Origin of the sequence: Rhodovulum sp. ES.010, from assembly GCF_900142935.1 — a bacterium.
Taxonomy (GTDB): Bacteria; Pseudomonadota; Alphaproteobacteria; order Rhodobacterales; family Rhodobacteraceae; genus Rhodovulum.
Window position 1 is genome coordinate 892,765 of record NZ_FSRS01000001.1, and the last position, 55,414, is coordinate 948,178.

General features: G+C 70.2%; 51 protein-coding genes and 1 pseudogene (1 of these 52 cut by a window edge). 31 read left to right on the forward strand and 21 right to left on the reverse strand.

Annotated features, from left to right (window positions below; genetic code table 11):
- Window positions 1-705: the end of an aminopeptidase P family protein gene (locus BUR28_RS04490; protein ID WP_074219040.1), read on the forward strand. 1,101 nt of this gene lie to the left of the window's left edge; the window shows 705 of its 1,806 coding nt (coding positions 1,102-1,806); the start codon falls outside the window, past its left edge; the stop codon is at window positions 703-705.
- 91 nt (window positions 706-796) lie between these two features.
- On the forward strand, window positions 797-1,138 hold the full coding sequence (locus BUR28_RS04495; RefSeq protein WP_074219041.1) for a DUF427 domain-containing protein: 342 nt from the start codon (window positions 797-799) through the stop codon (window positions 1,136-1,138).
- A gap of 22 nt (window positions 1,139-1,160) precedes the next feature.
- Here the strand turns inward: BUR28_RS04495 and BUR28_RS04500 are convergent, their stop codons facing one another.
- Window positions 1,161-1,913: a Crp/Fnr family transcriptional regulator gene (locus tag BUR28_RS04500; RefSeq protein ID WP_083626439.1), complete on the reverse strand. Its 753-nt coding sequence runs from the start codon at window positions 1,911-1,913 to the stop codon at window positions 1,161-1,163.
- A gap of 163 nt (window positions 1,914-2,076) precedes the next feature.
- On the opposite strand from BUR28_RS04500, the gene BUR28_RS04505 reads away from it, so the two are divergent.
- Window positions 2,077-2,850 (forward strand): Crp/Fnr family transcriptional regulator, encoded by a 774-nt coding sequence (locus tag BUR28_RS04505; protein WP_074219042.1) that lies wholly within the window; start codon window positions 2,077-2,079, stop codon window positions 2,848-2,850.
- A 49-nt stretch (window positions 2,851-2,899) separates the two neighbouring features.
- On the opposite strand, the gene BUR28_RS04510 is transcribed toward BUR28_RS04505, so the two are convergent.
- The 4 genes from BUR28_RS04510 to BUR28_RS04525 form a co-directional block, all read right to left on the reverse strand.
- The gene (locus BUR28_RS04510; protein WP_083626441.1) at window positions 2,900-3,340 is read right to left on the reverse strand and encodes a host attachment protein; all 441 of its coding nucleotides are present in this window, start codon (window positions 3,338-3,340) and stop codon (window positions 2,900-2,902) included.
- Window positions 3,341-3,673: 333 nt separating this feature from the next.
- Entirely contained in the window at window positions 3,674-5,419 is a 1,746-nt protein-coding gene (locus tag BUR28_RS04515) for a sugar phosphorylase (RefSeq protein WP_074221511.1), read from the reverse strand.
- A 127-nt stretch (window positions 5,420-5,546) separates the two neighbouring features.
- The gene (locus tag BUR28_RS04520; protein ID WP_254813790.1) at window positions 5,547-6,746 is read right to left on the reverse strand and encodes a glycerate kinase type-2 family protein; all 1,200 of its coding nucleotides are present in this window, start codon (window positions 6,744-6,746) and stop codon (window positions 5,547-5,549) included.
- A 129-nt stretch (window positions 6,747-6,875) separates the two neighbouring features.
- Entirely contained in the window at window positions 6,876-7,319 is a 444-nt protein-coding gene (locus tag BUR28_RS04525; protein ID WP_074219045.1) for an RrF2 family transcriptional regulator, read from the reverse strand.
- A 142-nt stretch (window positions 7,320-7,461) separates the two neighbouring features.
- On the opposite strand from BUR28_RS04525, the gene cydD reads away from it, so the two are divergent.
- From cydD to BUR28_RS04590, 13 genes are all read left to right on the forward strand, one after another.
- Complete coding sequence (cydD, locus tag BUR28_RS04530) at window positions 7,462-9,165, forward strand: thiol reductant ABC exporter subunit CydD (protein ID WP_254813684.1); 1,704 nt, start codon at window positions 7,462-7,464, stop codon at window positions 9,163-9,165.
- Entirely contained in the window at window positions 9,162-10,817 is a 1,656-nt protein-coding gene (locus BUR28_RS04535) for an amino acid ABC transporter ATP-binding/permease protein (RefSeq protein ID WP_074219047.1), read from the forward strand. The genes cydD and BUR28_RS04535 overlap by 4 nt, the downstream gene beginning before the upstream one ends.
- A 163-nt stretch (window positions 10,818-10,980) precedes the next feature.
- On the forward strand, window positions 10,981-12,582 hold the full coding sequence (locus BUR28_RS04540; RefSeq protein ID WP_074219048.1) for a cytochrome ubiquinol oxidase subunit I: 1,602 nt from the start codon (window positions 10,981-10,983) through the stop codon (window positions 12,580-12,582).
- A gap of 5 nt (window positions 12,583-12,587) precedes the next feature.
- A complete protein-coding gene (gene cydB / locus BUR28_RS04545; protein ID WP_074219049.1) occupies window positions 12,588-13,739 on the forward strand; it encodes a cytochrome d ubiquinol oxidase subunit II in 1,152 nt (383 codons plus the stop codon).
- Window positions 13,740-13,755: 16 nt separating this feature from the next.
- Window positions 13,756-13,878 (forward strand): cytochrome bd-I oxidase subunit CydX, encoded by a 123-nt coding sequence (gene cydX, locus BUR28_RS04550; protein WP_074219050.1) that lies wholly within the window; start codon window positions 13,756-13,758, stop codon window positions 13,876-13,878.
- A gap of 172 nt (window positions 13,879-14,050) precedes the next feature.
- Window positions 14,051-15,373, forward strand: coding sequence for an NAD(P)/FAD-dependent oxidoreductase (locus BUR28_RS04555; protein WP_074219051.1), 1,323 nt, complete (start codon window positions 14,051-14,053; stop codon window positions 15,371-15,373).
- A 12-nt stretch (window positions 15,374-15,385) separates the two neighbouring features.
- Complete coding sequence (locus BUR28_RS04560) at window positions 15,386-15,745, forward strand: DUF5368 domain-containing protein (RefSeq protein ID WP_074219052.1); 360 nt, start codon at window positions 15,386-15,388, stop codon at window positions 15,743-15,745.
- A 19-nt stretch (window positions 15,746-15,764) separates the two neighbouring features.
- Window positions 15,765-16,754, forward strand: coding sequence for an SLAC1 anion channel family protein (locus BUR28_RS04565; protein ID WP_074219053.1), 990 nt, complete (start codon window positions 15,765-15,767; stop codon window positions 16,752-16,754).
- A 236-nt stretch (window positions 16,755-16,990) separates the two neighbouring features.
- Window positions 16,991-18,130, forward strand: coding sequence for an ABC transporter substrate-binding protein (locus BUR28_RS04570; RefSeq protein ID WP_074219054.1), 1,140 nt, complete (start codon window positions 16,991-16,993; stop codon window positions 18,128-18,130).
- A 61-nt stretch (window positions 18,131-18,191) separates the two neighbouring features.
- Window positions 18,192-19,100 (forward strand): branched-chain amino acid ABC transporter permease, encoded by a 909-nt coding sequence (locus tag BUR28_RS04575; RefSeq protein ID WP_074221512.1) that lies wholly within the window; start codon window positions 18,192-18,194, stop codon window positions 19,098-19,100.
- Window position 19,101: 1 nt separating this feature from the next.
- Entirely contained in the window at window positions 19,102-20,085 is a 984-nt protein-coding gene (locus tag BUR28_RS04580; RefSeq protein ID WP_074219055.1) for a branched-chain amino acid ABC transporter permease, read from the forward strand.
- On the forward strand, window positions 20,078-20,833 hold the full coding sequence (locus BUR28_RS04585; protein ID WP_074219056.1) for an ABC transporter ATP-binding protein: 756 nt from the start codon (window positions 20,078-20,080) through the stop codon (window positions 20,831-20,833). Before BUR28_RS04580 ends, BUR28_RS04585 begins: the two co-directional genes overlap by 8 nt.
- Entirely contained in the window at window positions 20,830-21,522 is a 693-nt protein-coding gene (locus tag BUR28_RS04590; protein WP_074219057.1) for an ABC transporter ATP-binding protein, read from the forward strand. The genes BUR28_RS04585 and BUR28_RS04590 overlap by 4 nt, the downstream gene beginning before the upstream one ends.
- Window positions 21,523-21,540: 18 nt before the next feature.
- On the opposite strand, the gene BUR28_RS04595 is transcribed toward BUR28_RS04590, so the two are convergent.
- The 5 genes from BUR28_RS04595 to pufB all read right to left on the reverse strand — a co-directional run bounded on the left by BUR28_RS04595 (window position 21,541) and on the right by pufB (window position 29,049).
- Window positions 21,541-25,257: a translocation/assembly module TamB domain-containing protein gene (locus BUR28_RS04595; RefSeq protein ID WP_074219058.1), complete on the reverse strand. Its 3,717-nt coding sequence runs from the start codon at window positions 25,255-25,257 to the stop codon at window positions 21,541-21,543.
- On the reverse strand, window positions 25,257-27,053 hold the full coding sequence (locus BUR28_RS04600) for an autotransporter assembly complex protein TamA (RefSeq protein ID WP_254813685.1): 1,797 nt from the start codon (window positions 27,051-27,053) through the stop codon (window positions 25,257-25,259). The genes BUR28_RS04595 and BUR28_RS04600 overlap by 1 nt, the downstream gene beginning before the upstream one ends.
- 73 nt (window positions 27,054-27,126) lie before the next feature.
- Complete coding sequence (locus BUR28_RS04605) at window positions 27,127-28,539, reverse strand: PucC family protein (protein ID WP_074219059.1); 1,413 nt, start codon at window positions 28,537-28,539, stop codon at window positions 27,127-27,129.
- Window positions 28,540-28,689: 150 nt separating this feature from the next.
- Window positions 28,690-28,878 carry a light-harvesting protein gene (locus BUR28_RS04610; protein ID WP_074219060.1) on the reverse strand — a complete coding sequence of 63 codons (189 nt, stop codon included), beginning with the start codon at window positions 28,876-28,878 and terminating at the stop codon, window positions 28,690-28,692.
- A 15-nt stretch (window positions 28,879-28,893) separates the two neighbouring features.
- Entirely contained in the window at window positions 28,894-29,049 is a 156-nt protein-coding gene (gene pufB / locus BUR28_RS04615) for a light-harvesting antenna LH1, beta subunit (RefSeq protein WP_074219061.1), read from the reverse strand.
- Between the two features lie 387 nt (window positions 29,050-29,436).
- On the opposite strand from pufB, the gene BUR28_RS04620 reads away from it, so the two are divergent.
- Window positions 29,437-29,784, forward strand: coding sequence for a hypothetical protein (locus BUR28_RS04620; protein WP_074219062.1), 348 nt, complete (start codon window positions 29,437-29,439; stop codon window positions 29,782-29,784).
- 505 nt (window positions 29,785-30,289) lie between these two features.
- Here the strand turns inward: BUR28_RS04620 and ndk are convergent.
- On the reverse strand, window positions 30,290-30,712 hold the full coding sequence (gene ndk, locus BUR28_RS04625) for a nucleoside-diphosphate kinase (RefSeq protein ID WP_074219063.1): 423 nt from the start codon (window positions 30,710-30,712) through the stop codon (window positions 30,290-30,292).
- 133 nt (window positions 30,713-30,845) lie between these two features.
- Here ndk and BUR28_RS04630 point away from each other — a divergent pair, with 133 nt between their 5' ends.
- The 3 genes from BUR28_RS04630 (at window position 30,846) to BUR28_RS04640 (ending at window position 33,962) form a co-directional block, all read left to right on the forward strand.
- Window positions 30,846-32,693 carry an ABC-F family ATP-binding cassette domain-containing protein gene (locus tag BUR28_RS04630; protein WP_074221514.1) on the forward strand — a complete coding sequence of 616 codons (1,848 nt, stop codon included), beginning with the start codon at window positions 30,846-30,848 and terminating at the stop codon, window positions 32,691-32,693.
- 3 nt (window positions 32,694-32,696) lie between these two features.
- Window positions 32,697-33,317 carry a MarC family protein gene (locus BUR28_RS04635; protein ID WP_074219064.1) on the forward strand — a complete coding sequence of 207 codons (621 nt, stop codon included), beginning with the start codon at window positions 32,697-32,699 and terminating at the stop codon, window positions 33,315-33,317.
- 63 nt (window positions 33,318-33,380) lie between these two features.
- Entirely contained in the window at window positions 33,381-33,962 is a 582-nt protein-coding gene (locus tag BUR28_RS04640; protein ID WP_074219065.1) for a retropepsin-like aspartic protease family protein, read from the forward strand.
- On the opposite strand, the gene BUR28_RS04645 is transcribed toward BUR28_RS04640, so the two are convergent.
- The 3 genes from BUR28_RS04645 to BUR28_RS04655 form a co-directional block, all read right to left on the reverse strand.
- A complete protein-coding gene (locus tag BUR28_RS04645) occupies window positions 33,959-34,807 on the reverse strand; it encodes a lipoprotein N-acyltransferase Lnb domain-containing protein (RefSeq protein ID WP_074219066.1) in 849 nt (282 codons plus the stop codon). The genes BUR28_RS04640 and BUR28_RS04645 overlap by 4 nt on opposite strands.
- Window positions 34,808-34,822: 15 nt before the next feature.
- Window positions 34,823-35,281, reverse strand: coding sequence for a DNA polymerase III subunit chi (locus BUR28_RS04650; protein WP_074219067.1), 459 nt, complete (start codon window positions 35,279-35,281; stop codon window positions 34,823-34,825).
- 168 nt (window positions 35,282-35,449) lie between these two features.
- The gene (locus tag BUR28_RS04655) at window positions 35,450-36,919 is read right to left on the reverse strand and encodes a leucyl aminopeptidase (protein WP_074219068.1); all 1,470 of its coding nucleotides are present in this window, start codon (window positions 36,917-36,919) and stop codon (window positions 35,450-35,452) included.
- Window positions 36,920-37,051: 132 nt separating this feature from the next.
- Between BUR28_RS04655 and lptF the strand changes: the two genes are divergently transcribed.
- The 7 genes from lptF to rsmA are packed head-to-tail and all read left to right on the forward strand — an operon-like array spanning window position 37,052 to window position 45,071.
- Window positions 37,052-38,176: an LPS export ABC transporter permease LptF gene (gene lptF / locus BUR28_RS04660; RefSeq protein WP_074219069.1), complete on the forward strand. Its 1,125-nt coding sequence runs from the start codon at window positions 37,052-37,054 to the stop codon at window positions 38,174-38,176.
- The gene (lptG, locus tag BUR28_RS04665) at window positions 38,173-39,273 is read left to right on the forward strand and encodes an LPS export ABC transporter permease LptG (RefSeq protein ID WP_074219070.1); all 1,101 of its coding nucleotides are present in this window, start codon (window positions 38,173-38,175) and stop codon (window positions 39,271-39,273) included. Before lptF ends, lptG begins: the two co-directional genes overlap by 4 nt.
- Window positions 39,273-41,423, forward strand: coding sequence for an LPS-assembly protein LptD (locus BUR28_RS04670; protein WP_074219071.1), 2,151 nt, complete (start codon window positions 39,273-39,275; stop codon window positions 41,421-41,423). Before lptG ends, BUR28_RS04670 begins: the two co-directional genes overlap by 1 nt.
- A gap of 39 nt (window positions 41,424-41,462) precedes the next feature.
- On the forward strand, window positions 41,463-42,686 hold the full coding sequence (locus BUR28_RS04675) for a peptidylprolyl isomerase (protein ID WP_074219072.1): 1,224 nt from the start codon (window positions 41,463-41,465) through the stop codon (window positions 42,684-42,686).
- Complete coding sequence (gene pdxA / locus BUR28_RS04680) at window positions 42,683-43,687, forward strand: 4-hydroxythreonine-4-phosphate dehydrogenase PdxA (RefSeq protein WP_074219073.1); 1,005 nt, start codon at window positions 42,683-42,685, stop codon at window positions 43,685-43,687. Before BUR28_RS04675 ends, pdxA begins: the two co-directional genes overlap by 4 nt.
- Window positions 43,688-43,702: 15 nt before the next feature.
- The gene (locus BUR28_RS04685) at window positions 43,703-44,221 is read left to right on the forward strand and encodes an HXXEE domain-containing protein (protein WP_074219074.1); all 519 of its coding nucleotides are present in this window, start codon (window positions 43,703-43,705) and stop codon (window positions 44,219-44,221) included.
- A 10-nt stretch (window positions 44,222-44,231) separates the two neighbouring features.
- Window positions 44,232-45,071: a 16S rRNA (adenine(1518)-N(6)/adenine(1519)-N(6))-dimethyltransferase RsmA gene (gene rsmA / locus BUR28_RS04690; RefSeq protein WP_074219075.1), complete on the forward strand. Its 840-nt coding sequence runs from the start codon at window positions 44,232-44,234 to the stop codon at window positions 45,069-45,071.
- A gap of 15 nt (window positions 45,072-45,086) precedes the next feature.
- On the opposite strand, the gene BUR28_RS04695 is transcribed toward rsmA, so the two are convergent.
- From BUR28_RS04695 to speB, 5 genes are all read right to left on the reverse strand, one after another.
- The gene (locus BUR28_RS04695) at window positions 45,087-45,740 is read right to left on the reverse strand and encodes a DUF4167 domain-containing protein (protein WP_371441585.1); all 654 of its coding nucleotides are present in this window, start codon (window positions 45,738-45,740) and stop codon (window positions 45,087-45,089) included.
- A 225-nt stretch (window positions 45,741-45,965) separates the two neighbouring features.
- On the reverse strand, window positions 45,966-46,805 hold the full coding sequence (gene prmC / locus BUR28_RS04700; RefSeq protein ID WP_074219077.1) for a peptide chain release factor N(5)-glutamine methyltransferase: 840 nt from the start codon (window positions 46,803-46,805) through the stop codon (window positions 45,966-45,968).
- Window positions 46,802-47,854, reverse strand: a complete 1,053-nt coding sequence (gene prfA / locus BUR28_RS04705) for a peptide chain release factor 1 (RefSeq protein ID WP_074219078.1) — start codon at window positions 47,852-47,854, stop codon at window positions 46,802-46,804. The genes prmC and prfA overlap by 4 nt, the downstream gene beginning before the upstream one ends.
- A gap of 91 nt (window positions 47,855-47,945) precedes the next feature.
- The gene (locus tag BUR28_RS04710; protein ID WP_074219079.1) at window positions 47,946-48,416 is read right to left on the reverse strand and encodes a DUF1499 domain-containing protein; all 471 of its coding nucleotides are present in this window, start codon (window positions 48,414-48,416) and stop codon (window positions 47,946-47,948) included.
- Window positions 48,413-49,393, reverse strand: coding sequence for an agmatinase (gene speB, locus BUR28_RS04715; RefSeq protein ID WP_074219080.1), 981 nt, complete (start codon window positions 49,391-49,393; stop codon window positions 48,413-48,415). The genes BUR28_RS04710 and speB overlap by 4 nt, the downstream gene beginning before the upstream one ends.
- Before the next feature lie 113 nt (window positions 49,394-49,506).
- Here speB and mazG point away from each other — a divergent pair, with 113 nt between their 5' ends.
- From mazG to BUR28_RS04730, 3 genes and pseudogenes are all read left to right on the forward strand, one after another.
- Window positions 49,507-50,337 carry a nucleoside triphosphate pyrophosphohydrolase gene (mazG, locus tag BUR28_RS04720; RefSeq protein ID WP_074219081.1) on the forward strand — a complete coding sequence of 277 codons (831 nt, stop codon included), beginning with the start codon at window positions 49,507-49,509 and terminating at the stop codon, window positions 50,335-50,337.
- A gap of 90 nt (window positions 50,338-50,427) precedes the next feature.
- On the forward strand, window positions 50,428-51,435 hold the full coding sequence (locus BUR28_RS04725) for a Fe(3+) ABC transporter substrate-binding protein (protein ID WP_074219082.1): 1,008 nt from the start codon (window positions 50,428-50,430) through the stop codon (window positions 51,433-51,435).
- 99 nt (window positions 51,436-51,534) lie between these two features.
- Window positions 51,535-52,472: pseudogene (locus tag BUR28_RS04730) on the forward strand (nucleoside hydrolase).
- Between the two features lie 4 nt (window positions 52,473-52,476).
- Here the strand turns inward: BUR28_RS04730 and BUR28_RS04735 are convergent.
- Window positions 52,477-52,866 (reverse strand): hypothetical protein, encoded by a 390-nt coding sequence (locus BUR28_RS04735; RefSeq protein ID WP_074219083.1) that lies wholly within the window; start codon window positions 52,864-52,866, stop codon window positions 52,477-52,479.
- A 134-nt stretch (window positions 52,867-53,000) separates the two neighbouring features.
- Here BUR28_RS04735 and BUR28_RS04740 point away from each other — a divergent pair, with 134 nt between their 5' ends.
- Window positions 53,001-54,434, forward strand: coding sequence for a protein adenylyltransferase SelO (locus tag BUR28_RS04740; RefSeq protein ID WP_074219084.1), 1,434 nt, complete (start codon window positions 53,001-53,003; stop codon window positions 54,432-54,434).
- Here BUR28_RS04740 and BUR28_RS04745 read toward each other — a convergent pair.
- Entirely contained in the window at window positions 54,413-55,321 is a 909-nt protein-coding gene (locus BUR28_RS04745; RefSeq protein ID WP_074219085.1) for a DMT family transporter, read from the reverse strand. The two genes, BUR28_RS04740 and BUR28_RS04745, sit on opposite strands and share 22 nt — an antisense overlap.
- Window positions 55,322-55,414 lie beyond the last annotated feature (93 nt).

The window sequence follows — 55,414 nt, forward strand, 5'->3', positions numbered from 1 at the left end:
AGCTTCGACACCATCGCCGGGGCCGGGCCGCACGGGGCCATCGTGCATTACCGGGTGACCGAGGAGACGAACCGGCCGGTGACGCCGGGCGAGCTGCTGCTGGTCGATTCCGGCGGGCAATACCTGGACGGCACCACCGACATCACCCGCACCGTGGCCGTGGGCGACGCGCCCGCCGCGGCGCGCGCGCCCTTCACCCGCGTGCTGAAAGGCTTGATCGCGATCAGCCGCGCGCGGTTTCCCAAGGGGGTCGCCGGGCGCGACCTGGATGCGCTGGCGCGCTATCCGCTGTGGCTGGCCGGGCAGGATTACGACCACGGGACCGGGCACGGGGTCGGCGCCTACCTGTCGGTTCACGAGGGGCCGCAGCGCATCTCGCGGATGTCCACCGTGGCGCTGGAGCCGGGCATGATCCTGTCGAACGAGCCGGGCTATTATCGCGAGGGGGCGTTCGGCATCCGCATCGAGAACCTGATCGCCGTGCGCGGGGCCCCCGCGCTCGCCGGTGCCGACGACCGCGAGATGCTGGACTTCGAGACGCTGACCCGGGTGCCGATCGACCGCCGCCTGATCGACGCGGACCTGCTGACGGAAGAGGAGCGCGCCTGGCTGAACGCCTATCACGCCGAGGTCCGCGCGCGGGTCGGCCCGGAGGTCTCGGCCCCCGCCCGCGCCTGGCTGGCGGCGGCCACGGCCCCGATCTGACCGGGGCCGCCGTCTGGACATTCGGGCCGGGATGATGTCTGTCATCGGCGGCGCAATCGTCGCCAGGGGTTCAGTCGAGGGGAGAGGTGCCATGTCCGACCGCATCACGATTCACAAGGCCGAGGGGGCCTGGGTGGTCCGCGCGGGCGGCGCGGTGATCGCCGAGAGCCGCAACGCGCTGGAACTGGTCGAGGGCGATCTGGCCCCGGTCATCTATTTCCCGCGCGAAGACGTGGGGATGGCGTTCCTCGAACGCTCTGACAGCGGCACGACCTGCCCGCACAAGGGCGAGGCCAGCTATTACACGCTGCATGCGAAAAGCTACGACATTCCCGACGCGGCCTGGTCCTACGAAGATCCGGTGGCGGGGATGGAGAAGATCGCCGGGCACCTCGCCTTCTACGCCGACCGGGTGACCGTCGAGCAGCTTTAGGGCGCCGCCCGCCCCGGCCGGCTCAGGCCCCGTCGCCGCAGAGGTGATCGGCGCCGGAAATCCGCACCAGCGCCGGCAGGTCGATCAGTTCGACATCGTAGGCGTCGCGCAGCCGGATCGCCCCGTCATGTTCGAGCTCGTGCAGCGAGCGGCTGAGGGTTTCCGGCGTTGTGCCGAGATAGCGCGCCAGGTCGCTGCGCCGGATCGGGATGCGCACGCTGAGCAGCGCCCCGGGCGCGCGTCCCTGCCGGCTGCGCAGCGTGCGCCGCAGCAGGATCAACAGGAACGAGGCCACCCGCTCGACGATCTTGTGCCCGCCCATCAGCAGCACCCATTCGCGCGCCGAGTCGAGTTCGTCCAGCACGCTGACGAGGAACAACCGCTCGACTTCGGGCGCGGCGCGCAGGATGTCCTCGAAGGCGTCGCGACGGAAGGTCAGCACCCGCGCGTCTGTCAGCGCCACGATGTCGAAGGCGGACGGGCCGTCGAACAGCCGCCCGTACATGTCGTGCGGCACCAGGAGCCCGATGATGTGGATGCGCCCGTCGGGCAGCGCGCGCTGCATGCCCAGGGCGCCGTCCAGCAGGTAGCCCAGCGCCTCGGGGCGCGAGCCCGCCTCGACGAGCTTGGCGCCGCACTCCAACTCGGCCAGCCGGGCGATATCGGCCAGCGCCTCGGCGTAGGGCGCCGGCAAGTGATCGAGAAGCTCGGCCAGCGGGCTGCCGAGGTCGGATCGCGGGCCTGACAGCAGGCGCTGAAGATCGGGTGTCGCCATATCACTCCCTCTCCCGCCGCACCCGTCTTCGGAATGGCGCTGGCGAGCCGCATCGCCGCCCAGATTATGTCACCCGGCGTCGCGGACCTTGACCACGGTCAATGCCCGCGCGGCCACAATCTGCGACGATTCGCAGCGCGAAGGCGCAGGGAGGGGGTGCCGGATGACGCATGTTCAGGAGATTGCACCGAAGGACACCGCCCTGCCCTGCGGGCTTGGCGGCGGCGTTTGCGCCGAGTTGAGCGCACAGGCCGTCGATGCGCTGGCCGCGAGCGCGCGGCTGGAACGGGTCTCGGCCGGGCGGGTTCTGTGGCGCGACGACGGACCGCCGGGGATGGTGGGCCTCCTCGTGTCGGGGTATTTGCGGCTGCAACGCTTCAGCCGCGAGGGCCGACGCCAGATCCTGAACCTGTCGGTGCCCGGCGACCTGTTCGGCCACGAGGCCGAGCGGCGCGCGGAGTACACGCTGGAGGCGGCCACCGACGCGACCCTGTGCCGGTTCGACCGCCGCACCTTCGAGCGCCTGGCGCGCGAGGACCATTCGCTGCGCCGCGCGCTTTACCGTCACAACAGCCGCAACCTGGACCGGCTGCGCTGGCTGACCTGGACGATCGCCGCCCTGCGCCCGGAGGAACGCATCGCGGGCTTCTTGCTGAACGCGACGGCGTTCATGCCGGTGCAGCGCCTGCCCGATGGCACCGCGCTTCTGACGCTCGCGATCGGCCGGCGCGACATGGCCGACCTGCTGGCCACCTCGGTCGAGACGATCTGCCGGGTGCTGAAGGGGCTGGAGCGGGACGGCCTGATCCGCCTGATCGACTCCAACCACCTGCACCTGCGCGACGAGACCGCGCTTGCGCTGCGCGCCGGGCAGACCGCACCGGGGGCGGCGATGACGCTGGTCAACACCCCGACCCTGCCCGGCCTGCCGAACTGAAGGGGGCGCGGCCGGGCCGCGGCGGGGACGGCCGTTCCCGCCCCTTGCCCTAGACGTCCAGTTCCGACCGCATCGCGTCGAGCAGTGCGTCGCCGGGCATCTCGACGAGGGTGCGCGGCACGCGGGCGACGACCGTCGCGTCGAGCCGCGCCGGCATCCCCGCCCGCAACTCCCCCAGGAGCGCCGGCGCCGCGAACAGCGCGAGCCGGTCGAAATCGCTGGCGAGCCGATGGGTTTCGAGAAGCTGGATCACCTGGACCACGAAATCGCGGCGGTCGGCCGCCAGCGGGTCCGCCTCGGCGATCGCCGGCGGCTGCGCCGCGGCCCCCACGAGGCCCTGCAACCGGCGGTGCTCGGCCCGCATCACCAGTTCGGGCGGCCCCGGCGCGGCCACGTCCCGCAGGATGCGCGCCCGTGTCGTGTTCATCGCCAATGCCCAGAGCCGCCCCGGTTCCATGCCCGTCGCCCCCAGCGGAATACCATCCGCCATGGTTGCCCGAGACGGACCCGGTGTAATTGACCGCCGTCAACCGGGCCGCGGCCGCCTCCGTTGACGCTCGTCAATTCGAATCTCTTCGGGGGCGGTTAACCTTGGTCTACTCGAAGGGTGGAGCCGACCCGGGGCAGCGTTCGGCGGGGTGCCATTTCGCACCCGCGGGACGCCCCGCGCCGGGAAGGCCGGGAAGCCCTCGAGGGAGAGCCGCCGTCCGCCGAACGGATTTTGAGACCTCGGCAGGACCCCGGGGGGAGGGGGTCGGCGGCGGCGGCTCTCCGCTTTGCCGCATGGGTCGATATGCGGACGGGCGCGCGCGCGGCGCGGATCTCAGGTGCGGTTGGTGATCCAGCGGCACTGGTATGGCGCGAAGGGAATCTCGGTGCCGGTGGGCGAGATGCTTTCGCCCGACAACAGGTCCACCCAGTCCTCGCCGCCGATCAGGTTGATCGAGAGCGGCGGCACCGCGACCTCTTCGCCGCTGACATTGTGCAGCGCGAAGATCGACTGGTCGCGGTCGAGGCTTTGCCGCCAGAGCCCGAACAGCCGGTCGTCGAGATGCAGGGTGAACTGCGTGGCGTTGGGGTGGAAGGCGGGCTGGGCGCAGCGGATCCCGATCCGCCGCTTCATCTGGCGCAGCACCTGGGACTGGGTGCTCGAGGGGTCGTCGAGCAGCGCCAGAAGCCGCGGGTAATCCCAGCGGTGGCGGTTGATCGCGCGCTTGATGCCGGTCTTCTCGACGCCTTCGCAGTCGTTCGGCGTGGCCAGCAGCGAATGGATGTAGAAGGCCGGCACGCCTTCCAGCGCCATGACGATGGTCTGCGAGCACAGGAACCGTTCGACCTGGTGGTCGTCCTGGCCCTCGAACGTGCCCTTCATCGCGTCGAACCAGGTGATGTTGAGCTCGTAGGCGGCCTCGCCACCGCCGTTGAGGGTGCGCATCGAGACCTCGCCGCCGAAGGCGCGCACGGTGGCGATGATCTCGCCGATCTCGCCGTCGGGCAACAGCCCCTCGACCGGGCGCATTCCGATCCCGTCATGCGACGCGGTGAAGTTGAGATAGGCGCAGCCCAGTTGCGCGGGCGGCATCGTGGCCTGCCAGCGGTGCAGGTGCCGCGCCGTGCCCGACATCAGCGCGTGCAGGATCAACGGCGGCAGCGAGAAGTTGTAGACCGCGTGCGCCTCGTTGCGGTTGCCGAAATAGCTGAGGTTCTCGACATTCGGCACGTTGGTTTCGGTCAGCAGGATCACCGGCTCGACCGCGAAATCGCACAGCACGCGCATCAGCTGCACGATGGCATGAGTCTGCGGCATGTGGATCGAGGGCGTGCCCGGCTCCTTCCAGATGAAGGCGACCGCGTCGAGGCGGATGATGCGGATGCCGTTCTGGATGTGCAGCCGCATGATGCGCAGGAATTCCAGCAGCACCTCGGGATTGCGGAAATCCAGATCGACCTGGTCGTGGCTGAAGGTGCACCAGACATGGCGCGTGCCGTGCGCGGTCTCGACCTCCCGCAGGAGCGGGTTGGTGCGCGGGCGGACCACGGTTGAAAGGTCGTCGTCGGGCGACGCCTCGAAGAAGAACCGGTCGTAGGGTTCGTGGCCCTGAAGGTAGGCGTTGAACCAGGGCGACTGGCTGGAGACGTGGTTCAGCACCAGATCCGACATCACCGTGAAATCGGCGGCGATGCGGCGGATATCGGTCCAGTCGCCGAGATTCGAGTTGACCGAGCGGTAGTCGGTCACCGCGAAGCCGTCATCGGAGGTGAACGGAAAGAACGGCAGGATGTGGACCGAGCTGAGCGTGCCCTTGAGGCAGCGGTGCAGGAAGTCGTTGAGCAGGTCCAGCGGCTTGTGCTGCCCGTCGATGAGGCTGTTGCCATAGGTGATGACCATCGCGTCATGCGGCGACCACAGCCGGTTCGAGGGCGTGCGGGCGCGGCGGCGCGGGTGCGTGGTCTCGGGCCAGAACGCCTCGATGATCCGGCCGACGAGATAGTCGCGGTCGTGCTCGGGATAGATGCGGCCGACGAGATCGGCCAGTTTCATGCGCAGGTTCTGCGACGCTTCGGACATGGGATTCGGTTTCGCCTTTGCGGTGAAACTCGCGCGGGCGAGAAGGCGGTGCAAGCGGCCGCGATGCAGAATGCCCATGGCCGGTCAGCTTTGCCCAGGATTTGGGCGGTTCGTTGACGAACGCGGGTCAAACCCGCGGAAAGACAAGGATCGCGCGGAAATCGTTGACGTTGGTCAGCGTCGGGCCCGGCACCACCTGGTCGCCCAGCGCCGCGAAGAAGCCGTGCGCGTCGTTGATCGCCAACGCCGCTCCGGGGTCGCGCGCCGCGGCCGCGGCGCGGGCGGGCGTGTCGGGGCCGATCACGGCACCGGCCACCTCGGCCGCGCCGTCCACCCCGTCGGTGTCGCAGGCGATGGCGTGGATGCCGGGCGCCCCCTTCAGCGCGCAGGCCAGCGCCAGCGCGTATTCGGCGTTCGGCCCGCCGGTGCCGTCGCCCCGGCGCGTGACCGTGCATTCCCCGCCCGAGAGCAGCACGAGCGGCGCGTCGCCCGGCGCCATGTCCGCCTGCCTTTCCAGCGCAAGCCTGGCATGGTCGGCGGCCAGGTCGCGCGCCTCGCCCTCCAGCGCATCGCCCAGGAGTTCCACCCGGCAGCCGGCCGCGCGGGCGATCCCGGCGGCGGCCTCCAGCGATTGTGCGGGCGCAGCGATCACCCGGTTTTCGACGCGCGCGAGGCGGGGATCGTCGGGCCGCAGCACGCCGGTCTCGCCCGCCAGACCCTCGGCCACCGCGGCGGGCGGGTCGATCTTCCAGCGGGCGAGGATCGCGCGGGCGTCGGCCGGGGTGCTGTCGTCGCCGACCGTGGGGCCAGAGGCGATGGCGGCGGGGTCGTCGCCCGGCACGTCGGAGATCATCAGCGCCAGCATCGGCGCGGGATAGGCCGCGGCGGCGAGCTGGCCGCCCTTCACCCGGCTGAGATGCTTGCGCAGGCGGTTCATCTGGCCGATCGGCGCGCCCGAGGCCAGCAGGTCGGCGTTCACCTTCTGCTTTTCGGCCAGCGTGATCGCGCCGGCGGGCCGGATCAGCAGCGCCGAGCCGCCGCCCGAGATCAGCGCCAGCACGAAATCCCCCTCCGCCAGCCCGTCGAGCAGCGCCAGCATCCGGTCGGTCGCGGCGACGCCCGCCGCATCCGGCACCGGGTGGGCGGCCTCGACGATCTCGATGCCTTGCGTGGGGCGGGCATAGCCGTAGCGGGTGATGACCAGCCCCTCGCACGGCCCCCAGACGGATTCGACCGCCTCGGCCATCCGCGCGGACGCCTTGCCCGCGCCGATCACCAGCACGCGGCCCGCGGGTTTCGGCGGCAGCGCCGCGGGCACCGCGCGCATCGGGTCGGCGGCGGCGACGGCGGCGGCGAAGAGGTCGCGCAGGAACGCGGCGGGACGGTCGAGGGTGGGCTCGGTCACGGGGGCGGGCTCCGGGGTTTTCCCGGTTCTAGCGGGCCGGAGGCGCGCTGCCTAGCTCGGCTCGACCAGGAGCAGCGCCTTTTCGAGATCGCGATTGCCGACCACGAGTTCGGCAAGCGTCACGCCGTCGAGCGTCTTGTAGAAGGCGTCGATCGCCCGCAGCAGGGTGCCCTGCAGCCGGCAGCAGCAGGAGATCGGGCAGGTGTTCGTCTCGGGGTCGAAGCATTCGGCGAAGGGCACCCCCGACTCCAGCACGCGGAACACCTGGCCCACGGTGATCTCCTCGGGCGGGCGGTTCAGCGTGAGCCCGCCGTTGCGGCCGCGCGTGGTCTGCACGAAGCCGTGATGGGCCAGCGTGTTGATGACCTGCGCCATGTGGTTTTCCGAGGTGTTGCATGCCGTCGCGATGTCGGACTTGCGCACGGTGCGCTGTCCGTTGACGGCGCAATACATCAGCGCGCGCATGGCGATGTTGGTGCGGGTCGTCAGCCTCATCGGCGGTTCCCTTTGCCAACCGTCGCGGATAATGATTTATCTCACATACGGGTTCTCCCGAGCATATAGACTGATAAAGATCAGGCAAGCCCCCGTGCGAGCCGCGTCCGGGGGACTTCGAAAAGGCTGAACGGGGCAAGGTTTGAGGCGGAAACGCGCGCAGCAGGACGATCCCGCGAGCCGGCGGCTGGCCCGAATGACGGCCCCGGTGATGCGGCGGCTGGAACGCGCCGGGATGCTGGCAACGGGGGCGTCGCTTCTGTGGCTGGTGCAGGCCTGGGCCGTGGCGCTGGCGATCGGGCACATGCTGGCGCCAGAGCGGGTCGGCGGCACCGTCGCGATCTATGCGCTGGTGTTCATCCTCGTCGGCTTCCTGCGCGCGGCGCTCGACACGCGGGCGGGCGCGATGGCGTTCCAGGCGGCCGACACGGTGCTGGCGCTGGAACGCGCGAAACTCGTCACCCGCGAATCGCGCCGCGCCACCGACGACCCGGCGCGCCCCCCCGCCGCCCGCACCGCCACGCTGGCCGCCGAGAAGATGGCGGCGATGACGCCCTTCCTGACGCGCTATGCCATCGCGCGGCGCCGCGCCTATGTGGTGCCGCTGGTGATCCTGGCGGTGACGTTCTGGTTCTCCTGGGCGGTGGGCCTGATCCTGCTGGTCGCGGGGCCGCTGATCCCGGTCTTCATGGCGCTGGTCGGCATCGCCGCCAAGAAGGCGAGCGAGCGGCAGATGGAAGAACTGTCGAACATGAACGTTCTGCTGCTGGACCGGCTGACCGCGCTGGTCGACATCCGGCTGCTGGACGCGACGGAGGGCACGGTGGCGGGGTTCCGCGACGCGGCCGACCGGCTGCGCCACCGCACCATGGAGGTGTTGCGCGTCGCGTTCCTGTCCTCCACCGTGCTGGAGCTGTTCGCCGCGCTCGGGGTGGCGATGGTGGCGGTCTTCGTCGGCTTCTCGCTGCTGGGGGAAATCGGCTTCGGCGCCTGGGCGACGCCGCTGACGGTGGCCGAGGGGGTGTTCCTGCTGCTGCTCGCGCCGGACTATTTCCAGCCGCTCCGCGATCTCGCCTCGGCCTGGCACGACAAGGCCGATGCCAGCGCCGTGGCGCGCGAGCTGGACGAGCTGGAGTCGCGCGGCGAGACCGCGTTCCTCGGCACCGGGGCGGCGGCGCGGCCGATCGATACCGAGGACACGCTGAGCGTCCGCGGGCTGGCCTACCGCCCCCCCGGCGGACGGCTGATCCGGTTTCCCGATTTCGACCTCGCCCCCGGCGAGACCCTGGCGATCACCGGCCCCAGCGGGATCGGCAAGTCCTCCCTGCTCAAGCTCATCGCCGGGATGGCGGTGCCGACCGAGGGCGAGATCCGGCTGGGCGACGTGGTGCTGGGCCCCGAGAACGCCGATGCCTGGCGCGCGCGGCTGGGCTGGTTGCCGCAGCAGCCGCGCTTCGTCTCGGGCAGCCTGCGCCGGAACCTGACGCTGGCGGTGCGCCCGGAGCGATCGCTACCGCTGGATAGGGCGCTGGAGCTTGCCGCGGCGGACCGGGTTGTGGAGACGCTGCCGCGCGGGCTGAACACGCAGCTTGGCGAGTTCGGCATGGGCGTGTCGGGCGGCGAGGCGCGGCGGCTGATCGTGGCCCGCGCCGCCCGTGCCCATCCCGACCTGCTGCTGGCCGACGAACCGACCGCCGATCTCGACGAGGAAACCGCGGGGCTGGTGACCGAGGGCCTGCTCGGGCTGGTGGCCAGCGGCTCGGCGCTGATCGTGGCGACCCATGACCCGGTGCTGGCCGCGCGGATGGACCGCCAGGTCGCGATGCGGGCCGAGGCGGCGGCATGAGCCATATCCTGCATATCATGCGCCTGATCTGGCGCGCCCAGCGCGCCGCCCTGATCCGGGGCACGGTGCTGGCGGTACTGGTGGTGGCGATGGGCGTGGCGCTGCTGGGCCTGTCGGGCTGGTTCATCACGGCCGCCGGGGCGGCGGGTCTGGCCGGGCTCGGCATCGCGTTCAACGTCTTCCAGCCGTCGGCGGCGGTGCGGTTCCTGGCGCTCGGCCGGACGGCAGCGCGCTATGGCGAGCGGCTGCTGACCCATGACGCGACCCTGAAAAGCCTGACCGATATCCGCGTGGGCCTGTTGCGCGGCGTGCTCGGCCTGCCGTTCCAGCGGCTGTCGCGGCTGCGGGGGGCGGAGACGATGAACCGGCTGGTGGCCGATGTCGATGCGCTGGACGGGATCGCGCTGCGGCTGTTCATCCCCGCGGTGGCGGCCGGCACGCTTTACCTGGGCGCGTTCCTCATCCTGTGGTGGGTGACCGACCTGGTGCTGGCGGCCTGGATCGTGGCGAGCTTCACGCTTGGCACCGGGCTGGTGCTGGCCTGGACCGGGCGGCATGCGCTCGCGCCCTCGCGCCGGGCGGAAAAGGCGCTGCAGGCGTTCCGCATCCGGCTGATCGACATGCTGCGCGCGCGCGACGACCTGGTGGTCTATGGCCGCCTGCCCGACCAGGCCGAGGCGGTGGCCACCGCCGAGTCGCGGCTGCGCGAGAACCTGGACGCGGTGGACCGGCTGGAGCGGCGCGCGGGCGTTCTGCTGACGATCACCACGACGCTGTCGGCGGGCACCGCGCTGTGGCTGGGCGGCACGCTGGCGGAGCGCGGGACGATCTCGCCGGCGCAGGCGGCGCTGGGCTTCTTCGCCGCGCTCGCCCTTGCCGAAACGGTGCAGCCGCTGCGCCGGGGGCTGGCCGATCTGGGCCGGATGCTGGACGCCGCGCGCCGCGTGCGGCGGCTGTTGCCGGAGACCGGCCCGCAACCGGCCCGAGCCGCGGGCCCCGCCCCGCGCGCGGACACCCCGGCGCTGGAGATGGCGGGCCTGACCTACCGCCACCCGGGCGCCGAGCGGCCGGTGGTGGAGGCGTTCGCGCTGACGCTCGCGCCGGGGGAATCGGCCGCGCTGACCGGGGCCTCGGGCAGCGGCAAGAGCACGGTCCTGGCGCTGGCCGCCGGGCTGGTGGCCCCGGATGCGGGGCGCATCGCGCTGGCCGGCCGGCCGCTCGACGCGCTGCCCGAACGCCAGTTGCGGGCGGAGATGACCTACCTGCCCCAGCGCAGCATGCTGCTGGGCCACAGCTTCTACGACATGCTGGCGCTGGCGGACCCCGACCTGACCGAGGACCGCGCGCTGTCGGTGCTGGAGGCGGTGGCGCTGTCGCAGACGGTGGCCGGGCGCGGCGGGCTGCACGCGCCCTTGTCGGAGAATGGTGCGGGGCTGTCGGGCGGCGAGCAGCGGCGCCTGGCGCTGGCCCGCGCGCTGTTGCGCCGGCCCCGCCTGCTGCTGCTCGACGAACCCACCGAGGGGCTGGACCGGCCGACCGCGCTGCGGGTTCTGGCGGGCATCCGCGCGGTACTGCCCGAGGCGACGATCCTGACCGCCTCGCACCGCAAGGCGGAACGCGACTGGGCGGACCGGCTGATTCGCATGACCTGAAGATGCATCCGCGACATGCGTTTTTGATCCAGGTCAAAGTCGGCACACGAGCGTATACCTAGAACAAATCTAATATGAATCTCCTGCGCAACTTAGCCTTGGGCGAGCGGCGCCCGGTGGGGCATATTCGGATGAGGGATAACGGCCACAAGGAGGCCCGCCAATGGAACTCGACATCGTCGAGCTGTCCCGGCTCCAGTTCGCCATGACAGCCATGTTTCACTTTCTCTTCGTGCCGCTCACGCTTGGCCTGTCGGTCATCGTGGCGATCATGGAGACGGTCTACGTGATGACCAACCGCCCGGTGTGGCGGCAGATGACCAAGTTCTGGGCCACGCTGTTCGGGATCAACTTCGTCCTCGGCGTCGCGACCGGCATCACCATGGAATTCCAGTTCGGCATGAACTGGAGCTATTACAGCCATTACGTGGGCGACATCTTCGGCGCGCCGCTGGCCATCGAGGGGCTGATGGCCTTCTTCCTCGAGGCGACCTTCGTGGGGCTGATGTTCTTTGGCTGGGACAAGCTGTCGAAGGTCACCCACTGCGTCGTCACCTGGCTGGTGGCGATCGGGTCGAATTTCTCGGCGCTGTGGATCCTGATCGCCAACGGCTGGATGCAGAACCCCGTCGGCGCCGAGTTCAACCCGATGACCATGCGCATGGAGATGACGTCCTTCTTCGACGTCATGTTCAACCACGTGGCGCAAGCCAAGTTCGTGCACACCGTGTCGGCGGGCTATGTCACCGCCTCGGTCTTCGTGCTCGGCGTGTCGGCCTGGTACCTGCTGAAGGGCCGGCACGAAGCGCTGGCGCGGCGCTCGATCGCGGTGGCCGCGAGCTTCGGCCTCGCCTCGGCGCTGTCGGTCGTGGTGCTGGGCGACGAGTCGGGCTATTCGGCCACGCATTCGCAGAAGATGAAACTCGCCGCGGTCGAGGGGATGTGGGACACCTACGAGGCCCCGGCGCCCTTCAAGCTGATCGGCGTGCCCGACCAGGAGGCGCGCGAGACGAAATACGCGGTCCAGATCCCGGTGGTGATGGGGCTTCTCGGCACGCGGTCGCTGACCGAGGAAATGCCCGGCATCAACGACCTGGTGGCCGAGGCCGAGGACCGCATCCGCAACGGGCTGCTTGCCTATGACGCGCTTCTGGAGATCCGCGCCGCGCGCGACGACGCCACGCCCGAGACGATCGCCCGGTTCGAGGCCCATGGCGACGATCTGGGCTATGCGCTGCTGCTCAAGCGCTATGTCGAGGACCCGCGGCAGGCGACCGACGACCAGATCGCCATGGCCGCCGAAGACACCATTCCCGGGGTCTTCCCGCTGTTCTGGGCGTTCCGCGTCATGGTGGCGCTGGGCTTCGCCTTCATCGCGGTGATGCTGTTCTTCTTCATCCGCGCGAATTTCTACCGGATGACCTTCCCGCGCTGGTCGCTCTGGGCCGCGGTCTTCGCGATCCCGGCGCCCTGGATCGCGGCCGAGGCGGGCTGGTTCGTGGCCGAGTACGGCCGCCAGCCCTGGACCGTGGACGGGGTGTTGCCCACCGCGCTGTCGGTGAGCCACCTGAGCGTGGGCCAGGTGGCCTTCACGCTGGCGGGCTTCGTCACCTTCTACTCGATCCTGTTCATCGTCGAGATGGGGCTGATGATCAAATACATCCGCAAGGGCCCGTACATGGACGTGCCCGAGACCGACGCCTGGACCAAGCGGCACAATGACCGCCTGTCCGGGCGCGGGACCACGCAACAACCGGCGGAGTGAAACCGATGATCCTTCACGAATTCATGGATTTCGAAGTGCTGCGGGTGATCTGGTGGCTCCTCCTGGGGGTGCTGCTGATCGGGTTCGCGCTGACCGACGGGTTCGACCTGGGCGTGGGCGCGCTGCTGCCCTTCGTGGCCCGCACCGATATCGAGCGGCGGGTGGCGCTCAACACGGTCGGCCCCGTGTGGGAAGGGAACCAGGTGTGGTTCATCCTGGGCGGCGGTGCGATCTTCGCCGCCTGGCCGCCGCTTTACGCGGTCAGCTTCTCGGGCTTCTACCTTGCGATGTTCCTGATCCTCGCGGCGCTGATCCTGCGGCCCGTGGGGTTCAAGTACCGCTCCAAGCGCGAGTCCGAGACCTGGCGCAGCGTCTGGGACTGGGGGCTGTTCGTGGGCGGCTTCGTGCCCGCGCTGGTGTTCGGCGTGGCGGTCGGCAACGTGCTGCTGGGCGTGCCGTTCTACCTGACCGAGGACCTGATGCCGCGCTACGAGGGCACGTTCTTCGGCCTGCTCAACCCCTTCGCGCTGCTCGCGGGGCTGGCGTCCCTGTCGATGCTGGTGATGCACGGCGCGGCCTGGCTGGTGTTCAAGACCGAAGGCATCGTCGCCCACCGCGCCCGCATCTTCGGCGGCTATGCCGCCGTGGCCACCATCGTCACCTTCGCGCTGGCGGGGTTCTGGCTGGCGGTCGGGATCGACGGCTACCGCTTCCTCGACCAGGTGGTGACGGACGGCCCGTCGAACCCGCTGATGAGCGAGGTGATGAGGGGCGGAAGCTGGCTGTCGGCCTATGACGAGCGGCCGTGGATCGTGATCGCGCCGATCATGGGCTTTGCCGGGGCGGCGCTGGCCTTCGCGGGGTTCAAGTTCGGCCGGGAGGGCTGGACGATGCTCGCCTCGAAACTGTCGATCACCGGGATCATCGCGACCGTGGGGCTGACGATGTTCCCGTTCATCCTGCCCTCGACCGTCGACCCGACCTCGTCGCTGACGGTGTGGGACAGCTCGTCCTCGCACCTGACGCTGTTCGTGATGCTGGTCTCGGCGGTGATCTTCATGCCGATCATCCTTCTCTACACCGCCTGGGTCTACAAGGTGCTGTGGGGCAAGGTCACCGCCGACGACGTGCGCGACAACAGCGACTCGGTCTACTGAGAAAGGAGCCTGAACGATGTGGTATTTTGCCTGGATGCTGGGCCTTCCCCTCGCCGCGCTCCTCGCGGTGGTGAACGCGATCTGGCTGGAACTTCACGAGGACGCGCTGATGGAAGAGACGGGCGAGGACGCCCGCTGAGGCGCCCCCTGCCCGCCCCCTGCGGCCCGCGCCCCGGCGCGGGCCGTTTCGCGACGCCAAGCGGACAAAGCGTCGCGCCGAAACATGAGTTTTTGACATAGGTCAAGGATTCGGCGTATGCAGACGCATACACATGCGCATAATTGAATGTATAGGAGGGAGGGCAAGACGCATGACGGACCTCGATCGATTCACGCCGTCGCGGCGGGCGTTCCTCGGCATGGCGGCCGGCGGGCTGGCGCTGGGCGGGGCCGTGGCGCCGGCCCGGGCCGAGAAGATCGCCACCAAGGCCAAGATCGTGATCCTGGGCGCGGGCGCGGCAGGCACCGCGATGGCGAACCGGCTGGTCGAGCGGCTGGACGGCGCGCAGATCACCCTGATCGACGGGCGCAAGCGGCACCTCTACCAGCCCGGCTTCACCCTGATCGCGGCGGGGCTGAAACCGGCGACCTACTCGGTGTCGAGCACGCAGGAATGGCTGCCCCGCGGCGTCGACTGGATCGCCGAGGGCGCGGCCGAGATCGACCCCGAGGCCAACACGGTGGTCACCGAGGGCGGCAAGACCGTCTCCTACGACTTCCTGATCCTGGCCAGCGGGCTGAAGCTCGACTGGGACGCGGTCGAGGGCTTCGAGATGGGGCTTGTCGGCACCAACGGTATCGGCGCGGTCTATGCCGGCCCCGAACAGGCCGCGGCGACCTGGGGCGCGATGGACCGGTTCACCGACGAGGGCGGCAAGGCCGTCTTCTTCCGCCCCGCCACGGAAATGAAATGCGCGGGCGCCCCGCTGAAATACACCTTCCTCACCGACGACTACGCGCGCCGCAAGGGCAGCCGGGGCCGGGTGGAAATCCACTACCACGCCCATTCCGGCAGCCTCTTCTCGGTGCCCATCGTGAACGAGAAGGTGCGGATGCTGTTCGACGACCGGGGCGTGAAGACGCAATACGACCACGTCCTGAAGGCCATCGATCCGGGCAAGAAGATCCTGACCTTCGCCACGCCCGAGGGCGACGTGGAAACCGATTACGACTTCACCAACGTGATCCCGCCGATGGTCGCCCCCGACGTGGTGCGCAACTCTCCCCTGCCCTGGCAGACGGGCCCCTGGGCGGGCCGGCAGGGCTGGGCCGAGGTCGACAAGGAAACCCTGCGCCACGCGCGCTATCCCAACGTCTTCGCCGTGGGCGACATCGCGGGCGTGCCAAAGGGCAAGACGGCGGCCTCGGTCAAGTGGCAGGTGCCGGTGGCCGAGGATCACCTTGTGGCCGACATCGCGGGCAAGCTGAGTCCGGCGGCCTATAACGGCTATACCTCCTGCCCGATGATCACCCGGGTGGGCCGGGCGATGCTGGTCGAGTTCGACTACCGCAACAACCTCACCCCCTCCTTCCCGGGCGTGATCGCGCCGCTCGAAGAGCTGTGGATCTCGTGGCTGATGAAGGAGGTGGCGCTGAAGGCCACCTACAACGCGATGCTGCGCGGCAAGGCGTAAGGAGACGGACCCATGCAGGAACTCACCCTCGAAACCATGATCGCCGTGTTCCAGGAAATGTTCGGCGCTGCGCTGTTCTGGACCATGGTGGTCGTCGCCTTAATCATTACTCTGGCATTCATCTTTGTTCTGATTCGCGACCGCAGCGTCGAGGGCCGCTATCTGGCCCGGGCCGAACTGTCGGCGCCGATCGGGGCAATCGCCGCGATCCTGTTCGTGCAGTACATGACCAATTCGGGCTTCTCCGATATCGGCGGGCCAATCGACGTCATCGTGCTGCTGTTCACCGGGGTCGCGGGGGCCGGCGGGCTGATCTTCCTGGCCTATGTGGTGCAGGCGTTCACCCGGCAGCCCGAGGATGACGGATATTGACCAAGGAGTCTCGGCCAAGATGAGCGCAACCGCAGATGACCATTCCGGGGCGGGCGGCGAGGACAGCCGCCTGGCCCATTACCCGATCACCTTCTTCGCGACCGTCATGGGGATGCTGGGCTTCACGCTCGCGCTGCATGCCGGCGAGCGCGCCTACGGGCTGACCGTGTCGTTCTCGCATTACGCGCTGCTGGCCTCGGCGGCGCTGCTCGTCGCGGTGGCGGCGGGCTACGCGGCGAAGATGCTCACCCACTTCAAGATGGCCGCCTGGGAATGGCATCACCCGGTCCGGCTCGCCTTCTTTCCCACCATGTCGATCTCGCTGATCCTGATGTCGGTCGCGACGCTGGCGGACTACCCCGCGCTGGCCGAGCCGCTGTGGATCGCCGGCACGGCGCTGCAGGGAGTGCTGTCGCTGCTGGTGATCTCGGACTGGATCGGGCATCGCCATTTCAAGCCCGGCCATCTCAGCGCGGCCTGGTTCATCCCGCCGGTGGGCAACATCCTGGTCCCGATCGCGGGCGCGCAGATGGGCTATACCGACATCTCCTGGCTGTTCTTCTCGGGCGGGCTGTTGTTCTGGGTGGTGCTGCTGACGCTGGTGGTGAACCGGCTGACCTTCCACGACCCGCTGCCCTCGCGGCTGCAGCCCACCCTTGTGATCCTGATCGCGCCGCCCGCGGTGGGCTTCATCGCCTGGATGCGGCTGAACGGGGAACTCGACCACCTGGCGATGTTCCTGATCAACGCGGCCTATGTCTTTGCCCTGATCGTGGCCACGCAACTGCCCAAGATCCTGCGCCTGCCCTTCGCGCTGTCGTTCTGGGCGCTGTCGTTCCCGCTGGCGGCGCTGACCATCGCGACCTTCCTCTATGCAGGCGCGAGCGGGTCGGCCTTCCACAAGACGCTGGGCGGCGGGCTTCTGGCGCTGCTGACCGTGGTCATCGCGGTGCTGATCGGCCGGACCGCGGTCGCCATCGCGCGGCACGAGATCTGCCAGCCCGAATAGCGCCGGGCGCGGGTGCATGCAGGGGGCGGTCCCGCGGGGGCCGCCCTTTCCCGTTTCGGGGTGGCCGCGCGCTGGCGCGCGCGGCGCCTCCGGCGGGAGTATTTCGGCCAAGAAGAAGGCCGCACGCGGGACCGGCGGGCGGCGGAAGTCGCTTGCGGGCCGAGCGCGGCACGGCATAGCATGCCGCCGACCGAACGCGGACCGGGCCGGTCCGCCGAGACCAGGGGGAGAGGACGATGAAGGCGAAAGCAACGGCGCTCGGGGTGGCGGCCGCGCTGGCGATGGCGGGAGCGGCGCAGGCCGAGCCGGTCAAGGTGGGCATGATCACCACGCTGTCGGGGGGCGGCGCGAGCCTTGGCATCGACACGCGCGACGGGTTCATGCTGGCGGTGAAGCGGGCGGGCAATCCCGACCTGGAGGTCGTTATCGAGGACGACCAGAGGAAACCGGACATCGCGGTGCAGCTGGCCGACAAGATGATCCAGTCCGAGAAAGTCGACGTGCTGACCGGCATCGTGTGGTCGAACCTCGCGATGGCCGTGGTGCCCGCCGCGACCGCGCAGGGCAAGGTCTACCTCTCGACCAATGCCGCGCCCTCGCAGCTGGCGGGCAAGGGCTGCAACCCGAACTATTTCTCGGTCAGCTACCAGAACGACAACCTGCACGAGGCCGCGGGCGCCTATGCCGCCACCGCCGGGATCACCAAGGCGTTCATCATGGCGCCCAACTACCCCGCCGGGCAGGATTCGCTGGCGGGCTTCAAGCGGTTCTACGAGGGCGAGGTCGTGGGCGAGGTCTATACCCAGTTGGGCCAGACCGACTACGCGGGCGAAATCGCCCAGATCCGCGCCTCGGGCGCGGACGGCGTGTTCATCTTCCTGCCGGGCGGGATGGGGATTTCCTTCGTCAAGCAATACGCGGATTCGGGCGTCGGGCTGCCGCTGATCGGCCCGGCCTTTTCCTTCGAGCAATCGATCATCCAAGCAATGGGCGATGCCGCCCTGGGCGTTCTGAACGGCGCGAACTGGTCGCCCGATCTGGACAACCCGGCGAACACCGCCTTCGTCGAGGGCTTCGCCGCGGAATACGGGCGGCTGCCCTCGGTCTATGCCTCCTACGGCTATGACACGGCGAACCTGCTGCTCTCGGCCATGGCCAAGGCCGACGTCAAGGATGCCGACGCGTTCCGCGCCGCGCTGAAGGAGGCCGATTTCGACTCGGTCCGCGGCGATTTCGCCTTCAGCGCCTCGCAGCATCCGGTGCAAGACCTTTACGTGCGCGAGGTGGTCAAGGACGGCGACGTGCTGACCAACCGCATCGTCGGCACCGCGATCGAGGATCGCGGCCACGCCTACGAGGACGCGTGCAAGATGTAACCGGCGCGGGCGGGTGCTGCGCGCGCCCGCCCGCCCCCCGAGGGACCGCCTCTTGTCCGTGATGCTCTTGATCGAGCAGGCCCTGAACGGCCTGCAATACGGCGTCATGCTGTTCCTGATGGCCGCCGGTCTGACGCTGGTCTTCGGCGTGATGGGGCTGATCAACCTCGCGCATGGGTCGCTGTTCATGGTGGGCGCGTTCGCCTGTGCCGCGGTCGCCGGTGCGACGGGCAGTTTCTGGCTGGGTCTGGCGGCCAGCCTGGCGGCGGCGGCCGCTGCCGGGGCGCTCGTGGAACTGACCGTGATCCGGCGGCTTTACGCCCGCGACCACCTCGACCAGGTGCTGGCGACCTTTGCGCTGATCCTGGTGTTTTCGGAAGGAACCCGCTGGCTGTTCGGATCGTTCCCGCTTTATCTCGACATCCCCGATGCGCTGGCCGGGCCCGTCACCCTGCCCGGCGGCATCGACTACCCGCTGTATCGGCTGGTTCTGATCGGCATCGGGCTGGCGATTGCGGGGGCGCTGTTCTGGCTGATCGGGCGCACGCGGCTGGGGGTGCGCATCCGCGCGGGCGAGGCCGACCGCGAGATGATCGCCGCCCTCGGCGTCGATATCTCGCGGCTTTACACCATCGTCTTCGCGCTGGGGGCGGCGCTTGCGGGGCTGGCCGGCGCGCTGGTCGGCGCGCTGCAATCGGTGCAGGTGGGCATGGGCGAACCCGTGCTGATCCTCGCCTTCGTGGTGATCGTGATCGGCGGCATCGGGTCGATCAAGGGCGCACTGGTGGGCGCGATCCTGGTGGGGCTGACCGACACGCTGGGCCGGTTCCTGCTGCCGATCCTGTTCGGCACCTTCATGGAAACCTCGGCCGCCACCTCGGTCGGCGCGGCGCTGGCGTCGATGCTGATCTACATCCTGATGGCCGGCGTGCTGGTGGTCCGCCCCGGCGGGCTTTACGGGCGGGCCTGAGATGCGGCGCGAGAGCCTTCTGAACTGGATCATCGCGCTGGCGCTGCTGGCCGTGCCGCTGGCGGCCTACGCGCTGGACGAGCCGTTCATCGTGACGCTGGCCACCAAGGTCGCGATCCTGGCGCTGGCGGGCGTGGGGCTGAACATCGCGCTGGGGCTGGGCGGCATGGTCTCGCTGGGCCATGCCGCGTTCTTCGGGATCGGGGGCTATGCGATGGCGGTGCTGGCCGCGCCGGTGCAGGCCTATGAGCCGCTGCTGACCTGGCCTTTCGAACTGCCGGGGACGAAATCCATGCCGGTGATCTGGCTGGCGGCGACGCTGGCCGGCGGGCTGGCGGCCCTGGCCATCGGCGCCCTGTCCCTGCGGACCAGCGGCGTCTACTTCATCATGATCACGCTCGCCTTCGGGCAGATGCTTTACTATTTCGCCATTTCCTGGCCCGCCTATGGCGGCGAGGACGGCATTTCCATCTATGTCCGGAACGGCTTTCCGGGGCTGAACACGCTGGACCCGATCCAGTTCTTCGCGCTGGCCTATGGCGTGCTGATGGCCGCGCTGCTGGTCTCGCGCGCGCTGTCGCGCTCGCGCTTCGGACTCGCGCTGGCGGGCGCCCGGCAAAGCCCGGCCCGGGCGGCCGCGCTGGGCATCCGGCCCTACTCGGTCAAGCTGACGGCCTTCGTCATTTCCGGCGCGATCACCGGGCTTGCGGGGGCGCTGTTCGCCGATCTCAACCGCTTCGTCAGCCCCGCGATGCTGAGTTGGCAGACCTCGGGCGAGATCATGGTCTTCGTCATCCTGGGCGGCGTGGCACGGCTGTTCGGCCCGGTCGCGGGGGCGGCGCTGTTCATCCTGCTGGAGCATCTTCTGGGCGGGGTCAGCGACTACTGGAAGCTGTTTCTGGGGCTGGCGCTGCTGGGCATCGTGCTCTTCGCGCGCGGCGGGCTGATCGGCACCCTGGCGGGCCGCGAGGTCGCCCATGACTGAGCCGGTCCTGGAGGCGCGCGACCTGCACCGCGCGTTCGGCGCGCTGAAGGCCACGGATGGCGTGTCGCTGACCCTGTGCCCGGCGGAAATCCACGCGCTGATCGGGCCGAACGGCGCGGGGAAATCGACCCTGATCGGGCTGATCGCGGGCGCGCTTGCCCCCGATGCCGGTCAGGTCCTGCTGTCGGGCCGCGACGTGACGAGGGCGGATGTCGTGACCCGCGCCCGCGCCGGGCTTGCCCGCAGCTTCCAGGTCTCGGCGGTGGCGGCCGAGCTGACCGTGTTGCAGAACGTGGTGCTCGCCGTGCAGGGCGCGCGCGGGCAGAGCTTTCGCTTTTTCCGGTACGCGCTTCGGGCCGCCGGCCTGCGCGAGGCGGCCGAGGCGCATCTTGCGCGGGTCGGGTTGTCGCACCGGCTGGCCCTGCCCGCGGGCGACCTGGCCCATGGCGAGCGGCGGCGGCTGGAACTGGCGATGGCGCTGGCGCTTAGCCCCCGCGCCTTCGTCCTGGACGAGCCGATGGCGGGGATGGGCCCCGACGGCGCGCGCGAGATGACCCGGCTGCTGGACGACTTGCGCCACGAGGCGCCGATCCTGCTGGTGGAACATGACATGGACGCAGTCTTCGCGCTGGCCGACCGGGTCAGCGTGCTGGTCTCGGGCCGGGTGATCGCGTCGGGCACGGTAGCCGAGATCCGCGCCGACGCGGAGGTGCAGCGCGCCTATCTGGGCGAGGAGATGCTGGAATGACCGCGCTCTTGGAAATGCGCGGCGTCACCGCCTTCTACGGCCATTCCCAGGCGCTGTTCGGCGTCGATCTCGACCTGGCCGAGGGCGAGGTCGTCGCGCTGATGGGCCGCAACGGAATGGGCAAGACGAGCACGATCCGCACGCTGACCCGGCTGCTGCCGCATCGCGCGGGCACGATCCGCTTTGCCGGGCGGACGCTCGACGGGATGCCCGCCCACCGCGCCGCGCGGCTCGGCCTGGGGCTGGTGCCCGAGGGCCGGCGCGCCTTTCGCGGGCTCAGCGTCAAGGAAAACCTCGTCGCCGCCGCCCGGCCGGGGCCCTGGGACCTCGCCGGCGTCCACGCGCTGTTCCCGCGGCTGGGCGAACGCGCCGGGCAGGAGGCCAGCTCGCTTTCGGGGGGCGAGCAGCAGATGCTGGTGATCGGGCGCGCGCTGATGACCAACCCGCGTCTGCTGATCCTCGACGAGGCGACCGAGGGGCTCGCGCCGCTGATCCGGGCCGAGATCTGGGCGGCGATCCGGCGGCTCAAGTCCGAAACGGGTCTGTCGCTGCTTGTCGTGGACAAGTCCCTGAAGGAACTGGCGCGCGTCGCCGACCGCGCGGTGATCCTGGAGAAGGGGCGCACCGCCTGGACCGGGCCGATGGCGGAAATGACCCAGGCCCTGGCCGACCGCTATCTCGGCGTCTGACGGCGCGCCCGGCCGCGATCAGTAATCGCGCTCGTAGAAAATGCCGATCCCGGTATCGCCCGCGTCGTCGACGCTGCCCTTGATCGTCACGTTGCGGATGACGTCGAGGTTCAGGTTGATCTGGCTCTTGCCTTCCTCGTCCACCGTGACTTCGGAATATACGTTCTCGGTCAGATATTTGCCGACCGTGACCTCGGTCTGGCCGTCTTCGGTGGTGCGCACGTCGATCTCGTCGAGCCCGGTATTCGCGCGCACCCGCCCCAGAAGGCCGCCGCCCCCGCCCCCGGCGAGCGAGGCCACGCTGGAGGCGAGTTGAACCGCCTGAACCGGCGACAGCTCCTCGATGCCGCGGCCGAAGAGGATACGCGCCAGCACCTCGTCCTCGGGCAGTTCGGGCTGCGAGAGAAAGCGGACCTCGGGCGCGCTCGCCCGGCCCTCGATCACGATCTGCGCGGTGATGTCGTCGGCTTCGGTCTCGGCGACGAAGCGCAGGTAGGGGTCGAGCGCGCCTTGCAGCGACACCCGGCCCTCGGCCAGGGTGAAACGCCGGGCGAGAATATCGAGATGGCCGCGGATCAGGTCGAACCGGCCCTCGGCGATCACGTCGGCCGTGGTCCCCCGAAGCCGCAGCACGCCGCCCAGTTCCGCATCGAGCCCGCGGCCCCGCACGAAGACCTGGCCCGGGGCCGAGATCGTCAGGTCGAGCGGATAGGGCGTGCCGCCGCCGCCCTCCGCGTCTCCGGCCCTTGCCAGCAGGCCCGCCCGCGCCCGCGTCGCCCGCTGCGCGGCGGTCTCGCCCCGGTGGGCGATCTCGGGGATCGGCCCGCCCGCCCCGACGCCGGTCGAGGGCACGCTGACCTCGGTCCGGCCCAGGTCGATCCGGCCGCCGATCCGGGCGCCGCCGGTCAGCGGGCCGGACACGGTGATCCGGCCGTCGAGCCGGGTCTCGTAGAGGTTGGGGTCGCGCAGGCGCGCGCGGGTCAGCGCGATCGACAGGTCCGCCGGGAACGGCGCGGCCAGCGTGACCGGGCCCGACACGGTCAGGCGTCCGCCGTCAATCGCGGCGCCGAGATCGATCCGCGCCCGGCCGCTCGACAGATCCACCCGGCCGCCGACATCGGTCAGCGCGAGGTTGAGCGTGGGCACCGAAACGCGCCCGCCCGAGGTCGTCAGCCGGCCCGACAGCGAGGTCAGCGCGAGCGGGCCGCGCAAGGCGAGATCGTAGCGCAACTGGCCCTGCAGACTGCGCGGCGCGATGATCCCGTTGACCAGCGCCAGCGGCGCCGCGCCCGCGACCTGCAGGTCGGCGCGGGCGAGATCGCGCGCCACGCTGCCCCGGACCTGCGCGGTGGTGCCGCCCGGCCCGGTCGCGTCGAGATCGAGCCGCACATCGCCATTGGTGGGCTGCGCGCGGCCCGACACCGAGAGCGGCCCCGGGAAGCCGGGCGCGACCAGTGCCAGGTCGCTCAGCCGCCCCGAGATGTCCAGCGCGCCCCCGCCCGCGTCGCGGGCGGTGAAGGTCAGCACGTCGGTCGACAGGTCCAGCCCGCCGACGGTCAGCGCCCCCGCGGCGCGCGACAGGCTGGCCGCCACCCGCGCCTCGCCGGCAAGCAGCCGGTCGACCTCGGCGATGCCCACGGCCAGCCCCTGCCCGCGCACGTTCAGCGCGGCCTCGAAATCGCCAGACACCGCGCCCGCGCCCGAAAGCGTCGCGTCGAGCGCGCCGCGCAGCGGCCGCCCCGCAAGCCCCGAAAACGGCGCCAGCGCCTCGGCCGTCAGGCGCACCTCGCCCTCGGCGGGCAGCGCCGGGTCGTCGGGGGTCAGCGCGCCGGTGGCGGTCAGCCGCGCGCCCGCCCCCGTCGCTTCCAGCCGGTCGATCCGCACCCGGCCGCCATCTTCCCAGGCCAGCCGGGTGTCCAGCCGGGCCGGCCCCGACAACCGCGGATCGACCCGGCCAAGATCCGTCACCGCGCCGGTCAGCGTGAAGCCCGCCCCGGCCGTCGAAAGCGCCCCCTCGCCGTCGAGGCGCAGCGCCGCGGTGCGCAGTTCCAGGGCGCGCAGCGTCGTGCCGCCGGGTCCGCGTTCGGCATCCACCGCCAGCCGTCCGTCGCCGGCCAGCAGCGGGTCGAGCTGCGGCGTGCCGGTGGCGAGGTCCCGCGTGTGGGCCGACAGCACCAGGTCGAAGATGCCGTCGAGCAGACCGTAGCGGCCCTCGATCCGGGCCGTGGCGGCCCCGCCGAGGTCGCGGCCGGCAAGCGGCGCCAGGCGGGCCAGGTCGTCCAGCGCCACCTCGGCGCTGCCGTCGAGCGGCAGACCCGCCGCGACATCGCCCAGCGTGCCGCGGGCCAGCGCCGTCGCGCCCCCGGCGTCCAGGCTCAGCGACTCCAGCCGCAGCGGCGCGTCGGCCCGGTAGTCGAGTTGCGCGCGGCCCGACAGCGCCTCGCCCAGGGCCTCCGCCAAGGCGGGGTCCTCATGCGACAGGCCGCGCGCGGCGAGGCTGAGGTTGGCGGTCAGGGCCGCGGGCGCGGCGGTGCGGATGGTGCCCGCGCCGGCCAGTTCCGCGCCGCCGAGGCGCAGCCCCGCGCGGTTGAGCCCGTCGAGCCGGAGTTCCGCCTGCCAGCGTTCGCTTTCGGATTCGTCGAACCGGGCGGTGAGGCGCGCGCCATCGACCCGTGTTTCGGGCCCCGACAGGGGCAGCGCCACCGGCCCGGCCAGCGTGCCGTCCAGCGCCAGCCGCTCGGGCAGGCCCGTGGGGGCCAGCGCCAGCGTGCCCGTCAACGAAAGCGCCCCGGTCGTGAGGTCCAGCCTGTCGATCTCGGTCCCGCCATCGGGCCGCCGCAGCCCGGCCAGCCGCACCTCCGAGGCCGCGCCGAAGAAGGGCCGCAACCGGTCGGCCACCAGCGGCCCGACATCGCCCGAGAGGTCGAGCGCGAACCGCTGGATGCCGGGGCTGTCCTCGGGCTCGGCCAGGGTGACGCGCCCGGTGACCCGCTCCACCCCGTCGGTGGCAAGCGCGAGGTCGGCGGCGAAATCCGACAGCGGTCCCGCGCCCGCCGCCGTCAGCTCGACCGGCGGCGCGCCGGGCAGCCCTAGGGTGCTGCCGATCAGGCCGTTCGACGCCTCGGCGAGATCGAGGTCCAGGGCAAGCTGGCGCGTATCGTTGGCGTAGGAGGCATCCACCGTATAGCGCGCCTCGGCATCGACCCGTGTCGCGGTGATCTGGGCCGAGCCCGCGCCCCCGGCGAGCCGCAGGGCCGCCTCGAGGCCCATCTCGGCCTCCTGCCCCAGCACCGGCGCGCCGAGTTCCAGCCGCTCGGTGGCGAGCCGGCCGATCTGGATCGAGACCGGCAGTTCGGGCAACTGAAACGGCTGCGCCTCGCTGTCCCTGACGCTGGGGCCGCCGCCGCCCTCGGGCAGGCGGGCGAGAATGATCTCGTCGGCGGTCAGCGCCTCGACCTGCACCCGACCGCGCAGGAGCGAGGCGCGCGACCAGTCCAGCTCGGCGCCGCGCAGCGTCAGCCATACCCCCTCCTCGTCGGCGATGGTGAGTTCCTGCAGCGTCGCCTGCGAGGACAGCGCCCCCCGGAAGCCGGTGATGTTCACATCGCGCCCGGCCTGCGACAGGCGATTCTCGAGAAACCGTTCCAGGCGCCCGCCGCCGTCGTCGTCCTGATCCTGCGCGGCGAGCGGCAGCGCGGACAGGGCCAGCAGGCAGAAAGCGAGACGATAGCGCATCAGAAAGCCTGCCCGATCCCGATATATATCTCGACCCCGTCGCCGGTGTCGCCGCTGGTGGGCGCGGCGATGTCGACGCGGATCGGCCCGATGCCGGTGGCGTAGCGCAGGCCGAGGCCCGCGCCGGAATGCCACTCTCCATCCCCGCCGACCCAGGACTCCGGCCCGATAAAGCCCGCGTCGGCGAAGGCCACCAGACTGAACGGGCCGCGCACCTCCACCCGCGCCTCGGCCGACAGGCCCAGGAAGGACCGCCCGCCGATCCGGTCGCCGCCGCCCAGCTCGACGGCGAGCGATTCGTAGGGCTGGCCGCGCACGGTGCCGCCACCGCCGGAGAAGAACAGCATCGCCGGCGGCACGCCCTTGGCATTCGCGCCCATGATCGAGCCGAACTGAACCCGTCCGGCCAGCACCACGCGCTCGCTCACCGCGCGGTAGGCCCGGGCGTCGGCGGTGAGCCGTGCGCCGCTGTCGGCGTCGCCCGACAGCCCGAACATCGGCGTGAGGGTCGTCGCCAGATAGGTGCCCGCGCGCGGATCGAGCGGATCGTCGCGCCCGTCCCAGGTCAGCGAGGCGGGCAACATCGCGTGCGTCATGCTGCGCTCGCCCAGGTCGTCGCTGACATCGGAGTACCGGAACACCAGCGCGGCCTCGCCCGACAGGCGGTCGGAGAAGACATGGGTCAGGCCGACGCCGAAGCGCCCCGTCTCCTCGACGGAATCGGGTTCGTCCAGCCGCTCGATCGCGGCCAGCGCGTAGATGCCGGTATCGGGGTCGAGCACGGCGGGCCGGTCGAAGCGGGCGGAGAGGGTATAATCCTCGCCGCCGCTGTCGGTGCCGCCGATTCCCGAGATGCCGGCATCGAATCGCAGCCGCTCGGCGCCGCGCAAAAGATTGCGGTGCAGCCAGAAGCCGGACAGCGCGAGTCCCTCCAGCGAGGAGAACTCGGCGCCGAAGCCCAGCCGCCGCTTCTTTTCGTCGGACACCGAAAGGGCGATGTCCATCGTGTTGCCGGGGCGCAGCGTGTCGGTCTCGGCCAGCCTCACCGACCGGAAGACCCCGGTGCGGCGCAGGCGTTCGGCGCTCTGCTCAACGGCCTCGGGGTCGAAGGGTTCGCCGCTGGGCAGCCCCGCGATCTTGCGCAGCCGTTCGGGCCGCACGCGCGACTCGCCCTCGATCACCAGGTTGCCGAAGCGGACATAGGGCCCCGGCGCAAGGGCGATCCGCGCGGCCAGCGTGGCCGAGCGGTGGTCGGCCGTCAGGTCCTGCCCGGCCACGCGGGCCTTGGCATGCCCGGCATCGCGCCAGCCCGACACGCCGGCCGTTGCCGCGCCGCGTATGGCGGAAAGACGGGCGCGGTTGCCGGGGGCGAAATCCTCGGGCAGCTCGGTGCCCGGCGCCAGCGGGCCGATGCGCGCCTCGGAAAAGGAAAAGCGCGGGCCGGTCTCGACGCGGATATCGACCCGGCCCACCCGGTCGGGCACCGAGAGCGGCGCGATGCCGGCCGCCTCGCGCCCGTCGAGCCGGATCGTCACCACCGGCGCGTAGTAGCCGCGGGCGTAGAGCGCGCCGACCAGCCGACCGTAATCGGCCCGCGCCGCGGCGAGGATATCCTGGGCGGTGGCGCCGTCGTCGCGCGCGGTCTGAAGGCTGAGCGCGGCGGTTTCGAGCGCCGAGACGACCGGCCCCGGCGCGCCGGGCGCGCGCAGGACGGCCTCAGCCGCCGCGGCGGGCGAGGCGGCGAGAAGCAGCGCGGCCAGGGCCACGGCATGTCCGGTGAAGCGCGAGTCGGCCAAGGAATCCCCCCTTTCCCGGCATATTGGGGCAAGGGGCTGCGGGGATAAACCCTTCTCGGGGCTGGGAGCCGATTCAGGTCGGCCGGCGCTCGGCCCCGAAGACCTTGTGGGCGACCAGCGGATAGACCACGACCAGCGTGACGGCGAGCAGGATGAACTCGGCCCCGTAGACGAAGAAATAGGGGGTGGCCGCACCGAACAGCCCCGACAGCGGCGAGATGAGGATCAGGTCGCGCACCACGCCGCCCACCGCGATCGCCGCGCCCGCGGCGGTCGCCTGCACCGCGCCCCAGGCGCCGAGGGCGAGCCCCACCTGCTCTTTCGGGGCGGCGCGCATCGTGGCCGTGAGGGTTCCGTGGCTGAAGAGCCCCGCGCCGAAACCCGCCAGAAGCGTGCCGAAGATGAAGATGCCGGGGCTTTGCAGGGTGGCCGCGAAGGTGATCAGCGCGAAGGCCGGCAGCCCCACCAGCGCCCCCGCGCCCGCCATCACCATCGGGTCGGCGCCGCGGCTGAGCACCCGCGACGCGAGCGCGAAGCCCACCAGGCCGCCGGCGGCCAGCGTCGCCGTCAGGCGCGTGGTCGAGGCCACGCTCATGCCCAGCACCTGGCCGCCATAGGGCTCCAGCAGCACCTCGGCCAGGCCGAAGCCCATGGTGCCCAGCCCGATCACCCAGAGCAGCCGGCGCGGGTTCGCCCCGCGCATGAACAGCGCCCAGGCCTCGGCAAAGCTGGGGTCGGGTTCGGGATTGGCGCGCTGGCGATAGGCGCGTTCGCGGTCGCGCGCCTCCATCTTCCAGATCGCGATCACGTTGAAGACCATCGTCATGACCGCCGCGCCCTGGATCACCTGGATCAGGCGCGGGTGGCTGAAATCTTCCAGAAGCCGGCCGAAGAACAGCGCGCTCGCGATCATGCCGACGAGCATCATCACATACATCAGCCCGACCACGTTGGGCTGGTCTTCCCGCGGGGCGAGGTCGGTGGCGAGCGCGAGACCCACCGTCTGCACGGTATGCACGCCGGCCCCCACCAGAAGGAAGGCGAGCGCCGCGCTGGACAGGCCCAGCCACAACGGCGCGTCGGCGGCGAATTGCTGTTGCGAAAGCACGATCAGCGCCAGCGGCATGATCGCGAAGCCGCCCCACTGCAGCAGCGTGCCCTTCCAGATGTAGGGCACCCGCCGCCAGCCGAGCGCGGATTTGTGGGTGTCGGAGCGATAGCCGATCAGGGCGCGGAACGGCGCGAAGAGCAGCGGCAGGGCGATCATCACGCCGACGATCGTGGCCGGCACCTCCAGCTCGACGATCATCACGCGGTTCAGGGTGCCGACCAGCAGCACCATCGCCATGCCGACGGAAATCTGGAAGAAGCCGAGGCGCAGCAGGCGGGACAACGGCAGGTCGTCGCTCGCGGCCTCGGCAAAGGGCATCATGCGCACACTGGTCGCGGCGATGCTCTCGATCGCGAACTTGCTGAGGCGTTTCATGCGGCTCTCCGCACGGCCGGACGCTCTGCCACCGTGTCTCGAAATGCCCGCAGGGGCGCGTTTCCTCGGGGTCCGGGCCCATGGGCCCATGGCGCGAAGGCCGAGGTCATCCCCCGGCCCCCGCGATCATCTTTACGCGGGCCGACGGCCTTACGCGTAGGTCTTGTCCTCGATCACCAGGGCGGCCTCTTCGGCGCCGCCGTTGTGGTAATCGCTGATCCAGTCGGTGGTGACCACCAGGCCAGCGTGCACCAGGAACGAGCTGATCGCCACGGCGCTGAGGAAGATCGGGATACCGACGGTCGGCTTAACGACGAGCCAGAGTTTCGCGTTGTTCATACCTTGGTACCTCCTTTAGCCCAGCCACGGCGTGCCAGCGGCCGCCAGGAAGTGCGCGACGAGCGCGATGGCGCCGAACACACGGGTGCCGTCGATGACTTGCTTGTGCACCTCTTCGGCTTCGGCGAGCGTCAGGCCGGTCGGCCAGACTTTGTCAGGATCGTCAGACATATTGTCGTCTCCCCAATATGGTTTCGACTGCGTTGCGTGCAGAACCTGCACCTTGTCGACAACGCCGAACCGTTTGGCTGCTTCCCGTTTCCGGGTTCGCGACGCCGCCGGTTCGGCCCCGTCACTTAGAAACGATGTCACAAGAGTTGGACGTTGGCAATGTCAACGCAGCCTTACACCCCCCCGAAATCGTGCGGCATATTGGACAGCGCTGACAGCCTGTCGCAGGCGTCGCACCCCCCGCGCCCTGCGACCGTGCGGACCATTGAAATTCGCCTGGCGGGATGGGGTAATGGTGTGCGCCGAACCGAAATTCCGCCATTCGCCTGAGGCCTCGGCCGCGCTTTGCGCCTCAGGACGATGCGGACAGCAGAACCTGGAGGAACGATGAAATACATTTGGGACGACTGGCTGCCGAAGCTTGCCAGCAAGGACCGCATCACCGACGTCAACATCGACCGCGAGGCCAGCACCACCCCGTTTTCGGACATGCTGGGCTTCGCCACGCTGACCAGCCGCACGTCCTACTCGGTGCAGTCGCACAACGCGGGCGATATCGAACTCTCGACCGCCAACCCGACGCCGCTGTCGAGCAAGATGGGCTGGGACCTGCTCAAGGATACCGGCTCGAACACCGAACTGATGACCGACAGCCCCTACCCGCTGTCCGCGCGGATGGGCTGGAAGCTTCTGTCCGACCGCAAGCATTTCGGCGTCGCCGAGAACGCCCAGTAAACCGCCCCCCCCGCTCGGGGCCTTGCCGCCCGCGCTCCCGCAAGGGGCGCGGGCGGTTCCGTTTCGCGCGCCGCCGTTCCCGCCCCGCGTTGAGAAGGGGTGAACGCTGCGGCGCCAGCGCGCGGGCTCGGCCGGCATAATGGCTGCAATTGGTGCGAAAAACTGTGTTTCGGGACCGAAACCGCCCGACTCGCGCCACACTCGACAGGCCCAATTTCAAAGCGGGCCGGCCTGCAAGGGCCGCGCCGGAAACCGCATTTGAAAGGACATTGTCATGGCCGGTTCAAGCCAGACCCCGCCGCGCCCGGAGCCGCGGAAGGACGAAACGCCCGATACCGGGGCCAGGACGCCGCCCCCGCCGACCCGGAAGGTGGTCTTCAGCGACTGGGCCAGCATCTGAGGACCGCACGAAAAAGGGCCGGCCCCGTGGACCGACCCCGAGATGTGCGGGGCGCACCGCGGCTGCGCGCCCCCGATCCGGCGACTCGGCCGGGGCGGCGGGCCGTCAGCCGACCAGTTCGAGCCCCGAGAAGAAATAGGCGATCTCGTCCTTGGCGGTGTCCTCGCCGTCCGAGCCGTGGACGGAGTTCTCGCCGATCGACAGCGCGAATTCCTTGCGGATGGTGCCCTCGTCGGCCTCGGCGGGGTTGGTCGCGCCCATCACCTCGCGATTCTTCGCGATCGCGTCCTCGCCTTCCAGCACCTGCACCACGATCGGACCCGAGGCCATGAACTCGCACAGCTCGTCATAGAACGGGCGCTCCTTGTGGACGGCGTAGAACACGCCGGCCTGGTCCTTGGTCAGATGGATGCGCTTCTGCGCGATGATGCGCAGGCCCGCGGCTTCGAGCTTGGCGTTGATCGCGCCGGTCAGGTTGCGCTTGGTCGCGTCGGGCTTGATGATCGAAAAGGTGCGCTGGATGGCCATTCGGGTTGTCCTCGTCTGCTGCGGCGCCGCCCCCGGCGGGCGGCGCAGGAAAAATCGCGGTCCTGCTAGCATGGGGGTCCCCCCTTGAAAAGCCGCGATTGACGGGGCGGACCGGCGCTGGCACATGCCCGGCATGCTGCGGATTTCCGACATCTCCTTCGCCATCGAGGGCCGCCCGCTGTTCGAGCGCGCCTCGGCGGTGATTCCGGGCGGCCACAAGGTGGGGCTTGTCGGGCGGAACGGCGCGGGCAAGACGACGCTGTTTCGCCTCATCCGGGGCGAGTTGGCGCTGGAATCGGGCGAGATCGCCCTTCCCCCGCGGGCCCGAATCGGCGGCGTCGCGCAAGAGGCGCCGGGCACCGGGGTCTCGCTGCTCGACACGGTGCTGGCCGCCGATACCGAGCGGGCGGGGCTGATGACCGAGGCCGAAACCGCGACCGACCCGCACCGCATCGCCGAGATCCAGACCCGGCTTGCCGATATCGACGCCTGGTCGGCCGAGGCCCGGGCCGCCGCGATCCTCAAGGGCCTCGGGTTCACCGAGGCGGAACAGGCGATGCCCTGCTCGGCGTTCTCGGGCGGCTGGCGGATGCGGGTCGCGCTGGCCGGCGTCTTGTTCGCCCGGCCCGACCTGCTGCTCCTGGACGAGCCCACCAACTATCTCGATCTCGAAGGCACGCTGTGGCTGGAATCCTACCTGGCGCGCTATCCCTATACCGTCATCCTGATCTCGCACGACCGGGGCCTGTTGAACCGGGCGGTCGGCCACATCCTGCACCTGGAGAACCGCAAGCTGACGCTTTACGCCGGCGGCTACGACGCCTTCGCGCGCGCCCGGGCCGACCAACGCGCCGTGCAGGCGGCCGAGGCGAAGAAGCAGGAGGCGCGCCGCGCGCATCTGCAAAGCTTCGTCGACCGGTTCCGCTACAAGGCGTCGAAGGCGAAACAGGCGCAGGCGCGGGTCAAGATGCTGGAGAAGATGGAGCCGATCACCGCGCCCGAGGACGCGGCGCGCACCGTCTTCAGCTTTCCCCAGCCCGACGAGCTGTCGCCGCCCATCGTGGCGATGGAGGGCGCGGCGGTGGGCTATGACGGCGCGCCGGTGCTGGCGCGACTCAGCCTGCGCATCGACCAGGACGACCGGATCGCGCTTCTGGGCCGGAACGGCGAGGGCAAATCCACCTTTTCCAAGCTGCTGGCCGGCAAGCTCGACAAGCTGTCGGGGCGGATGACCACCGCCGCCAAGCTGCGGGTGGGGTATTTCGCCCAGCACCAGGTGGACGAGTTGCACCTCGACGAAACCCCGCTCGACCATATCCGGCGCGAACGCCCCGAAGAGGCCCCGGCGAAGCTGCGCGCGCGGCTGGCCGGGTTCGGGCTGGGCGCCGACCAGGCCGAAACGCCGGTCGGGCGGCTTTCGGGCGGGCAGAAGGCGCGGCTGTCGCTGTTGCTCGCCACGCTCGACGCGCCGCATCTCTTGATTCTCGACGAGCCCACCAACCACCTCGATATCGAGAGCCGCGAGGCGCTGAGCGAGGCGCTGAACGCCTATTCGGGCGCGGTGATCCTGGTCAGCCACGACATGCACCTGCTGAGCCTCGTCGCCGACCGGCTGTGGCTGGTGAAGGACGGCCGCGTCACGCCCTATGACGACGATCTCGACGCCTATCGCCGGATGCTGCTGTCGCAAGAGACGCCCGCGCCCGCGAAACCGGCCACGCCCGCCGCGAAAAAGCCCGCGCGCGAGGCGGTCATGGCGGCGCGGGCGGAGGCGCGGAAATGCGAATCCCGGGTCGAGAAGCTCACCGAGATGCGCGAGAAGCTGCAGGCCAAGCTGGCCGACCCCGACATCTACGACGCGCGGCGCGAGGACGAACGGCTGCTGTGGCAGCGCAAGTTCGCCGAGGTCGAAGAAGCGCTGGAACGCGCCGAGGCGCTGTGGATGACGGCGCTGGAATCGCTGGAACGGGCCGAGGGCTGAGCGATGGAGCCCACCTTCTACATCTCCGCCTTCGTCACCCTCTTCGTGGTGATCGACCCGATCGGCCTGGCGCCGCTTTTCGTGGCGCTGACCCAGGGCATGGGGCGCGCCGAGCGGCGGGCGATCGCGCTGCGCGCCGCGCTGATCGCGGTGGGGCTGCTGACGCTGTTCGGGGTGCTGGGCGAGTCGGTTCTGGCCTTCGTCGGCATCTCGATGCCCGCCTTCCGCATCGCGGGCGGAATCCTGCTGTTCCTCACCGCGCTCGAGATGCTGTTCGAGCGCCGCACCAAGCGGCGCGAGGACCAGGCGCATGACGACCGGCCCGACCCCTCGGTGTTCCCGCTGGCCACGCCGCTGATTGCCGGGCCCGGCGCCATGGCGACGATGATTCTCCTGAACGGGGCGGCCGACCGCGCCCCGCTGGCGATGCTGCTGGTGCATCTCGTGATGTTCGCGGTGGTCGCGCTGGTGCTGCTGTTGTTCCTGCTCGCGCCGCTTCTGGAACGCGCGCTGGGGCGGACCGGGATCAACGTGGTCACGCGGCTTCTGGGGATGCTGTTGGCCGCACTGTCGGTGCAGTTCGTGCTCGACGGGCTGCGCGATTTCGGCCTGGCCCCGGCCTGACGCCCTTCGCGTTGGCCAGGGCGTCCCCTATATTGGACGCACGCCCAGTCCGAAAGGATCCGCATGCACGGCGACGACATCGCGCAACTCATGTATCTCGGCCTGCTCGGCGCGGCCATTGCGGGCTATTTCCTGGTGTCGAACCGCGACCGGCTGGGACAGGTCGCGCAGCAGGCGGCGATCTGGGGGCTGATCTTCATCGGCGCGATCGCCGGCGTGGGGCTGTGGTCGGACATCCGCCGGGACGTGATCCCGCGCCAGACGGTGTTTTCCGAGGAGGCGCGGGTCGAGGTGCCGCGCGCGCCGGACGGGCACTATTACCTGACGCTGCAGATCAACGACACGCCGGTGCGCTTCGTCGTCGATACCGGCGCCACGGACGTGGTGCTGACGCGGCAGGATGCCACGCGCGTGGGGCTCGACCCCGGAGAACTGGCCTTCTTCGGCGAGGCGCGGACCGCCAACGGCGTGGTGCAGACCGCGCCGGTCCGGCTTGACGAGGTGCGGCTGGGCCCGATCGAGGACAACGGCATGCGCGCCTTCGTGAACAGCGGCGAGATGGACGATTCGCTGCTGGGCATGGCCTATCTCAACCGGTTCGAACGGATCGAGTTCGCCCGCGACCGGATGATCTTGAGCCGCTAGCCGCCCATCAGCGCGCGCAGCCGCCGCGAGAAGGCGGCGGGGTCGCTCTGCTCATAGGCCGCGGGGATCAGCGGCGTGATATGGGCGGCCCGCTCGGCCGCGGCAAAGCCCTCGGGCGCGGCGATATAGCCTTCGCGGGCGAGGAAACTGTCGGCATAGCCCGGCAGCACCCAGGAAATGTCCCACGGCAGGCCACGCGGGCCGCCGCCGGCGTTCACGGCACGCGCGAGCACGTTGGTGCAGTTGGCCAAGAGCGTGTTGTACCAGCGCGGCTTGTCCTCGACGCGCGCGGTATCGGCCAGGACCCGGCGCAGCACCGCGCGCGCGTCTTCGGGCGGCAGGTCAAGCGGATAGAGATAGAGTTGGTCCTCGGTATACCAGGTGGAGTTCGCGTAGGCGTCGCGCTCGGTCGACCAGACCCAGAGATATTCGTAGGCGGGCCAGAGCGCACCGCGGAGCGCCGAATAGGACTCGCCCGTTTCGCGGCGCGCCTCGACCGAGGCGACATAGGCCGCGCCGCCGGCGAATTCGAAGGCGAGCATGGTGTGGGCGATGGCGGGATTGTCGGAAAACGGCTCCATCAGGAACCACACCCGGACGAGGTCGTCCTCGTCGAGCCGGGCGGTGATCCAGTCGCGCGCGGCGGGGGTGCCGTCGGGGGCATAGGACCAGTTGCGCACATTGCCCAGCCGGACGCCGTGCGGGGTGTGCGCGACCGTGGCCACCCTTTCGTAGACCGGCGGCCAGGCGCGGTCGTGAGACGGCGCCGCCAGGCCCCAAGCGGCCGTCAGCACGGCGCCGGCGCCGAGCAGCAGCGTAAAGAGCGCGATCAGCGCGCGGCGCATCCGCTCCCCCGCGCCTCAGCCACCGCTTCCGGCCTTCTTCTCCCAGCGGCCCGACTCCTCGGACCAGTATTGCGCGGCCAGCCCGGCGCCGGTGAGTGCGCGCCATTGCGCGCGTGCGGCCTCGACCGCGGTTGGGTCGTTGCCGTCGAAGAGGATGCAGGTGCGTTCCATCGCGCGGGCCTCGTCCGGCGCGACCGGCGCGCCGTCCACCGCCATTAGGCAGGCGGGGTCGTTCGGGGCGTCGCCCGCGTCGGTCAGCAGCACCGGCTGGTCGGCGTCGAACGGGCCACCCGCGCGGCCGTGCGGCAGGAAGCCCTCGCCCAGCCACAGCCGGTCGTCCAGCCAGTCGAGCCGGCGGGGATCGGTGCCACGCACCGCCACGCGCCAGCCCTGCGCCAGCGCCTTGTCCAGCAGCGCCGGCAGCGTCGCCTCGAGCGGGCGGCGGGTGAGGTGGTAGAACAGCACGGCTCCCATCGGGCGGCTCCGTCAGCGGATCGGCGCGGGCAGTTGACCCCGGGGCGCACCGCCGCGCAAGGGCTCGGCGGCCGGTTTCGCCGCGGCTGACGCCCCGGCGACCCGCCGGGGGGGCCCTGCCCCCCGGACCCCCCGGAGTATTGGCCCCAAGAAGAAACCCGCGGCCTGTCAGCCCTCGAACCGGTCGGCCACCAGCCGGTCCAGCGCCAGCACGCCCCAGCCGGTCGCGCCCTTGGGCGCGAGCGGGGTCTCTTCGGGCGGACGGGCGACGCCGGCGATGTCGAGATGGATCCAGGGGCAGCCCTCCTTCACGAAGCGCTGCAGGAACTGCGCCGCGGTGATCGATCCGCCGGGGCGGCCGCCCACGTTCTTCATGTCGGCAATGGGCGATTTCAGCTGCCGGTCATAGGCCTCGCCCAGCGGCATGCGCCAGGCGCCCTCGCCCTCGGCCGCCGCGGCCTTCATGAAATCGGCGCAGAACCGGTCGTCGTTCGAGAAGACGCCCGCGTTCTGGTGGCCGAGCCCGATGATGATCGCGCCGGTCAGGGTGGCGAGGTCGACCATTGCGGCGGGTTCGTACTTTTCCTGCGCGTACCAGAGCACGTCGGCCAGCACCAGCCGGCCCTCGGCGTCGGTGTTGATGACCTCGACGGTGTCGCCCTTCATCGTCTTGACGATGTCGCCGGGACGCTGGGCGCGGCCGTCGGGCATGTTCTCGACCAGGCCCACGAGACCGACGACATTCGCCTTCGCCTTCCTGAGCGCGAGCGTGCGCATCACGCCGGCGACGACGCCCGCGCCGCCCATGTCCATGGTCATGTCTTCCATGCCTTGCGCGGGCTTGATCGAGATGCCGCCGGTGTCGAACACCACGCCCTTGCCGACCAGCGCCAGCGGCGCGTCGTCCTTCTTGCCCCCCATCCAGCGCATCACCACGACCTTGGACGGGCTCTCGGAGCCGCGGCCCACGGCCAGGAGCGTGCGCATCCCGAGCTTCTCCAGCTCGTCCTCCTCGAGGATCTCGACATCGAGGCCAAGCTCCTGCATCGCCGCGAGGCGGGCGGCGAAATCGTCGGTGGTCAGCACGTTGGCGGGCTCGTTCACCAGGTCACGGGTGAAGAACACGCCCTCGGCGCGGGCAGCCATCGGCCCGGCCTCGGCGGCGACCTGCTCGGGTTTGGAGACCATCACCCGGACCTGGCCGGGCAGGGTCGGTTCGCCGCCCTTGTAGGCGCGGAACTCGTAGGCGCGCAGCGCGAGGCCGAAGGCGATGTCGGCGGCGCGCGGATTCGCGCCCGCCAGCGCCAGGATGTCGGCGCCCCCCTGTGCCCGGGCCAGCGCCGCGCCGGCCTTGCGCGCCTCTTCCATCGTCGGGCGACGGTCGAGGCGGACAACGTCGACCGACGCGGCCGCCACGTTCGCGGGCCAGGACAGCGGCGTCATGTCGCCCGGCTTCAGCTTGGCGAAGGCGTCGCTCTCGACGAAGCGCGCAAGCGCGCCCTTGAGCAGCCGGTTGACGCGCCGCGCCCCGGGATCGAGCTTGCCGTCGGCCCCCACGAAGACCGCCACCCGCCCCGTGGCGGAGGCGATCGCGTCGAGGTCGGTTTCGGCAAAGGTGATCGCGACGGGCGTCGTCATGTCTGTCTCCCGGAATTTCGTTGGTCTGGCCCCTACCTAGTCCCCCGCCGCCCCCTTGACCAGATAGCAGTTTTCCCGCCATGCCGATTGGTCTAGGGTCCCGCGCGACCGCTGGCCGTCCTGGGGGGACATGTGCCGAGATTCGACCGATACCTGCTTGGGCAGCTGACGATCCTGTTCGGCTTCTTCGCGCTCGTGCTGGTGTCGATCTACTGGGTCAATCGCGGCGTCTCGCTGTTCGAGCAGATCATCGGCGGCGGCCAGTCGGCGCTGGTGTTCCTGGAATTCGCGGCGCTCACCCTGCCCAACGTGATCCGCCTGGTGCTGCCCATCGCGGCCTTCGCGGCCACGGTCTACGTCATCAACCGGATGATCTCGGAAAGCGAGATGGTGGTGATGCAGGCGCTGGGCTGCAGCCCGTGGCGGCTGGCCCGTCCGGTGGCGGCGTTCGGCCTGCTGGTGGCGCTGCCGATGCTGGTGCTGACCCACGTCCTGGTGCCCGCGAGCCGCGCCATCCTGGACGAGCGCCGCGACGAGATCTCGCGCGACATCGCCTCGCAATTCCTCTCGGAGGGCCAGTTCCTGCACCCCGCCCGCGGGATCACATTCTATATCCGCGAGATCACGCCCGCGGGCGAGCTGCGCGACATCTACCTGTCGGACGCCACCGACCCGGCGGTGCGGGTCACCTATACCGCCAAGCGTGCCGTGCTGGTCGACAGCCCCTCGGGGCCGAAACTGGCCATGTTCGAGGGGATGGCGCAGTCCCTGGAGCCGGACGGCCGGCGGCTCGCGGTCGGGCGGTTCGAGGATTTCGTCTACGACATCGCGGCGCTGCTGGACAGCGCGCGGATGCGCCCGCCGAAGATCGAGACCCTGCCGACCGGAGACCTGATCGACCCGTCGCCCGGATTGATCGCCGCCACCCGGGAGCCACGCGCGGTGCTGCTCTACGAGGGCCACGCCCGCTCGTCGCAACCGCTTCTGGCGGTTGCGGGGGCGCTGATCGGCTATGGCGCGCTGCTGATCGGGGGGTTCAGCCGGTTCGGGGTCGGCCGCCAGGTCGGGCTCGCGATCGTGCTGCTGATCGTGGTGAGCTTTCTCGACAACGCCATGGGCGACCTGGTGCGCCGCGGCGCCCTGCCCTGGCCGATGACATACGCCCCCCCGCTGGCGGGGATGGCGATCGGCGCGGCGCTGATCGGGCTTTCGGCCCGGCGCCGGAGGCCGGGCGCGGCGGCGGGAGCGGCGCGATGACGCTACACCTTTATTTCGCGCGCAAGTTCACCCTTGCCGTGCTGGCGATCTTCGCCGGCTTCGCCACGATCCTGGTTCTGATCACCATGGTCGAACAGCTGCGCGATTTCGGGGTCGGCACGATCGGGCTGCGCGAGTCGCTGCACCTCGCCGCGCTGCGGGTGCCCGCGGATCTCTACACGATCCTGCCGCTCGTCATCGTGCTTGCAACGGTGACGTTGTTCCTAGGGCTCGCGCGTACCTCGGAACTCGTCGTCACGCGCGCCTCGGGGCGCTCGGCGTTGCGCAGCCTGATCGCGCCCGTGGCGATGGCGCTGGTCTTCGGGCTGCTGGCGGTGGCGATCATGAATCCCATCGTCGCGGCCACCAGCAAGCGCTTCGAGGTGGTATCCAGCCATTACGAGGGCGCCGAGGTCAGCGTTCTGTCGGTCAGCGCCGAGGGGCTGTGGATGCGCCAGGGCGGCGCCGCCGGGCAGATGGTGATCCGCGCCGACCGGGCCAATCCCGAGGGCACGCGGTTCTTCGACGTCACCTTCCTGGCCTTCGGTCCCGATGGCAGCCCGGCCTGGCGGATGGAGGCGGAGCAAGCGGCGCTGACCCCGCGCGGCTGGGACATCCGCGACGCCAAACGCTGGACCTTCGGCCTCGAAGCGCCCAATCCCGAGGCCACTGCCATCGAGGAAGTCCGTGTCGTCCTGCCCTCGGATCTGACCAGCGAGCGCATCCGCGACAGTTTCGCCCGGCCCTCGGCCATCGCGATCTGGGACCTGCCGGACTTCATCGCCTCGCTGGAGCGCGCGGGCTTCTCGGCACGGGCGCACCGGGTCTGGCTGCAGATGGAACTGGCGCTGCCGCTGATCCTGACCGCGATGGTCCTGCTCGGCGCCGGGTTCACCATGCGCCACACGCGGTTCGGGCGCACCGGGCCGATGGTGATACTGGCGCTGGGCCTCGGGCTGGGGCTGTTCTTCCTGCGCAATTTCGCGCAGGTCCTGGGCGAGAACGGGCAGATCCCCGTGGCGCTTGCCGCCTGGAGCCCGCCGGCGGCGGGAATTCTGCTCTCGCTGGGGCTCCTGCTGCACCTGGAGGATGGCTGATGCGGCGGCGCTGGGCGTTTTCGATTCTACTGGCGGCCACGCTCGGTTCCGCGATGTGGGGTCCCGCCCCGGTCCGGGCCGAGGACGCGCCGGAGCCGGCCGCCACGCTGATCGCCGACCGCGTGCGCGTGGGCGAGTTGCGCCAGCTCGTCGCCGAGGGCGATGTCGAGGTGCTCTACGGCGACACGCGGCTGCGCGCCAGCCGCGTCACCTACGACCGCGAGGGCGGGCGGCTGACCATCGACGGCCCGATCAAACTGACGACCGGAGACGGCACCGTCGTGGTCGCCGACAGCGCCGATCTGTCGACCGACCTGACCGAGGGCATCCTGCGCTCGGCGCGGATGGTGCTCGACCAGCAGTTGCAGCTTGCCGCCGCCGATATCCGCCGCGTGGCGGGCCGCTACAACGAACTGGACCGGACCGTCGCCTCCGCCTGCCAGGTCTGCGCCGAGTCCGAGGTGCCGCTGTGGCAGATCCGCGCCCGCCGGATCGTCCACGACCAGCAGGAGAAGCAACTTTATTTCGACCATGCGCGGCTCGAGGTGGTGGGCGTGCCGGTCTTCTACCTGCCGCGGCTGAGGGTGCCCGACCCGACGCTGGAGCGTGCGACCGGGTTCCTCACGCCCAGCATCCGGGCGACCGACCGGCTGGGCACCGGGCTGAAGCTGCCCTATTTCATCGCGCTGGGGCCGCACCAGGATCTGCTGCTCACCCCCTATGTCTCGACCTCGCGGACGCGCACGCTGGAATTCCGCTACCGCCGCGCCTTCCGCCGGGGCGATATCGAGGTCGAGGGCGCGATCTCGCGCGACAGCCTGCGCGAGGACGAGTTGCGCTATTACCTGTTCGCCGAAGGCGGCTTCGACCTGCCGCGCGACTTCCGGCTCAGCTTCGATTTCGAGGACGTCTCCGACCCCGGCTATCTCTTCGACTACGACTATGCCGACAAGGACCGGCTGGACAGCGCCATCGGGCTGACCCGCGCCCGGCGCGACGAACTGATCGCGGCCGACCTGATCCACTACGAGACGTTCCGCGATTCCGAGAACAACGCCACGATCCCCAGCTATGTCGGCGACGCAAGCTACCGCCGCCGCTTCGCCCCGCCGGGGATCGGCGGCATCGCGGCGTTCAGCCTGTCCGCCGACGGGCTCTACCGCGACTCGACCGCCTCGGTCGACGGCCGCGACCTCGCCCGGCTCTCGGCCGGGCTCGACTGGCGCGGGGACTGGGTGACGGGCAACGGCGTCGTGCTCGCGGCGATGGGGGCGCTGGACATCGACCATTACCGCGTGGGCGACGACGCCGCGCGCAGCGGACACAGCACGCGGGTCACGCCGGCGGCCACGGTGGAGTTGCGCTGGCCGATGGTCAAGACCGGCGCGGGCGGTGCGAGCCATCTGCTGGAACCGGTGGTGCAACTGGCCTGGAGCCGCGAGGACGATGGCGACATTCCGAACGAGGACAGCGTTTTGGTGGAATTCGACGAGGCCAACCTGTTCTCGCTCAGCCGCTTCCCCGGCGAGGATGCGCGCGAGGCGGGGTTCCGCGCCAATCTCGGCATCGGCTGGACACGCTACGACCCCGCCGGCTGGTCGCTCGGCCTCACCGTCGGGCGGATCTTCCGCGAGGAGGACCTCGGCCAGTTCGCCGGCGGCTCGGGGCTCGACGGCGACCGGTCGGACTGGCTTGCGGCCATTTCGGTCGATCTCCCGGGCAATCTGAGCCTGTCGAACCGGGCACTGTTCGACGACGGCTTCGATTTCACCAAGAACGATTTGCGCGTGGACTGGCAATCCGACCGGGTGGCGCTGGGGTCGAGCCTGCTCTGGACCGAGGCGAACCCCGCCGAAAGCCGCCCCGACGACCGTTCGGAATGGGTGATGGACGCCGCCTACCGGTTCCGCCCGAACTGGACGGGCAAGGTCGACTGGCGTTACGACTTCGTCGGCGAGGAGGCGTCGAAGGCCGGGATCGGGCTGGAATACCGCAACGAGTGCGTCATGGTCGATCTTTCCCTCTCGCGTCGGTTCACCGCCTCGACTAGTGTGAGGCCGACGACGGATTTCGGCTTGACCGTCTCGCTCATCGGCTTCGGGTCGGGCAGCGAGGCGGCGGGCCGGGCCCGGCGCTGCGCCCGGTTCTGAAGCGACCGGGCCACGGGGCAGAAAAACGGAGGAACAGGCATGATCCGACGCATGGGCCTTGCGGCGATCGCAGCTGTCGCAATGCTGGCCGCCGGCATCGCCACCGCGCAGCAGGGCGGCCCCTTCGCGCCGCGCCTGTTCGTCAACGACAAGGCGATCACCAATTACGAGTTCGAGCAGCGCGTCCGCTTTGTCCGGCTGCTCGGCAACCCGCCAGACATCGAGACCGTCGCGCTTCAGGGGCTGGTCGACGACCGGCTGCGCATGGCCGAGGCCGAACGGCTGGGCGTGAGTGCCTCGCCCGAGGAGATCGAGGCCGGGATGGAGGAATTCGCCGCCCGCGCCAATCTCGGCGTGGAGCAGTTCATCGCCGCGATCGGTCAGGCCGGCGTCGCCGCCGAGACGTTCCGCGACTTCGTGGAGGCGGGCCTGACCTGGCGCCAGGTGGTGCGCGCGCGCTTCGGCCCGCGCGCCCAGGTCACCGAGGCCGAGATCGACCGGGCGCTGGCGATCACCTCGCCGCAGTCGGGCGCGGCGGGCGCGCAGGTCCTGCTGGCCGAGATCATCCTGCGCGCCGACACGCCCCGGTTCCGCGCCGAGGCCGAGGAACTGGCCGCCGAGCTTCGGTCCTCGATCCGCAGCGAGGCCGATTTCGCCGCCGCCGCGCGTCGCTACTCGGTCTCGCGCTCCCGCGATCAGGGCGGGCGGATGGGCTGGCTGCCGCTGGCCAACCTGCCGCGCCAGGTGGCCGGCCAGGTTCTGACGCTCGGTCCCGGCGAGGTCACCGCGCCCGTGGACCTGGACAACGCCATCGCCCTGTTCCAGCTGCGTGCGATCCGCGAAACCGGCGCGGCCCGGAGCCCAGAGGCCGTCGCGGTCGAATATGCCCGCTTCCTGATCCCCGGCGGATCGCTGGCCGAGGCCATGCGGGTGCGCGGCCGGGTCGACACATGCGACGACCTCTACGGCGTGGCCAAGGGCCTGCCCGCAGAACGGCTGTCGCGCGAGACCCGACCTGTGGCCGAGGTGCCCGACTCCGTGGCCATGGAACTCGCCAAGCTCGACGAGGGCGAGATCTCCTACGGACTGTCGACGCCCCAGACGGCGGTGGTTCTGATGCTGTGCGGACGCACGCCGGAGCTCGGCGAGGGCACGCTCGACCGCGAGACGGTGCGCCGGCAGCTGCTGAACCAACGGCTCGGCGGCTACGCAGAAAGCTACCTCGCCGAGCTCGAAGCCGACGCGATCATCCGCGAACCATGACCGACCTGCCCATCGCGCTCAGTTGCGGCGAGCCCGCGGGCATCGGCCCCGAGATCGCCGCCCGCGCGTGGGAAGCGCTGGGGGCGCGGCTGCCCTTTTTCTGGATCGGCGATCCGCGGCATCTGCCCGAGGGCACGCCGCATGCGGAAATTCACGCCCCCGAAGAGGCGCTGCACGTTTCGGCCACGGCCTTGCCGGTGCTGGCGCTGCCCTTCCCCGCCCCCGCCACGCCGGGGCGCCCGGCGCCGGAGAACGCGGCCGCGGTGATCGAGGCCATCGCCCGCGGCGTGGAACTGGTGCAGGCGGGCCATGCCGCGGCGATCTGCACCGCGCCGATCCACAAGAAGGCGCTGCAGGACGGCGCGGGTTTTGCCCATCCCGGCCACACCGAGTATCTCGCCCACCTTGCCGGCGTCGACCGCGTGGTGATGATGCTGGCCTGCGACGCATTGCGGGTGGTGCCGGTGACGATCCACATCCCGCTGGCCGAGGTCCCCGCCGCCCTGACCGCGGAGCTGCTCTCCGACACGATCCGCATCACCCATGCCGCACTGATCCGCGATTTCGGGATCGAGACGCCGCGCCTGGCGGTCGCGGGGCTGAACCCGCATGCGGGCGAAGGCGGCGCAATGGGGCGGGAGGAGATCGCGCTGATCGCCCCGGTGCTCGACCTTCTGCGCGCCGACGGGCTGGCGCTGGCCGGCCCGCTGTCGGCCGACACCATGTTTCACGCGGGCGCCCGGCGGGGATACGACGCGGCGATCTGCATGTATCACGACCAGGCGCTGATCCCGATCAAGACGCTGGATTTCGCCCGGGGCGTGAACGTCACGCTGGGCCTGCCCTTCATCCGCACCTCGCCCGACCACGGCACGGCCTTCGACATCGCCGGGCAAGGCCGGGCCGATGCCTCCAGCCTGATCGCGGCGCTGGAAACGGCGCGGCGCATGGCCCGGACGCGGGCCGCCACGGGCACGCTGTCGGACACGCAAAGCCGATGAGGAGGCCCACCGCCATTGAAGCGCCTTGCCGGACAGAATATCGCCCTTGGACGTATCGACCTGAGGACCAGAAGCGCTCTGCTCTTCGTGGTCTACGCGCTGCGCAACGCCGAGGAAACGCTGTTCATGCCGGGCTGGCTGGCTGCACAGCGACCCGACTTCCTGTGGCCGGGACCGGCGCAATACGCGGTTGCGGCGGCGCTGCTGACGCTGACCGGGGCGGCCATCGTCATCCTGTCGAACCAGGGGCGCCATTCCGGGGCCTGGGCGTGGATCATGGCGGTCTTCGCGGGCGCGCTGTTGATGGCCACGGTTGGCCAGGTGTTGATGTCGCTTGGCACCCTGAGCCTGATGCCGGGTGCGATAAGCGGGGTCGCGTTGCAGGCCCCGCTTGCGCTCTGGGTTTTGGCCGGGCTGGTCACACGCGGGCGGATCACACCGCGCGGCGCGGCGCTGGCGACGCTCGCGGGGCTGATGCTGACCCCGCTGGCCGCGGGCGGCGCGCTCCGGCTGGCCGCCGTGCTGATGGCCTGAGGCACGATCGATGAGCGCGATCGACGACCTGCCGCCGCTCCGCGAGGTGATCGCGGCGCACGGTCTCACGGCGAAGAAGGCGCTGGGCCAGAACTTCCTGCTGGACCTGAACCTGACCGCCAAGATCGCACGGGCCGCGGGCGACCTGACGGGCGCCGACGTGCTGGAGATCGGCCCCGGCCCCGGCGGGTTGACCCGCGGGCTTCTGGCCGAGGGCGCGCGGCACGTGCTGGCGGTGGAGAAGGACACCCGCTGCCTGGCCGCGCTGGCGGAGATCGCGGAGGCCTATCCCGGCCGGCTGACCGTGCTGAATGCCGACGCGCTGGAGGTCGACCCGCTGGCGCATCTGACACCGCCGATCAAGGTGGTGGCGAACCTGCCCTACAATGTCGGCACCGAGCTTCTGGTGCGCTGGCTGACGCCGCCCGCCTGGCCGCCGGTCTGGGACAGCCTCACGCTGATGTTCCAGCGCGAGGTGGCCGAACGGATCGTCGCGCACCCGGGCGGCAAGGCCTATGGCCGGTTGGCGATCCTCGCCCAGTGGCGGGCCGAGGCGGGCATCGCGATGCGGCTGCCGCCCGAAGCGTTCACGCCACCGCCGAAGGTCGCCTCGGCGGTGGTGCGCATCGACGCCCTGCCCGCACCACGCTGGCCGGCCGATCCGGCCGTGCTGGAGCGGGTGGTGGCCGCCGCGTTCGGGCAGCGGCGCAAGATGCTGCGTGCCAGTCTCAAGGGGCTGGCGTCCGATATGGAGGAGCGGTTGGCGGCGGCGGGAATTGCGCCCACCGACCGCGCCGAACAGATTCCGATCGAGAAATTCTGTGCCCTGGCCCGGGCTTTGACGCCCTGAGCCCGGGCGCCTCGCCTACTCGGCCGCCGGAGGCTGGGCCTTGGCGTCGGTCTCGCCGGCCTCGCTGTCGGCTTTGGGGGGGCGCGGCTTGCGCGCGCGGCGCGGCTTCTGCGGCTTCTCTGCCGGCGCCTCGCCTGTGTCGGGACCGCCTTCCGCGGGCTTTTCCTCAGGCGTCTCGACGAGGGTGCTTTCGGCCTCGTCCCCGCCCATGTCGATCACCTCGGCGGGCGAGCCCTCGCCCTGGCTGCTGCCCTGATCCTGCGATTGCTGCTCGCGGCGCGATTGATCGCCGCCTCCGTCGCCGCCGCGGCCCCGGCCTTGGCCTTGGCCGTCTTGCTGCTGCTGTTGTTGCTGCTGCTGCTCGCGGCGGGCTTCCTGCTCACGCTGGGCCTCGCTCAGAAGGCGGGCGTAATGCTCGGCATGCTGCTGGAAGTTCTCGGTGGCGACGCGGTCGTTCGCGAGCTGCGCGTCCCGCGCCAACTGGTTGTACTTGTCGATGATCTGCTGCGGCGTGCCGCGCACCTTGCCCTCGGGGCCCGAACTGTCGAACACCCGATTGACGATATTGCCCATCGAGCGCGAGCGGTTGGACTTCGAGCGCGAACGTGACTTGGATGGTCTCATGCGATTACTGGTTCCAGCCTTGTATTGGCGTCTCCGGATGGGCATTGCGCCCCCGGCGCGAACCGTGTCGCGCCCTTTTCCGGTTACGGTTGCCGACCTGTGTCTGGCTTGTACTGCGCCAAGGCGCCGTGTGAGGACGAACCCCTTCGGAGGCGCCATGCCATACGCGGGTCCGAGTAAACACGGCTCTTCGACCGTGACAAGTGGAAAATACACAGAATGCGGCGATTTGGCGAGTCCCTGAGAGGCGCGCGCAACGCAATGCCTGCCTCAAGACAGTGTCGCGCCGCATCCGGCCTCGACAACCCGCCCTCTGCCATCGAGATCGGGATGGACGCCCAGGATGTCAAGGCCGCTGCCCCGCAGAATGGCCGCGACGTCGCCGGCCTGGCCCGCGCCGGTCTCGACCAGCAGGCGGCCCTCGGGGGCGAGATGGGCCGGCGCGCCCGCGGCGATCGCGCGATAGCATGACAGACCGTCGGCCCCATCGGTCAGCGCGCCCCGCGGTTCGTGCGCCAGTTCGGGGGCCAGCCCGGCCATCTCGTGGGCCGCGATATAGGGCGGGTTCGAGACGATGAGATCGAACCGCTCGGGACGCGGCGGGTACCAGTCGGCCTCGAAGAACGCCGCCCGCTCGATGCCAACAAGACGTCGGGCATTCTCGCGCGCTACCTCCAGTGCCGGTGCCGAGACGTCCGTCCCGATGCCGGTTGCCCCGGGGCGTTCGGCCAGCAGCGTGAGCAGGATGCAGCCCGACCCGGTGCCCAGATCGAGCACGCGGGAAAACGGCCCGGACAGCGCGACCGCGATCAGCGTCTCGGTCTCGGGCCGGGGGTCGAGCACGTCGGACGTCACCCGGAAGTCGCGGCCATAGAACGCCCGCCGTCCGGTGATGTGCGACACGGGTTCGCGCGCCGCGCGCCGGACGAGCGCCGCGTCCAGCTTTGCCGCGGCGGCCTCGGTCAACGGTTCGGGCAGGACGAGCGTCAGCCGGCCGGGGTCGACTCGCAGCGCATGGGCCAGGAGCCGCCGCGCATCACGGGGCGCGTCGGGGACGCCGGCGGCGTTCAGGCGGCGCGTGGCACGGGCCAGCGCCTCGGCGCCGGTCATGCCTCCATCTCGGCGAGCTGGCCGGCCTGGTCGTCGGCGATCAGCGCGTCGATCACCTCGTCCAGATCGCCGGCCATCACCTGGTCGAGCTTGTAAAGCGTCAGGTTGATCCTGTGGTCGGTCATCCGCCCTTGCGGAAAATTGTAGGTGCGGATGCGTTCGGAGCGGTCGCCGGAACCCACCTGGGATTTTCGCGATGCGGCGCGTTCCTCTGCCGCCTTCTGGCGTTCGATGTCGTAGAGCCGCGCACGCAGCACCGCCATCGCGATCGCCCGGTTCTGGTGCTGCGACTTCTCCGACGAGGTCACGACGATGCCCGTGGGAATATGGGTGATGCGCACCGCCGAGTCCGTGGTGTTGACGTGTTGGCCGCCCGCGCCGCTGGCGCGCATCGTGTCGATGCGGATGTCCGACTGGGGCACGTCGACATCCACCTCCTCGGCCTCGGGCAGCACCGCCACGGTGGCCGCCGAAGTGTGGATGCGCCCGCCCGACTCGGTTTCGGGCACCCGCTGCACCCGGTGCACGCCGGACTCGTATTTCAGCCTTGCGAAGACCCCCTCGCCCTGCACGCTGGCCACCGCCTCCTTGATGCCGCCGAGCTCGGTCTGGGCCTCTTCAAGCATGGTGAATTTCCAGCCCTTCGCCTCGGCGTAACGCTGATACATGCGCAACAGGTCGCCCGCGAACAGCGCCGCCTCCTCGCCCCCCGTGCCGGGCCGGATCTCGATGATCGCGGGCTTGGCGTCGGCCGCATCCTTGGGCAGCAGCGCCAGGCGCAGAGCCTGCTCCATCTCGGGCAGTCGGGCGCACAATGCGGGCAGTTCCTCCTCGGCCAGCGCGCGCATCTCGGGATCGTCCAGCATCGCCTCGGCCTCGGCGATGTCGGCGCGCACGCGGCGATAGGCGGCGATCTCGTCGACCACCGGCTTCAACTCGGCGTATTCGCGGCCCAATTGCGCGAAATCCCCGCCCGCGCCCTCGGCGAGCTTGGCCTCGAGGAATTCGAAGCGGCGGGTGATCTGGTCGAGTTTGTCGAGGGGAAGCATGGCTTTCTGTCGCCCAAGCCCGGGCGGGGGTCAAGGCCCGGGGGCGGCGGCCGCGCACCCGCACGTGCGAGAAGCGGCCCGCCCTGCCCCGTCAGCCGTCGAGTCGTTGCCGCACGGCGTTCTGCCAGCGTTCCAGCCGGGCGGCGTTCACGCCCAGGTCGGACTGGCCGAAGCGCGAGCGCGAAAAGGCGGCCCAGGTGGCGCCGTCGTCCTTCGGCAGCACCTTGACCGAAATGTAGTCGGGAAAGCCGAAGATCCGCGAGCGCTGGACATAGGTCATCCACAGCGCGTCGGGGCTGCCGCCGATCCGTTCGGTGCGCGGCTCGTCCAGCGCGACCGCCTCGATCGCCTCGGCCAATGCCTCAGGGGGCACGTCATAGCCCGGCATGGTACGGTCACCGCCCTCTGGCCGCACGAGCACCGCGTTCGGCGTGTCTGGCTTGGCGGCGGTGATCGGATCGACATGCCAGGTTTCGGGATCGTCGGCGACCTTGCGGAAATAGACCGCGCCCGCCGCCGAGCCGATCAGAAGAATGACAACGAGATAGGTCAGGATTTTCATTTTTCTAAAGCCCTTTCTTCACGTCGGGTCCAGCCCCAGAGGCAGATCAGTTCGGTGACCACATGGGCGCCCGCGACCGCGGTGATGCCGCTCGGATCGTAGGGCGGCGAGACCTCGACCACATCCCCGCCCTTCAGGTCGATGCCGGCCAAGCCGCGCAGCATCGCCGCGGCCTGCGCGCTGGTCAGCCCGCCCCAGACCGGCGTGCCGGTACCGGGCGCGAAGGCCGGGTCCAGCGCGTCGATGTCGAAGCTCAGGTAGACCGGTGCGTCGCCCACGATCTCGCGGATCCGGGCGACCGTCGCGGCGGGGCCGTTCTCGTGCACGAAGGGCGCGTCGAGGATCGTTATGCCCATCGTATCGGGATTGTCGGTGCGGATTCCCACCTGCACCGAGCGCTCGACGTCGATCACCCCCTCGCGCACCGCCTTGCGGAACATGGTGCCGTGGTCGATGCGACCCGAGAGGTCGTCGGCCCATGTGTCGGTATGGGCGTCGAACTGGACGAGCGCGAGCGGGCCGTGCACCTCGGCATGGGCGCGCAAGAGCGGCAGCGAGATCGAGTGATCGCCCCCCATCGCGATGCAGCCCGCCCCGGCGGCGAGAATGTCCGCCGCATGGGCCTGGAGCACGCCGGGAAACTCCGGCACCGCGGCATAGTCGAACGCGACATCGCCGTAATCGACGATGTCGAACGCCTCCAGCGGATTGTAGCCCCAGCCATAGGGCGCGTCGCAGGCCTGCAGCGTGCTCGCCTCGCGGATCGCGCGCGGGCCCAGCCGGGTGCCGGGCCGGTTCGTCACCGCCTGGTCGAACGGCACGCCGGTGATCGCGAGGTCAACGCCGGACAGGTCCTTGGTCAAGGTCCGCCGCAGGAACGAGGGGACGCCGCCAAAGGCGTTCTCGTAGGACAGCCCCCGGTGCCCCTCGCGGGTGATCGCCGTGTCGACCTGCCGTTTCGCGTCGCCCAATGCCATTTGCCTGCCCTCCGCTCGCGCGCACGATAACGCGGCGCGCCGCGCACGCCAGCCCCCGCTTTACATCCGGGCGCGCATTTGCCCAACTCGGCCCGCACGAGACGGAGACCTCCATGCCCCCCACCGAATCCGATGCCCTCGTCCACGACCCAGAAGGCGGCACGCCGCGCCTCATCGAGATCATGCGCCGACTGCGCGACCCCGACACCGGCTGCCCCTGGGATATCGAACAGGATTTCGCCTCGATCGCGCCCTACACGATCGAGGAAGCCTACGAGGTGGCCGACGCGATCGACCGCGAAGCCTGGGGCGAATTGGAGGGGGAGCTTGGCGATCTGCTGCTGCAGACGGTCTATCACACGCAGATGGGCGCCGAGGCGGGGCTGTTTTCATTCGACTCGGTGGCGAACGCCATCGCGGACAAGATGGTCGCCCGGCACCCGCATGTCTTCGGCGATGAAAGCCGCGACAAGTCGGCCGAGCAGCAGACCCGCGACTGGGAGGCGATCAAGGCGCAGGAGCGCGCGCGGAAGGCCGCGCATGGCGTTCTGGACGACGTGGCGCTCGCGCTGCCCGCGCTGACCCGGGCGGTGAAGCTGCAGAAGCGCGCGGCGCGAGTCGGCTTCGACTGGCCCGAAATCGGGCAGGTCGTCGACAAGATTGCCGAGGAAGCGCGGGAACTGGCCGAGGCGCGGGAGCGAATGACCGCCGAAGAGGTCTTCGAGGAGTACGGCGACCTGCTGTTCGCCATCGCGAATCTCGCCCGGCACCTGGAGATCGAACCGGAAGAGGCGTTGCGCGCCGCAAACGCGAAATTCACACGCCGTTTCAAGGCCGTGGAGACCGATCTTGCCGCGCGCGGCAAGCGGCCGGAGGACTCCGACCTTGCCGAGATGGATGCGCTCTGGGACGCCGCGAAGCGGGCCGAGCGCCGCGGCGGCTGAATTTCCGACAGAAAGATTCGCCTATTGACCTGACCTTTTTTGTCAGCTTTGGTGCGACCTGTCGACGCGAACCACGAACAGGGAACCAGCATGACATTTCGCACCGGCTTGCTTGCCACCGCGGCTGCCGCAACCATCGCCCCGCCCGCGCTGGCCGATGTAAACATCTATTCCTACCGGCAGCCCGAACTCATCGCGCCGCTGCTCGATGCCTTCACCGAGGAGACCGGGATCGAGACGAACGTGGCGTTCCTGAACAAGGGCATGGTCGAACGGCTGCAGGCCGAGGGCGACCGCAGCCCCGCCGACATCATCCTGACGGTCGACATCTCGCGGCTGGCCGGCGCGGTCGAGGCAGGCGTCACCCAACCGGTCGAGAGCGAGGTGCTGACAGAGAATGTTCCGGCCGCCTATCGCGACCCCGGCAACGAATGGTTCGGCGTGACCACGCGGGCGCGGATCGTTTACGCCTCGAAGGAGCGCGTGGACCCTTCGGCAGTGACAACCTACGAGGATCTCGCCGATCCGAAATGGGAGGGGCGCATCTGCACCCGCTCGGGAACGCACCCCTACACGCTGGCGCTGGTCGCCGCCGTGATCCACCATCACGGCGAAGAGGCGGCGAAGACCTGGCTGGAAGGCGTCAAGTCGAACCTCGCGCGCAAGCCGCAGGGCAACGACCGCGCACAGGTCCGCGCGATCTGGGCGGGCGAGTGCGACATCAGCCTCGGCAACACCTACTACATGGGCAAGATGCTGGAGGACGAGGAACAGCAGGAATGGGCCAACGCGGTCAACGTGCTCTTCCCCGAGTTCGAGGACGGCGGCACCCATGTGAACGTGTCCGGCATCGCCATGACCAAAGCCGCGCCCAACCGGGACGACGCGCTGAAGCTGATGGAGTTCCTTGCCTCGTCCAAGGCCCAGGAAATCTATGCCGAGGTGAACTACGAATACCCCGTCGGCCCCGGCACCGAACCCTCGGAAACGGTCGCGGGTTGGGGTGATTTCACCGCGGACAACGTGAACCTCATGGAACTTGCCGAACTTCGCGGGGTGGCGCTGCGCCTCGTCGAAGAGGTCGATTTCGACGGCTGATCCTCCGCATGGCCGTCCGCCGGGGCCCCAGTCCGGGTCGGGGCACCGGCAGCGGCGCGGGCGCTTGCTCTCCCTGCGCGCCCGCGCCACCTTGATCCCATGACACGCAAGATCATCATCGACACCGATCCCGGCCAGGACGACGCGGTCGCGATCCTTCTGGCGCTGGCCAGCCCCGAGGCGCTGGAGGTCCTGGGAATCACCGCAGTCGCGGGCAACGTGCCGCTGTCCCTCACCCAGAAAAATGCGCTTATGGTCTGCGAGTTGGCGGGCACGGTTGATGTGCCGGTCCATGCCGGATGCGACGCGCCGCTGAAGCGGCCGCTCGTCACGGCCGAACATGTGCACGGAAAGACCGGCCTCGACGGGCCGGTGTTGCCCGCCCCTGCGATGCCGTTGCAGGACGGCCACGCGGTGGAGTTCCTGATCGAGACGCTGAGGCGCGAAGCCTCGGGCACGGTCACCCTCTGCCCGCTGGGCCGTTGACCAACATCGCCACCGCGATAACCGCTGCGCCCGAGATCGTGTCCCGAATCGCCGAGATCGTGCTGATGGGCGGCGCCTATTTCGAGGTGGGCAACATCACGCCGGCGGCCGAGTTCAACATCCATGTCGACCCGGAAGCCGCTGAAATCGTGTTTCAATCAGGCGCTCCGCTGACCGTCGTGCCACTCGACGTCACGCACAAGGCGCTGGTGACACCCGCGCGCAACGCGGCCTTCCGGGGCCTCGGCACCGAGGTGGGCGTGGCGGTCGCCGAGATGACCGATTTCTTCGAGCGGTTCGACAAGGCGAAATACGGCAGCGACGGCGCGCCGCTGCACGACCCCTGCGTGATCGCATATCTGCTGCGCCCCGACCTGTTCGCGGGCCGGCACATCAATGTCGAGATCGAGACCGAGGGCCGCTTTACCGCCGGGATGACCGTCGCCGACTGGTGGGGCGTGTCGGGCCGGGCGCCCAACGCGACCTTCATCGGCGACGTTGACGCGGACGGGTTGTTCGCGCTGCTGACCGAGCGGCTCGCGCGGCTGTGAGGCGCTACTTGTCGTCCCCGTCGCAAACGACCTTCTTTTCTTCCTTCTCGCCGTAGATCGCCTTCTTGGTCTCGATGTATTTCTGCAGCTTCTCGTCGAAGACCTTGTAGACCTCATAGCCGATGATCCCGACCACGATGATCGTCACGACCGCGCAGCCGACCATCAGCGTGTCCTTGCCGTCGTCCGGCACCGGCCGCAACCGTGCCAGAAACCACTTCGTCCGTGTCTCTTCGTCCAGCGCGCGGATCACCTCCAGCCGCGCCCGCCGGGCGGGGTCGTCCGCGACCGCCTCGATCAGGCGGTCCAGCACCACCTCGGCGTCCTTGACCGCGATCGGGATATCCACCGGCTGTTCGAGATCGACGCTCGTGATCTTCTCTGCCTGTTCCATGGAACGCTCCTTTCCACATATGACGTCCGCGGGACTGACCGACGGTCGCGCGCCGGGCGGCGCATCGCATTGACAGGCGTCATCGGGCGCGGCCCCACCTTGCCCTAAGGCCGGTCGGGCGTCATATCTGCTCCATGCGCGCGATATTCGACAATTCCTACGCCCGGCTGCCCGACCGGTTCTATGTCCGGCAGGACCCGGTCCCGGTGCGGGCCCCGAAACTCGTCAAGCTGAACGACGGCCTGGCCCGCGAACTCGGCCTCGATCCCGACGCCCTGGCCTCGCCCGACGGCGTGGCGGTCCTTGCGGGCAACGCCGTGCCCGCGGGCGCCGAGCCGCTGGCCCAGGCCTATGCCGGCCACCAGTTCGGGGGCTTCGTGCCGCAGCTCGGCGACGGGCGGGCGGTCCTTCTGGGCGAGGTCATCGACCGCGCGGGCCGCCGTCGCGACATCCAGCTCAAGGGATCGGGCCGCACGCCGTTTTCGCGCATGGGCGACGGGCGGGCGTGGCTGGGGCCGGTCATGCGCGAATACATCGTGTCCGAGGCGATGCATGCGCTCGGCATCCCGACCACGCGGGCGCTGGCCGCTGTCACCACCGGCGAGGACGTGATCCGGGAGGCGGTGCTGCCCGGCGCGGTGCTGACCCGTGTCGCCGAAAGCCATATCCGCGTCGGCACCTTCCAGTTCTTCGCCGCCCGCCGCGACACCGAGGGGCTGAAGACGCTGACCGAGCACGCCATCGCGCGCCACTACCCCGACGCGGACGGCCCGCTCGCCCTGCTCGACCGCGTCGTCGCCGCCCAGGCGCGGCTGATCGCACAGTGGATGGGCGTCGGCTTCATCCACGGGGTGATGAACACCGACAACATGAGTATCGCCGGCGAGACCATCGATTACGGCCCCTGCGCGTTTATGGACGGCTACCATCCGGACACCGTCTACTCCTCGATCGACCTGCATGGCCGCTACGCCTATGCCCGCCAAGCCGATGTCGGCGCCTGGAACATCGCGCAGTTCGCCTCCTGCCTGGTGCCGCTGATCGACCCGGATCAGGACACCGCCATCGAACGGGCGAGCGAGGCGCTGCACCGCTTTCCGGCGGCGTTCCGGGCCGCATGGCTGGCGGTGTTCCGCCCCAAGATCGGCCTTGCTGCCGAGGAAGAGGGCGATGCGGATCTGATCCACGCCCTGCTGGACCTGATGGCGGCGGAACGCGCCGATTTCACCAACACCTTTCGCGCGCTGGCCGGGGGCGCCGCACGCGGGGCGTTCCGCGACGTCGACGCTTTCGACCTCTGGGCCGAGCGCTGGACCGCCCGGCTTGCGCGCGAGGCGGACGGGCAAGCGGCGCAGACCGCGCGGATGCGGGCCGCCAACCCCGCGGTCATCCCACGCAACCACCGGGTGGAAGAAGCGATCCAGGCGGGGCTTGGCGGCGACTATGCGCCGTTCGAACGGCTTGTGAGCACCCTTGCGCAGCCCTTTGACGATCAACCTGAAAATTCCGGTCTCCGCGCGCCGCCCAAGCCCGACCAGGAGGTGCGTCAGACCTTCTGCGGAACCTGACCGCGACGGGGACGGTTGATCAGCACGAGCCCGGCGGCGACCAGCGCCAGCGAACCGAGGATCGCCGGGCCGACCCGCTCGCCCAGCAGCGCCCAGCCGAGGCCCACTCCGAAAACCGGCGTCAGGAAGCTGAAGCTCGCCACGCCCGCCGCCGGATACCGCGCAAGCAGCCAGAGCCAGGCGACGAAGCCGAAGCTGACGATCACCACGGTCTGGAAGCCGAGCCCCCAGAGGTGGACCGGCGCGAGGTCGCGCAGGAAAGGTCCGAAAAGCGGCGACAGCGCCAGCAGCACAGGCGCCGAGACGGCGACCTGCCAGAAAAGCTGCATCTCCGGTGCCACACGGTTCAGCGGCGTGGCGCGGGCGCAAAGCGCGATCCCGGCCCACGCGACCGCCGCGCCCAGCGCGCAGAGGTCGCCGGCAAGGCTCGCCTCGCCGCCGGGCCCGCCGCGGTCGACGATGGCCCAGGCGACGCCCGCGAAGGCCAGCGCCAGCCCGGCGGCCTTGCGCGGGGTGATGCGTTCGCCGGGCAGCAGGACATGCCCCGCCAGCGCCAGCCAGACCGGCATCGAGTAGAAGATGACCGAGCTGCGCGTCACGGTGGTCAGGTCGAGCGCAAGGAAGAGAAAGACGAACTCGACCGAGAACACCGCGCCGATCAACAGCCCCGCCCAGAGCGTGCCCGGCAGGATCCGCGGGGGGCGCCCACGCGCCGTCATCCACAGCGCCAGCACCAGCGCCGCCCCGGCCGAGCGCAACCCGGCCCAGAAGACCGGCTGCAAGCCCTCGTTCACCACCTTGATGACGACCTGGTTGAAGCCCAGCAGCGCCGAGAAGGCGACAAGCGCCGTCGCGCCGAAGGCGTCGATGCTCTGCTTTCGCTCCATAGTTCCCCCTTCCGCACGGACGCTGCACCTTTCGCCCGGGCGGGCGGGGTGTCAAGCCGCGGTGTCCCGCGGCCGAAATCCGGGTTGGCACGG

What these genes read in the sequence shown, in the direction of transcription:
- BUR28_RS04495 (WP_074219041.1), top strand. Translation starts at nt 797, where the DNA reads ATGTCCGACCGCATCACGATTCACAAGGCCGAGGGGGCCTGGGTGGTC.
- BUR28_RS04500 (WP_083626439.1), bottom strand. Translation starts at nt 1,913, where the DNA reads ATGGCGACACCCGATCTTCAGCGCCTGCTGTCAGGCCCGCGATCCGAC.
- BUR28_RS04505 (WP_074219042.1), top strand. Translation starts at nt 2,077, where the DNA reads ATGACGCATGTTCAGGAGATTGCACCGAAGGACACCGCCCTGCCCTGC.
- BUR28_RS04510 (WP_083626441.1), bottom strand. Translation starts at nt 3,340, where the DNA reads ATGGCGGATGGTATTCCGCTGGGGGCGACGGGCATGGAACCGGGGCGG.
- BUR28_RS04515 (WP_074221511.1), bottom strand. Translation starts at nt 5,419, where the DNA reads ATGTCCGAAGCGTCGCAGAACCTGCGCATGAAACTGGCCGATCTCGTC.
- BUR28_RS04520 (WP_254813790.1), bottom strand. Translation starts at nt 6,746, where the DNA reads ATGCGCGCGGTGCCCGCGGCGCTGCCGCCGAAACCCGCGGGCCGCGTG.
- BUR28_RS04525 (WP_074219045.1), bottom strand. Translation starts at nt 7,319, where the DNA reads ATGAGGCTGACGACCCGCACCAACATCGCCATGCGCGCGCTGATGTAT.
- BUR28_RS04535 (WP_074219047.1), top strand. Translation starts at nt 9,162, where the DNA reads ATGAGCCATATCCTGCATATCATGCGCCTGATCTGGCGCGCCCAGCGC.
- BUR28_RS04540 (WP_074219048.1), top strand. Translation starts at nt 10,981, where the DNA reads ATGGAACTCGACATCGTCGAGCTGTCCCGGCTCCAGTTCGCCATGACA.
- cydB (WP_074219049.1), top strand. Translation starts at nt 12,588, where the DNA reads ATGATCCTTCACGAATTCATGGATTTCGAAGTGCTGCGGGTGATCTGG.
- cydX (WP_074219050.1), top strand. Translation starts at nt 13,756, where the DNA reads ATGTGGTATTTTGCCTGGATGCTGGGCCTTCCCCTCGCCGCGCTCCTC.
- BUR28_RS04555 (WP_074219051.1), top strand. Translation starts at nt 14,051, where the DNA reads ATGACGGACCTCGATCGATTCACGCCGTCGCGGCGGGCGTTCCTCGGC.
- BUR28_RS04560 (WP_074219052.1), top strand. Translation starts at nt 15,386, where the DNA reads ATGCAGGAACTCACCCTCGAAACCATGATCGCCGTGTTCCAGGAAATG.
- BUR28_RS04565 (WP_074219053.1), top strand. Translation starts at nt 15,765, where the DNA reads ATGAGCGCAACCGCAGATGACCATTCCGGGGCGGGCGGCGAGGACAGC.
- BUR28_RS04570 (WP_074219054.1), top strand. Translation starts at nt 16,991, where the DNA reads ATGAAGGCGAAAGCAACGGCGCTCGGGGTGGCGGCCGCGCTGGCGATG.
- BUR28_RS04575 (WP_074221512.1), top strand. Translation starts at nt 18,192, where the DNA reads ATGCTCTTGATCGAGCAGGCCCTGAACGGCCTGCAATACGGCGTCATG.
- BUR28_RS04580 (WP_074219055.1), top strand. Translation starts at nt 19,102, where the DNA reads ATGCGGCGCGAGAGCCTTCTGAACTGGATCATCGCGCTGGCGCTGCTG.
- BUR28_RS04585 (WP_074219056.1), top strand. Translation starts at nt 20,078, where the DNA reads ATGACTGAGCCGGTCCTGGAGGCGCGCGACCTGCACCGCGCGTTCGGC.
- BUR28_RS04590 (WP_074219057.1), top strand. Translation starts at nt 20,830, where the DNA reads ATGACCGCGCTCTTGGAAATGCGCGGCGTCACCGCCTTCTACGGCCAT.
- BUR28_RS04595 (WP_074219058.1), bottom strand. Translation starts at nt 25,257, where the DNA reads ATGCGCTATCGTCTCGCTTTCTGCCTGCTGGCCCTGTCCGCGCTGCCG.
- BUR28_RS04605 (WP_074219059.1), bottom strand. Translation starts at nt 28,539, where the DNA reads ATGAAACGCCTCAGCAAGTTCGCGATCGAGAGCATCGCCGCGACCAGT.
- BUR28_RS04610 (WP_074219060.1), bottom strand. Translation starts at nt 28,878, where the DNA reads ATGAACAACGCGAAACTCTGGCTCGTCGTTAAGCCGACCGTCGGTATC.
- pufB (WP_074219061.1), bottom strand. Translation starts at nt 29,049, where the DNA reads ATGTCTGACGATCCTGACAAAGTCTGGCCGACCGGCCTGACGCTCGCC.
- BUR28_RS04620 (WP_074219062.1), top strand. Translation starts at nt 29,437, where the DNA reads ATGAAATACATTTGGGACGACTGGCTGCCGAAGCTTGCCAGCAAGGAC.
- ndk (WP_074219063.1), bottom strand. Translation starts at nt 30,712, where the DNA reads ATGGCCATCCAGCGCACCTTTTCGATCATCAAGCCCGACGCGACCAAG.
- BUR28_RS04630 (WP_074221514.1), top strand. Translation starts at nt 30,846, where the DNA reads ATGCTGCGGATTTCCGACATCTCCTTCGCCATCGAGGGCCGCCCGCTG.
- BUR28_RS04635 (WP_074219064.1), top strand. Translation starts at nt 32,697, where the DNA reads ATGGAGCCCACCTTCTACATCTCCGCCTTCGTCACCCTCTTCGTGGTG.
- BUR28_RS04640 (WP_074219065.1), top strand. Translation starts at nt 33,381, where the DNA reads ATGCACGGCGACGACATCGCGCAACTCATGTATCTCGGCCTGCTCGGC.
- BUR28_RS04645 (WP_074219066.1), bottom strand. Translation starts at nt 34,807, where the DNA reads ATGCGCCGCGCGCTGATCGCGCTCTTTACGCTGCTGCTCGGCGCCGGC.
- BUR28_RS04650 (WP_074219067.1), bottom strand. Translation starts at nt 35,281, where the DNA reads ATGGGAGCCGTGCTGTTCTACCACCTCACCCGCCGCCCGCTCGAGGCG.
- BUR28_RS04655 (WP_074219068.1), bottom strand. Translation starts at nt 36,919, where the DNA reads ATGACGACGCCCGTCGCGATCACCTTTGCCGAAACCGACCTCGACGCG.
- lptG (WP_074219070.1), top strand. Translation starts at nt 38,173, where the DNA reads ATGACGCTACACCTTTATTTCGCGCGCAAGTTCACCCTTGCCGTGCTG.
- BUR28_RS04670 (WP_074219071.1), top strand. Translation starts at nt 39,273, where the DNA reads ATGCGGCGGCGCTGGGCGTTTTCGATTCTACTGGCGGCCACGCTCGGT.
- BUR28_RS04675 (WP_074219072.1), top strand. Translation starts at nt 41,463, where the DNA reads ATGATCCGACGCATGGGCCTTGCGGCGATCGCAGCTGTCGCAATGCTG.
- pdxA (WP_074219073.1), top strand. Translation starts at nt 42,683, where the DNA reads ATGACCGACCTGCCCATCGCGCTCAGTTGCGGCGAGCCCGCGGGCATC.
- rsmA (WP_074219075.1), top strand. Translation starts at nt 44,232, where the DNA reads ATGAGCGCGATCGACGACCTGCCGCCGCTCCGCGAGGTGATCGCGGCG.
- BUR28_RS04695 (WP_371441585.1), bottom strand. Translation starts at nt 45,740, where the DNA reads ATGCCCATCCGGAGACGCCAATACAAGGCTGGAACCAGTAATCGCATG.
- prmC (WP_074219077.1), bottom strand. Translation starts at nt 46,805, where the DNA reads ATGACCGGCGCCGAGGCGCTGGCCCGTGCCACGCGCCGCCTGAACGCC.
- prfA (WP_074219078.1), bottom strand. Translation starts at nt 47,854, where the DNA reads ATGCTTCCCCTCGACAAACTCGACCAGATCACCCGCCGCTTCGAATTC.
- BUR28_RS04710 (WP_074219079.1), bottom strand. Translation starts at nt 48,416, where the DNA reads ATGAAAATCCTGACCTATCTCGTTGTCATTCTTCTGATCGGCTCGGCG.
- speB (WP_074219080.1), bottom strand. Translation starts at nt 49,393, where the DNA reads ATGGCATTGGGCGACGCGAAACGGCAGGTCGACACGGCGATCACCCGC.
- mazG (WP_074219081.1), top strand. Translation starts at nt 49,507, where the DNA reads ATGCCCCCCACCGAATCCGATGCCCTCGTCCACGACCCAGAAGGCGGC.
- BUR28_RS04725 (WP_074219082.1), top strand. Translation starts at nt 50,428, where the DNA reads ATGACATTTCGCACCGGCTTGCTTGCCACCGCGGCTGCCGCAACCATC.
- BUR28_RS04735 (WP_074219083.1), bottom strand. Translation starts at nt 52,866, where the DNA reads ATGGAACAGGCAGAGAAGATCACGAGCGTCGATCTCGAACAGCCGGTG.
- BUR28_RS04740 (WP_074219084.1), top strand. Translation starts at nt 53,001, where the DNA reads ATGCGCGCGATATTCGACAATTCCTACGCCCGGCTGCCCGACCGGTTC.
- BUR28_RS04745 (WP_074219085.1), bottom strand. Translation starts at nt 55,321, where the DNA reads ATGGAGCGAAAGCAGAGCATCGACGCCTTCGGCGCGACGGCGCTTGTC.